Genomic DNA, 56,417 nt, shown 5'->3' with positions numbered 1-56,417 from the left:
GGTTTCCTGGTCCGAGAGCCAGCGCCGCAGCGCCTCGTTGATGGCGTCCTTGAGGGTCTTGGTGCCGGACTCGACGGCCACGACCTCCGCGCCCATGAGGCGCATGCGGTTGACGTTGGGGGCCTGGCGGACCACGTCGGTGGCGCCCATGTAGACGAGGCACTTCATGTCGAGCATGGCGGCGGCCACGGCTGTGGCCACGCCGTGCATGCCCGCGCCGGTCTCGGCCAGCAGGGTGGTCTTGCCCATCATCTTGGCCAGCAGCCCCTGGCCCAGGGTGTTGTTGATCTTGTGTGCGCCCGAGTGGTTGAGGTCCTCGCGCTTGAGCCAGAGGTCGAGCCCCAGGTCTCGCGAGAGGTTGGGGCAGTGGGTGATGGCCGAGGGGCGGCCCACGTTTTCCTTGAGCATGGCCGTGAAGCGGCTCTGGAATGCCTCGCTGGGGAGGATGGCCTGCATGGCCTGCTCAAGCTCCAGAAGGGGCGGCATGAGCAGCTCTGGGATGAACTGGCCGCCGAAATCGCCGAAGTATCCTTTTTTCATGGCTATCTTACCTTGTCGATCCGGTCGAAGACCGCTTGCAGTTTGCTATTGTCCTTGATTCCAGGTTGGCTTTCCACGCCGGAGTTGATGTCCAGGCCCGGGGGATTCAGGGCCAGAGCGGCGTCGATATTGTTCGGGCCAATGCCTCCTGCCAGGAACCAGGGTGTTTGTATTTCAATGTGTTGCAGGATTCCGAAATCAATGGACTGCCCCGTGCCGCCCTGGCCCTTGCCGCCTGCGTCGAGGAGGAAATGGCCGCAGACTTCGGCGTGGTTTTCCATGTCGCGCAGCAGGGCCTCGGGCGAGGCGTAGGTCTCGGGCCAGAAGGTGCGGATGACCCGGTCCGGTCCCACGGCCTCGCAGAAGGCCATGTCCTGCCCGCCGTGCAGCTGGGCGGCGTGCAGGCCGCAGCGGTCCATGATTTCGATCACCTCGTCGGCGGACTGGTGGACGAAGACCCCCACCTTGACGGCGCGGCCGGTCTTGACCGAGGCGACAAAGTCCGGGGCGGCCCGGCGCGGGCTGGCCGCGTGGAAGATGAACCCGAGCAGGTCCGCGCCCAGGGATACGCACAGGCGGACATCCTCCATGCGGGTCATGCCGCAGATTTTGATCAGGGGTCGGGACATCAGAGTCTTCCCGTCAGTTCGGCCAGCAGACGGCCGGGGTCGTCGGCCCGCATCAGGCTGGTGCCGATGAGCACGGCGTCGAAGCCGAGGGCGGCCATCTCCTCCACCTGTGCGCGGGTCGACACGCCGCTGGCGCTGATCCACAGCTCGCCATCGCGTTTTTGCCGGATGAAGGAGCGGCTTTGGTTCAGAGTGGTGGTCAGGGTGTCCAGGTCGCGGTTGTTGACCTGGATGATGTCCGCTCCGGCTTGGCGGGCCGTGTCCAGGTCCGCTTGGTCGAATATTTCCACCACCGGGGCCAGGCCGGGCATGCGTGCCAGATCCACCAGTTGCTTGAGTTCCGCGGCAGAGGCGAACATGCGTGCGATGAGCAGCACGGCCGAGGCCGGGCTGGACGCGGTCATGGCCACCTGGAGCGGGTCGAAGATGAAGTCCTTGCGCAAGAGCGGCAGGCCCGGCCCCTTCATCATGAACAGGTAGTCGGGATGGCCGCCGAAGTAGACGTGTTCGGTGAGGACTGAGATGGCGGCTGCGCCGTTCGCTGCATATATATCCGCAAAATCCAATGGGTTGGCGTGTTCTCGGATGACGCCTTGGCTGGGGCTCGAAGGCTTGAACTCGGCGATGACCGCGCCCGGTCCCTTGGCCCGGATGGCCTCGGTGAAGGATGGGCGCCCGTTCTGGTACACGGCGGGCACGCGGCCCTCCATGAAGTCCTTGCGCAGGCTTTCGATCTCTTTTTGCTTGGCTTGCCTGAATTTATCCAGCATTGGGGATTCCCTTGGTAAGTCCGTTGTTAACAATGTCTCTGGCCATGTCCGCGCATTCGCGCATGGTGCCTTGGTCGAGAAGGTGGAGGCACCCTGCCAGATTGAGGGCAACCATGTCCATCATGGCCCTGGGGCCGGTGCCCGCGAGGACTTCGCGTAGTTTGGCCACGGCATCGTCCTTGCCGCCGACGCGCACGTCCTCGGGCGCATGGGGAGCGAAACCGAGTTTCTCGGGATTGACAGTGATCTTTTCCATGACATCGTCGTTGATCAGGTAGCCCCGGTTGACGCCCCAGGTGGTCAGCTCGTCGAAACCGCCCGCTCCGGCGAAGATGAGGGCGCGGCGTACGCCTGTCAGCAGCAGGGTCTCGCCCATGAGGTGGAGCTTGTCGGGTGCGCCCACGCCGAGTAGCTGGTGCGATGGGCGGGCCGGGTTGAGCAGCGGGCCCATGAGGTTGAACAGGGTGCGGATGCCGAGCTGGCGGCGAACCGGCATGACGTGCTTGAAGGCCGGATGGTAGGCCGGAGCGAAGAGGAAGGCGAAGTGGTGCTCCTCAAGGCTCCTGGCCGCCTCCTCGGGCGTCTGCTCCAGCGGCACCCCGAGGGCTTCCAGCGCGTCGGCCGAACCGCACGATGAGGACAGGGCGCGGTTGCCGTGCTTGGCCACGGTATGGCCCATGTCGGCCAGGAAAAGGGACACGGCGGTGGAGCAGTTGACGCTGCACTGGCCGTCGCCGCCCGTGCCGCAGGTGTCTATGACCGGCTCCTCGCGGCTGCCGTCGAAGCCGGGGATTCTGACCGCTACCGCCAGCCCGGCGCGGACGCCGGCAGCCAGGTCCGTGGAGTCCTCCCCCTTGGTCCGCAGGCCCATGAGAAAGGCGCCGATCTGTCCTTCGGTCAGGTTGCCGCTCATCATCTCGGAGAACATGAGCCCGGCCTGCTCGTCGGTCAGGGACTCCCGGCGGGCCAGCAGCTCGAGTATTTCGGATACAGTGACGGTCATGGCGTTATCCCTCCACGCTCAGGAAGTTTTTGAGTATTTTCGGACCATGCGGGGTCAGGATGGATTCGGGGTGGAATTGCACACCGAACCACGGTCTGTCGCGGTACGCCAGGCCCATGACCTCGCCCCGGTCGGTGCGGGCCGTGACCTCCAGGACATCCGCCGCCTTTTCGGCCGGGACAAGCAGCGAGTGGTAGCGGCAGACCTCAAAGGGGTTGGGAAGCCCTGCGAATATTCCAGCGCCCTGGTGGTGAACCAGTGAGGTCTTGCCGTGCATGATACGCTCGGCACGGACCACCGGGGCGCCCGCAAAATGCCCCAGAGTCTGATGGCCAAGGCATACGCCCAGCACAGGCACCCGGGCCGGGAGCCGCTTCAGAAACTCCAGGCAGTGCCCGGCGTTCTCCGGGTTGCTCGGGCCGGGCGAGAGGCAGACGCGGGTGAGTCGGCCGCTTTCGGCAAGGGCGAGTACCTTGTTCTTGTCGTTGCGGATGACCACCGGCTCGGCCCCCAGCACCTGAAAAGCCTGCACCAGGTTGAAGGTGAAGGAGTCGAAATTATCGATCAGCAAAAACATCGGTGCCTCCCTTGCCGGTAATCACGTCCAGCAGCACTCGCGCCTTGTTGTGGCATTCGTTCCATTCGGCCTCGGCGTCGGAGTCGTAGACGATTCCGGCCCCGGCCTGCCAGTGGCACACGCCGTTTCGTATCCACATGGAGCGGATGGTGATGCCTGTGTCCAGGTTGACCACGCCCTCGTCCAGCCCCATCCAGCCGATGCAGCCGCCATACGGGCCGCGCTCCTGGGGCTCGGTTTCCGCGATGATCTCCATGGCCCGGATTTTCGGCGCACCCGAAAGCGTCCCGGCAGGGAAGGTGGCCTGGAGCACGTCCACGCCGTCCAGCCCGTCCTTCAACTCCCCTTCCACATACGAGGTCAGGTGCATGACGTGGGAAAAACGCTCGACATTCATGAATTTCTCCACCGTGACCGTGCCCGGCTTGGAGATGCGGCCAAGATCGTTGCGGCCCAGGTCCACCAGCATGACATGCTCGGCCCGTTCCTTGGGATCGGCCAGCAGTTCGGCCTCAAGGCGCATGTCCTCCTTCTCGGTTTCGCCCCGCCAGCGGGTGCCCGCGATGGGCCGGACTTCCAGTCGCCCGGCAGCGCAGCGGACCATCATCTCCGGCGACGAACCGAGCAGGGTGGTGCCGCACGTTCTGCCCATGGACGCGCAGTCCGGGAATTTCATGTAAAACATGAAGGGTGACGGGTTGGCCTGACGCAGCCGCCGATAAATGCGGAACGGGTCGTCAGGCACAGGTACGGTGAACCGGGTGGAAAGCACCACCTGGATGCACTCGCCCTGGGCGATCAGCTCCTTGCACTTTTCCACCCCGGCCATGTACGCCATCCGCCCTGGACGGACCTCGGGCGTCCCCACCTCAGGGGCCTTCAGGTCCGTGGCCCATTGGACGGGGGCAGGCGTCGGCGTGGCCCCCTCGTCCAGACTCAGATAGCAGCATGAATGGCGCAGATGGTCGAATAGCACCATCTGCCCCGGCAGCACCAGGCACGCCTCGGCGTCCTTCGGTCTGCACACGTCTTTCAGTTTGCGCTCGAACATCCCCGCCACGCCGTAGCCGAAATAGCCGTATAGCCCCCGCGTCAAGCCGGGAAGGGTGTCGCGGGCCTTGCCCCCCGAAGTCTCCTGGGCCACACGCAGGCTGGCGATTACCTGCTTTAGCCCGGTCATATAGTCGGTCCCGGCGAATTTCTTGAGCGGCTCCAGCCGCTCGTCTGTGGTTTCCACCACCAGTTTGCCGTCTACCGGATGGAGGATCATCCGGTAATCCCAGGCGATCAGACTGTACCGGCCCAACCGGCCATCCACCTCGGCGCTCTCAAGCAATATCCCAGGCTGGTTGCCCACCAGCCCCATGTATAGGCTGATGGTCGTCTGCACGTCTGCCGGGAGCCACTTCCCGTGCTGCGTCAATTGTATCTTCTGCATCGTCACTCCCTCGTGATGTCGTCGTTATGGTCAATGTTGCACCGTTGAAGTGCCTCCGGCGGCCGGGCTCTGCCCGGACCCGCCAGGGGCCTGGCCCCTAGACCCCAGGGTTGCGGTTTGAACCCGAAAAAACGGGCGGTACCGCGTTCCCCGCTCCAGAGTTTCCCGCCGTTTTTTCGGCTTCAAACCGCGGGGGGCTGCTGGTCTGTCCGCTGGGCAACATCCACTCGCTCACACTGTCTCTTCGCTTTTTCCTTTCCAGCCCTTTCACACCATTTTCGACTTCCCTTCGTCAGCCGGGCAATGGGCGGGAGCGTCGCAGCGCCAGTTGCGTCGGCCCGAAGGGACGAAATCATTCCACACCAATACCGCCGCAGGCGGCTTCCTCCCCTGCCTTTCTCTTCTCTTCACAATCCTTTCATGTGTCCCTCATCATTCCCTCCCGAAAACAATGAGGCCGCACCCTTGTCGGGGTGCGGCCTTCGTTGCGTGTACGCAAGTGCGCGTCCGGCTTTGCAAGCCGCACCCCTAATATGATTCGTTACGCCACCACCACTGCGCCCTTTCGGCGAGCAGGTCCAGATCGCCCCCGGCGGCGAGGCTCAGGTAGGACATGAACTTGCGGTTGCTCTCCTGGAGGAAAGGATTGGCCTCGGAGATGGCCTCGAAGAGTTCGGTGTCTGTGGTGAGCATTTTGCGGGCTGCGTCGAGTCTGCGCTGAAAGGACGGGGTAACGTAGTTTTCGATGGAATCGACATCCCTGGCAGCGGCCAGGAAAGCCACGGTGGAAGTGAAGTTGAGGCCCTGGATGATGGCCATGGCCTTGTCGTGTTCTTCGGCTGTGGAGGGAAAACTGGTGTAGCCGCATGCGCTGAACAGGTCGGCCACAGCGCGGGCGGCATCGGTGTCGGCGTCGGTATCGCGGCCGGGAACCACGGCCACCCGCGGCTCGAACCCCTCGGGAATGACCGGGCCGAAGAGGGGGTGGGTGCCCACCACAGGGCCGTCGTAGCGGTCGAGCATCGCCTTGACGGGCAGCATTTTGACCGAGCCCACGTCGCAGAGGATGGCGGGTGGCGCAAGGTGCGGCGCGACGCGGTCCAGCACCGCGTCCATGGCTGTGACCGGCACGCAGAGCAGGAGGAGGTCGCAGCCGGTCAGGGCGGCGCGGATGGACTGGTCGGTCAGCGGCCGGTCCAGGGGAGACACCGCGCATCCCAGCGCGGCGAAGTCCCGGCTGAAGAGCGTCCCCATCTGGCCCTTGGCGCCCACGATGGCGATGGTCTGGATGCCCGAAGGATTCATGCACTGGTCTCGCGGTTACAGGGCTGTCCGGTTGGCTTCGACAATGGTGGCCCATTGGTCGAAGAAGCCCGGGAATGATTTGCCGACGCAGGCCGGGTTGTCAAGGACGGCGTCCGCCCCGGCCAGGGTGAACAGGGACATGGACATGGCCATGCGGTGGTCGCCGTAGGTGGTGAACTCCACGGTCTTGTCGCGGGGCAGCAGCCCCGGCCTGATCAAGAGGGTGTCGTCGGTGATGCTGGTACGGCAGCCGGTGCGGGCCAGTTCCTTGGCGCAGGCCGCGAGGCGGTCGGTCTCCTTGATGCGCAGATGGCCCACATTGGTGATGGTGGTGGGCGTTGCGGCAAAGGCGGCCACAGCGGCCACGGTGGGCACCAGGTCCGGGCAGCGGCCCATGTCGATCTCGATACCGCGCAGGGGGCCAGGCGCAACCTCGATGCCGTCGAAGGAGACCTTTATGGTCGCGCCCATCTGGCTTAAGATGTCCATGATGGCCCTGTCGCCCTGGAGCGAATCGGCTACCAGTCCCTTGAGCAGCACGGGCAGTCTGCCCACCGCCCCGGCCGCCATGAAGTAGCTGGCATTGGACCAGTCGCCCTCCACGCGGTAGTGGGCGGGCCGGTACCCGGTGGGTTTGACCATAAAGCGGACCGCTCCGGGGTTTACGACCTTGACAGAACGCCAGGGAACGGGATGCCATCCGTCCTCTTTTCGGATTTCCACCTCGAATCCGGCCTTGAAATCCTCCATGATGCGCAGGGTCAGGGCCACGTAGGGCCAGGACACGGCCTTTTGGCCGGAGATGTTGATGACTGTTTCGCGTTCGGCCAGGGGGGCCCCCAGGAGCAGGCCCGAAAGGTACTGACTGCTTTCCTCCAGGGTGATCCCGACCTGTTTCCCGGAATATCCCTTGGTGGTCATGACAAAGGGGAGATGTCCCGGCTCGGCCTCAAAGGAGAATGCGGCACCGAGGGCTGCCAGGGCATCGGTCAGTTCGGCCATGGGCCGTTCGTGCATGCGGGGTGCGCCGTGAATCCTGAAGGCGCCGCGTCCGGCGGCAGCCACGGCGGTCATCAACCGGCAGGTGGTGCCGGATTCGTGCATGAAGAGTTGGACCGGGGGCTCGTCCTTGTGCTTGCCGTCGGCATTGCCACCTGCCGGGCCGTTCTTCATACCCGTCACCACGAGCATGTCGCCGCGCTCCTCGATGGTCGCCCCGCAGGCGGTCAGGCAGTCCCGGGTGCGGGTGATGTCGTCGCTGTCCAGAGCGCCGCTGATCTCGGAAGTGCCGTCTGCCAGGGCGGCGGCGATGAGCGTGCGGTGCGACAGGGACTTGGACGGTGGTGCGGTGACGGTGACAGCGGCTTGGCTCATGGCCTTTCCTCCTGGGTGGGGTAGGTGCCGAGCACCCGCAGGGTGTGGCATTGTTGCCTGATATCTTCCAGCACTTCCTCGTACTTGGCCTTGCTCAGATCGCATTCGAGGTCGGTGAAGAAGACGTATTTCCATTTTTCGCCCCGGAAAGGACGCGATTCCAGCTTGGTCATGTTGATGGACTGATGGGCGATGGTGGTCAGCACCCTGGCCAATGCACCGGGCTTGTCGGGCAGGGTGAAGAGCAGGGTGGTCTTGTCGCGCTTGTTCTCCCTGGATGGCGAGGCCCCGATGATCAGGAACCGGGTCCAATTGTCCGGGATGTCCTCGATGGACTGGGCCAGGACGTTCATGCCGTGCATGTCGGCCAGTTTGGCGTGGCCTACCACGGCGGTGGCCTTTTTGTCCGCCACGGTCTTGGCGGCCTCGGCCGTGGATTCCATGGGGATGGTGGGGACATCGCGCAGGTTGTTGCGCAGCCAGTCGCGGCATTGGCCAAGGGGCTGGGGATGGGAGTAGACCACCTCAACATCCTCAATGTGCGCGGCGTTGGAGATGAGGCAGTGACTGATGCGACTGAAGACCTCGGCCTGGATGTGGACCGTGTATTTCATGAACAGGTCCACAACCTGGCCCACGGTGCCTTCGATGGAGTTTTCAAGCGGGATGACGCCTAGCTCTGCACCTTCTTCGGCCACGGCCCGGAAGATTTCCTCAAAGTTGTTCTTGGGTGTCAGGTCGGCGGCGCTGCCCATGTGTTCGATGGCCGCGAAATAGGAGAAGGTGCCCTCGGGGCCGAGATAGACCACGCGCTCGGGTCGCTGCAGATGGCGCGAGGAGCTCATGATCTCCCGATAGATGGTGCGCAGGTGCTTGTCGGGCAGAGGTCCCGGGCTCGACTGGGCGATCTTGTTGAGCACCTCCTGTTCGCGAAAGGGCATGTATATGGGCTCATGACGCGCAGCCTTGTAGCGGCCCACGCCGAGACTTACCTCTGCCCTGCGGTTGAGCAGGTCCACGATCTGCCGGTCGATCCGGTCGATCCTGTCGCGCAACTCGCCCAGGTCGGGCGTGTCGTCTGTGTCGATGGTGTCTTTCATGGTCTTTTCTCCATGGTTCCGGCCGTCACGACGCGCCGTGTTCGGGATGCGGCCCCGCATGGTGCAGGATGTTCAAGCCGCGCCGGATGCAAGGCGCGAGGGGTGCTCCGGGATTGAAGCATATGCCTCCTGCGCGAGAGTCCGGGACGGCTAAAGCAACGAGGCAGACGGTGCGGTTTCAACATCCTGCTAGGATTCCTTGATGTCTTCCTGAATTCGCATGCCGAAATGGCGTCCGGCCTCATCGGTCTTGACCAGGATTTTGTCGCCGACCTTGAGGGAGACCACGGAAACGGGATCGCCCTTGTCGCTGACCACGCGGATGGTTTCCGCGTTTTGCAGAAATACCTGGCCCTGACGGTTGCCGTCCTTGCTCCTGACCTCTGCTGTGACGAGCAACATGGGGCGGATTTCGACCTTGACCCGGCCCACGGTGGCCAGGGAGGTGGAGCCGTCCGCGCCGACGATGAGAACGTCGGTCCCGGCGGCCAGCTCCTCAAGATAGGTGGTCTTGTCGCCGGGCATTCGGGTGTAGGCGTGGACAGCGCCCGCATTGACCCGGAAGGGCCTTGCGGCCACATAGGGGTTGGACTCCGTCTCGGCGTGAACCAGAAAGGTGAAGGCGCTGGAGTTGCCCACAAGCATTCCCTGGCCGCGCCTGAGCACGGAGATGGTATCCACGCAGACGCGGTGACCGAGGCCGGTGGGTTCGATGGCTGTGACGGTGGCGGTTTCAAGTTCCATGGTGCCCTGGGAGAGTTTGAGGGTGGAGACGATGCGTTTCAAGTCAGCCGCGCCCTCGGGCAGGACCACGATGGTGTCGCAGCCGCGCTCCAGGATGCCGGCGGCAAGGACCGCCCGATCATGATTCTCGCATTCCAGGGCCAGGGTGTCCACCTGGGCCAGGATGTTTTCCACCGGAATGATTTCCCAGCCTTTGGCCAGGAGAATGTTCTCCCCCTGCCTGATGCGCCCCACAGCCTCTTCCTCGTCGGATTTCCTGTTCAGGGCGATGGCGGGCATGTCCTCAGGCGTGATGACCGAGACCCGGCCAAGGGCCTGGACCGCGGCCACCTGTTCCGCCTCGACCATGATTCCGTCAACACCCGACTCCAGGGCCAGGGTGAGCGCTGTCTTGTCAAAGGGAATGGCTTTGAAGATGATGGATTTCATACTGTTGTCCGGTAATTACATGTTGATGTGCGCCAGGGCGGCCTCGACGCTCTCGTCGTGGTGCACGACCATGTTCAGCGCTTCGACCAGGCGGGTGGGGTTGTCGTGCTGGAAGACGTTGCGGCCCACCGAAAGTCCTGCCCCACCGGCCTTGAGGGAATCATGCACCATCTGTATGAACGCTTTGGTGCTGTCAAGCTTGGGTCCGCCCGCGATGACGATGGGCACGCAGCAGGCGTCGCAGACCTTGGCAAAGGACTCCATGTCGCCGGTGTAGCACACCTTGACCACGTCCGCGCCCAGCTCGGTGCCCACGCGGGCGCAGTGGGCAACCACCGCCGGGGCGTACTCGTCGCTGACCTTGGGGCCGCGAGCGTAGACCATGGCCAGAAGCGGCATACCCCAGTTGGCTGCCTCCGAGGCGACCTTGCCGAAATCGGCAAGCATGGCCGATTCGGTTTCGTCTCCGAGGTTGCAATGGATGGAGACTGCGTCGGCACCGAGGCGCATGGCGTCTTCCACTGTGGCGACGAGACTTTTAGCGTTGGGGAAGGGGGAGAGGGTGGTGGAGGCGGAGAGGTGGACGATGAGGCCGATGTCGCGTCCGGTGGCGCGGTGGCCGCATCGGACAAGGCCCTTGTGCTCGATGACGGCATTGGCTCCGCCGTCAACGACCTTGCCCACTGCCTCGCGCATGTCCACGAGTCCGTCGATGGGGCCGACGGTCACGCCGTGGTCCATGGGCACGACAATTGTTCGCCCGGTGTTGCGGTTGAAGATGCGCTCAAGTCTGATTGCTTTGCCGATATGCATGGTATTCTCCAGCGGTTGTCCCTTGCCGGGCAGCGGCTTGCCTGTCTGCCGTCGGCACCCGGAAAAAAACCAAGGGCCGCCGGCTTTCGCCCGCGGCCCTTGAAGAGGTTTGTCTTTTTTCGGTTGTAACCCACCACCTGGCTTACAGTACACCTCTCCCGAGACCGCGCGCACGGCTGTACCAATATCCAAAATAAAAGACGGTAAAGGAGTTGGTGGCCGGGGTGGTGGTGTTCATGGGCAAAGAGCTACACCCTGAAGGAAATTCTGTCAACAAAAAGATTCATCGAGATTTCAGAGGGATGGGATATATTACAATTAATAAATGTGACCGGCGGTCACCAGGGTGGGTTTTGCTCGAATGACATATTTTGTTCAAAAAAATGGTTTCAAAAATGTACTAAATAACAAAATTGAGAATTTTACACGACATTATGAAGTGTCTATTGTTTCGTTTTTACACGAATAGCAACAAATGGCCGTTTTGGCACGAGTCTTGATAGGGACGGCTCAGGTTACAAACGCATTCCCTTCAAGGAGGAGCATCGCATGTTTTCGAGAAAGTTCCCAACCCCCGTATCGGCCAAGGCCGCCATGGTCATGGTGGCCTTGGTGGCCGCTCTGGATCCGACGCTTGCCTTTGCCGACGAAGCAGAGTTTCTCACTCAGGACAATGCCAATATCCTGTGGACCGTCATTGCCGCCATCCTGGTCATGTTCATGCAGGCCGGGTTCGGCTGCGTGGAGGCCGGGTTCACCCGGGCCAAGTCCGCGGGCAACATCCTGATGAAGAACTTCCTGGATTTTTCCGTTGGTTCCATCTGCTTTTTCCTGTTCGGCTTCGCCATCATGTTCGGCCTTGATGCGGGCGGATTTTTCGGCACTTCGGGTTTTGCCCTGGGCGGCGTTGCCGACGCTGACCTGCCCTGGACCTATACCTTCTGGTTCTTCCAGTCCGTGTTTGCGGCCACTGCGGCCACCATTGTCTCCGGGGGCATGGCAGAGCGCACGAAATTTTCGAGCTACGTGCTGGTTTCGATCTTTGTCACCGGCTTGATCTATCCCATTTCCGGTCACTGGGCATGGGGTTCTTTGTGGTTGGGCGACGACGGCGCGGGCTGGCTTGAGACCCTTGGTTTCTGCGATTTCGCCGGTTCTTCCGTGGTCCACTCCGTGGGCGGCTGGATCGCACTGGCCGGGGCCATGGTCCTCGGTCCCCGGCTGGGCAAGTACACCGAAGACGGAAAGGCGCGGGCCATACCCGGCCACAACATCCCCCTGGCCGCCCTTGGCGTGTTCATCCTCTGGTTCGGCTGGTTCGGATTCAATCCCGGCTCCACCACCACTGCCGACGACACCATAGGCATGATCGCCATGAACACCTCGCTGGCTGCCTGCGCCGGCGTTCTCGGGGCAATGGGCATGTCCTGGCTTCGTTTCGGCAAGCCCGACATCTCCATGACCCTCAACGGCGCCCTGGCAGGGCTGGTGGGTATCACCGCCGGTTGCGCCACGGTCAGTGCCGGGGGCTCCATCCTCATCGGTTTGGCGGCCGGTCTGCTGGTGGTTCTGTCCATCGAATTCATCGACAAGGTGCTGCGCATCGACGATCCGGTCGGTGCGGCTTCGGTCCATGGCGTGTGCGGCGCGTGGGGCACCATCGCCTGCGGCCTTTTCAATGTCGACGGTGGCCTGTTCTACGGCGGCGGTTTCGGTCAGCTTGGCGTGCAGCTCATCGGCGCGGGGGCCTTCTTCGTTTGGGCCTTCGGTGCCGGGTATGTGCTCATGACCGCCATCAAGGGCGTGTCAGGACTGCGCGTGGACAAGGACGAGGAACTCAAGGGCCTGGACATCTCAGAGCATGGCAGCGAGTCCTACAACGGCTTTCAGCTCTTCAGCAACGAGTAGCCCGCGACCGCAAGACATCACAAGGAGAATACCGCAATGAAGCTCATCATAGCATACATCAGGCCAGAAAAGCTCAACGACGTGAAGCAGGCGCTCTATGCCAAGGAGATATACTCCATGTCCGTGACCAACATCCTCGGTTCCGGGCGGCAGAAGGGGTTCACCGAGACCTATCGCGGCGTACAGATGGAAGTGAACCTGCTCAAGAAGGTCCGCCTTGAGATCGGCGTCAACGACGATTTCGAGGATAAGGCCATCGGGGCCATCCGTTCGGCCGGGGCCACAGGCAAGGAGGGCGACGGCGTGGTCTTCGTCGTCGAGCTGGCCAAGGCCCTGCGTATCAGAACCGGCGAGGACGGCATACTCTAGCAACGGAATGCGACGACATACGGAGCCGGGGCGGTCGTGCCGCCCCGGCCCCTGTCGCACGACGAGTCCCCTGTTCCATCCATGCAGCGAAACAACGGCAATCCCTCAATGGTCAACTGTGTGACTCCACTGCAGGAGATACTAGAACATCCTGCCATTATTACGCATTTCCAGCCTCAGATCTCGCTTCGGCGCAAGGCCGTCATCGGCCTGGAGGCTTTGAGCAGGGGGTTCAATGCGGTCACGGGAGAAATCATCCCGCCCGCCCTCCTCTTTGCCCAGGCACAGGAGCAGCCTCTGCGCCTTGCTCTGGACCGGGCGTGCCGCACCCGTGCGGCCGAGTCCTTCGCGGCCCTGCACCGTCGCGACAAGTCCATCATGCTTTCGATGAATATCGACGCCGCCTGCATCAACGAGGAAACGCGGGGCTCAAGCCATCTGCTCAAGCTCATCAAGCGGTGCGACATTTGCCCCAGCAACGTGATCATTGAGATCATCGAATCAAGATGCGAAGACATGGACGCTCTTCTGGAATTCGTCCGTTTCTACCGCAAGAAGAATTTTCTCATTGCCCTTGACGATGTGGGGACCGGATTCTCGAACCTTGACCGCATCCCCTTGCTCAAGCCGGACGTGCTCAAGCTCGATCGGGCCTTGATCCGCGGGGTGGACAGCCAGTTTCACAAGCTGGAGGTGGTGCGCAGTTTCGTTCAGATGGCCAACCGTCTGGGCTGCCTCGTGCTGGCCGAGGGGGTGGAGTCGGGGGACGAGGTTCTTTGTCTGCTGGCCAACGGGGTGGATGTGTTCCAAGGGTTCTACTTTGCCCGCCCGGCTCCGGGGCTGGACGCGGTGCCCGGCATGGCTGCCAAGGTGGACGCTCTGGCCGAGAGGCACCGCCAGGACCGTACTCGCCGTATCGCCGAGGACAAGCGCCTTTTTTCCAGCTATGATCTGACCATTCTGACCATGTGCCAGGGACTGGCGCAAACCCCCTCGCGAGGGCTCAATCAGGCCATGACCCAGTATCTTGAAACCCATGATGGGGTGGAGTGTCTCTATGTACTCGACATGAAGGGGCGGCAGGTCTCCGACACTCTCTGCGACCCGGACAAGTTGAAAAAGAGCAAACGGTTCCTTTACGAACCGGCGCGTTTTGGCACGGACCACTCCCTCAAGGAATATTTCCTGCCCATCCAGGCCGGGCTTGAGAAGTTCACCTCCGACCCCTACATCTCCCTGGCCTCGGGCAACCTGTGCACCACCATCGCCCGTGTCTTTCACCACAAGAGCAGCGGCCGCCACCTGATCCTGTGCGCGGACATGAGCCGGGAGGGCGCGGTCTGCGGGCTCTAGCCCGTCAGCGTCCCGAACTCATATGCAACCGATCCGGGCAGGAGGTGGTCGAGCATGCGCTTGTTGCGTTCCCGGTTGAGGGTGTCGGAGGCATAGTGGTCATTGACGGCCAGGCCAGCCAGGGGCAGTCCCTCGGACGCCAGGAAACGCACCGAGAGTTGGGCGTCGTTGATACATCCCAGGCGGTTGGGGACCACGAGAATGGTACGCAGGTCACAGGCGCGGGCTATTTCAAACATTTGTCTTTTCATGTCCAGCGGCACGAGGAGCCCCCCGGCTCCCTCGACGAGCAGGGCATCGCATCCGGCAACGTCGTTGATCGCGTTCGCGACGGCGTCAAAGGGGAAGGTTTCCCAGAGAAAGCAGGGAGCCACTGGCTCGGTGCCGGTCATGATGACCCGGGCGTCCCCAGGGGCAAGCCCCGCGTGTGCGCGGACAAAGGCCGCGTCGTCGTCCGCGGGGAAGCCGGTCTGGACGGGCTTGACGTAGGTGACGCGTTTTCCCTCGGCAAGGAGCCTTTTGGAGAGCCATGCGGAGAAGATCGTCTTGCCGACCCCGGTATTGGTGCCGGAGATGAAGTAGCGTTCCATTATTATTCCCCCAGTATTTCGACCATGGCGGCATGGGCAACGTCCACCAGTCGGGTGATCTCGTCCTGGGTGATGACGTAGGGCGGCAGGAAGTAGAGGCAGTCGCCGAGGTTGCGCAGCAGCACACCCCGCTTGAGCGCCTCCCGGAATATCCTGAAGCCGGTCCGCAGTCTCCAGTCGAAAGGAGTTTTCGTCGCCCGGTCGGACACAAGCTCGACACAGGTGATGAAGCCCAGGGAGCGGACTTCGCCCACATGGCGGTGGTCCGCGAACCGCAGGGCGGCATGGTTGGCGAGATGTCTGTATTTGGGCTTGTTGGTTTCGAGGACGTTTCCTTCCTCAAACATGGACAGCGTTTCGTTGGCCACTGCGCAGGCCAGGGGGTTGCCCATGTAGGTGTGGCTGTGCATGAACGCCTTCATTTGGGTGAAGTCGCCGAGAAACGCCTCGTAGATCGCGTCCGTGGTCATGACCACCGAGAGCGGCAGCGTGCCCGAGGTGATGGACTTGGACAGGGTCAGGAAATCCGGTGTGACTCCGGCCTGTTCCATTGCGAACATGGTGCCAAGCCGTCCGAAACCGACCGCGATCTCGTCAAACACAAGGTGGATGTCATGGTGCCGGGTACACTCGCGCAGCTTGCGCAGATAGCGCGGCGAATAAAACCGCCAGCCAGCGGCTCCCTGGGCCATGGGCTCGATAAAGACCGCCGTGACCTCCCGGCCGTGTTTTTCCAGGGCTCCCTCCATGTGCTCGAAGCACTCGGCATCGCAGTCGTTGCGCGTCTTGCCGTGAGGGCAGCGGTAGCAGTCCGGGCCGGTGACGCTGAGGTTGTCCGGCATGAGCGGGCGGAAGATGTCGGAAAAGGCGTCGTGCCCGCACAGGGAGAGCGCACCGAGGGTTTCGCCGTGATAGCCGCCGGACAGGCCGACGAACCGCCGCTTTTCCGTATGGCCCGTGTTGCGGCGGGAGGCGTAGCTCATCTTCATGGCGATTTCCACGGCGCTGGCGCCGTCGCCCGCAAAGAAAACCCTGGTCAGTTCGTCCGGGGTCAGGGTGGTCAGGCGGCGGGCCAGATCCTCTGCCGGGGGATGGGTGACGCCCGCGAGCATAACATGTTCCAGCCGGGCGGCCTGTTCGGCCAGGGTGCGCGTGATGCGCGGATTGGCATGGCCGAAGATGTTGGTCCACCAGGAACTGATGGCGTCCATGTACGGTTTGCCTTCGGCGTCGTATAGGTATATTCCTTTGCCCGAGCAGATCCTGAGGGCCGGGTGTTCCTCAAGATCCTTCATCTGAGTGACCGGAAGCCAGAGAGCCTGCGTTGTCTTATCCATCGCCATGTTAGCACATTCCCATAAAAAGTTTATTGCGCGGGAAGCGGCGAAGCTTAGAGAAGGAAACCGCGTCCGTCAAATTCCTCCAGTGGACCATGGCGCGGAAAGGTATCTGCTCCACGCCGGGAGAAGGCTTCTCAACCTTGCGTCCAACAACTACCTCGGGCTGGCCGGGCATCCCGCGCTCCGGCAGGGAGCCATCGAGGCTGTGGAGAGGTACGGCACCTCCAGCGGCGCATCAAGACTTGTCAGCGGCAATTTTGCCCTGCTTGATGAGCTGGAGCGGGAAATGAGCTCCTTCAAGGGGCAGGAGGATGCGCTGGTGGTGGGATCGGGCTTTGCCGCCAACCTGATGATCCTCTCCTCCCTGGCCGACCGGCATACCGTTGTCTTTTCGGACCGCCTCAACCACGCCAGCATCGTGGACGGTATCCGGCTGTCGGGTGCAAAGCATGTCCGTTACCGGCACAACGACACGGACCATCTCGCGAAACTGCTCGAGGCCCATGCGGGCGCCCCAAGAAAAGTGCTGGTTACGGACACGGTCTTTTCCATGGATGGCGACATCGCCGATCTTGCAACCCTTGTCGACCTCTGCCAGCGGCATGGGGTCCTGTCCGTGGTGGATGAGGCCCATGCCGCCGGAATCTTCGGCAACGGCAGGGGGTTGGCCGCCCAGCTCGGGTTGGCGGACCGGGTGGACATCCATATGGGAACCTTCAGCAAGGGGTTTGGCTCCTACGGTGCCTACATCGCCGGCAAGGCGGAGATCATAGGATACCTGCGAAATACCGGCAGGCCGTTCATTTTTTCCACGGCCCTGCCGCCAGCGGTGGTGGGCGCGAGCCTCGCTGCCGTGCGTCTCGTGCGTGAAGCCGACACGCTGGGGAGGCGACTGCTCGACATGGCACGCGATGTTCGGGAGTACCTCGGTTCGTTGGGCCTTGACGTTGGTTCGTCGCGAACCGCGATCATTCCTGTGATGCTTGGCGGCAACGAGGCGGCCCTGGCCGCACGCGATGCGCTCGTGGAGCGCGGTGTTCTGGTTGGTGCCATCCGGCCGCCCACAGTGCCTCAGAATACGGCCCGTCTGCGCATCAGCCTGCGGGCGGACCTGACCGATGCCGACCTGACGCTTTTCAAGACGGCTGTGGCGCAGATGACGGAGCGTGTGTGACAGACGATTTCCTTTTTGTTTCCGGCTGGGCTGGCTACCCGGAACTCTATCCCTCCCTGGCGGGCAAGGGGGAGTTTCTCCTGCCCTTTGTCGGCTGTTCCGAGGGCGAGATTTTCCATCGGCTGGATGTTTCCCCTGCGTCCACGCTCATCGGCTGGTCCACGGGCGCACACATGATTCTCAAGCGATGGAGTCGCGTGACGAGTCGGTTTGAACGGATCATCCTTCTTGCGCCGTTTCTCGCCTTCACCGACCATGTCCCCGAGACGGCGGTGCGGGCGATGATCCGCAGTATGCGCCGGAATCCTGAGCAGACGGTCCGCCGATTCCATGCCGATTGCGGTTATGCCGGGCGGGGCGTCTATCGCGAAGGCGATGCCGAGGGGTTGATCGCCGGCCTGGAGTATCTGCGGACTTCCCGCGCCATGCCTGCACATCCGGGCGGAAGTACAACGATCCTTGTCCGCGGCGAGCGTGACCGCATCGTTCCGTTTCAGGCGACAGAGAGCCTCCGCGGTGTCATGCCGGACGCCTCCTGCCTGACTCTTGCCTGCGGGCATTACATTTCGGGACAAGACCTTGCTGATGTCGTTGTCTAAAGAGAGTATCCGCCGGGCCTTCGAGCGGGCCAGGAACACCTATGCCAATGCCGCCCAGCTGCAGGACCGAGTGGCGCGTCGGTGTGCCGGGCACGTTCCGCCGGGAGATTATCCGGCCATTCTCGAAATCGGTGCGGGCTGCGGCGTGCTGACCCGGCATATCGCTCCCCGGTGCGCCCATTCCCGCTATGTGGCCGTGGACATCTCCCCCGGCATGCTCGACCAGGTCAGCAAGCACGGACTGACGAATCCCGAGTTGGTGGTCGCTGACGGCGAGCGTCTCCTGATGCCCCCTGAAAGTTTCGACCTGCTGGTCAGTTCGTCCACCATGCAGTGGTACCGCTCGCCCGAAGTGTCAATCCGCGAAAATCTCGGATTGCTTCGGGGTGGGGGGCGGTTCGCTTTTTCCATCTTTGTTGACGGGACTTATGCCGAATTCGCCGAGGCTTCGGCCGCTTCCGGCTTCGGCTCCATGCTTCCCATGCGTTCCGTCGGGTATTTCATGAAAATATTGTACGACGCCGCGCCAACGGCTCTGGAGTTCGAGGCCGTGACCCATACGGCCCACTATCCCACAGTGGCGGACATGCTGCGCACCCATCGCGCCACGGGGGCCACGGCCACACCCGGCGCCAAGCGGCCGTCCAGGCTGGCCTACCAAAGGTTCATCGACCATTACGAAAGCAACCATCGGGCTCCCGAGGGCGTCAGGAGCACAGCCGTCGTCCTTCATGTATGGGGTCGGCGATGAGCGGGCCGGACGGAATGCTGCCACCCGTTTGAGGGTAGCCGGAGTCGCCTGATCCCCATTCTCCCCGATCGGTCCAGGGCGCCGTTTGCGGCGGATCGTCCCGCAATGGCCCTTGACGTTGTGCCAGTGGGGGAATACGGTGTGATCATGAGAAATCTCATGCCCTGCCAGCATCTCGTTATTCCGGGAATGGTTCTTGTTTTGGGAATCCTTCTTTCCTGCAATGCGTTGAGGGCGGATGAAGTGCGCCTGGTTTACGAAGACTTTCCCCCGTTCGAATATCAACAGGAGGGCGAGGCCCGCGGCGACAGTGTCGTGCTGATCCGGCGGGTGTGTGCCGAGCTGGGGCTGGTTCCGGTGTTCATGAACCGGCCTTGGGCCAGGGCGGTGGACGATGTTCGCTCGGGTCACGCGGATGGGATATTCTCGCTTTTCCGATCCGCAGAGCGCGAGAAATGGCTGCATTTTGCAGAGCAGCCGCTGGCTTACGAGGATACGGTGGTCTTCGTGGCCAGGGGCGACTTGCAACCCGGGTCTCTGGAGGATCTCGCAGGACTGCGCGTGGGGGTGGTCCGGGGCTACCACTACGGGCCGGACGTTTCCACGCGGTTGCCGGAATCCCCTATGCTCTTCAAGGATGTTGAGGCGTTGCTCGCCATGTTGTGCGAGGGACGCATCGACGCGGCGCTGGCCACCCGGCGCTCGGGAGAGCATGTCCTGGAGCGGCTTGGAGGCTGTGCCGATCGGGCGCGGGTGGTTTTGGAGCTTGCCCGAATGCCGTTGCACATCGCGTTTTCCCGGCGGGACGAGGTTCGGGCAAGGCGGTTGGCCGATATGTTCTCGCGTGTGCTGGCCCGCCTCGGAGCGGACGATGGGACCAATGCCGAACCAGTCAATCCAAACCCAGCAGAGCCATAAAGGACAGGCGGGCATAAGGGGCGGGAACAGCATGTTCCCGCCCCTATGCTCTTACAGCTTGCGTGCCACCAAAAGGAGCGCCTGGCCGTCGCAGCCGGTATAGGTGTGGGTGAAGTTGCCAAAGCCGGTGGCCGTGAGCGCTTCTTTCAGAACCTGCCCGGAGAGGAAGTGCGTTTTGTATCCCATCAGCCGGGTGATCAGTTCCACGCTGGTCTGGTACAGGCGGCTTGCCCCTCCATCCGGGGAGAAGTGGTGCGAAACAAAGCAACCACGAGCCTTGAGCGAGTGATGGATGTTTCTGAAGAACTTTTCCATGTCGTCCACGCATCCATAGAGGACATGGGAGGTGAAGACCAGGTCAAAGGCCGCCTCGGGCAACTCGTCGCTGCGAAGATCAAAGGGCTTGCAGGCGATGCGGTCGCCAAAGCCCAGAGCGGAGCAGCGCCGCATGGCCGGTTCGATGACTTGGGGAAGGTCCAGGATGGTGCTAATCAATTTGGGATTGTGCGCCAGCAATTCCATGGAATAGTGCCCATGGTTGCCTCCGATGTCGGCCATGGTGCGGAAGGAGGCGAATTCGGGCAACTCCTTCAAATAGGCGACCGCCATCTGGATCTGGCCGTTGAGGGCGTGCTGGAGGGTTCCCTCCATGGTGTCCGCCTCGGCCCACTTGGAGTCGGTTGCATCCCTTTCCATGCTGCCGCCCTTGAGCAGGGTGATCAGGTTCTTGCGGATCATCTCGTTGTGGCCCTGTTGCAAGGTCAGCGCCTTGCCCTGGAAGAGCGGCGAGGAGCTGACCAGATATTCCTCGGTCATTTGCGTGTTGGCGTAGGTTTTGCCATCCAGGGTGAGCAGTTGGCGTTCCACCAGAATGTCCAGCATGGCTTCCAGCGGTTCGGACTTCAGTTGCATGGTTTGGGCCAGTGATGCCGCTGGCATGGGCTGCCTGCTCAGGTGGTCGAAGAGGCGCATTTCTACGGCGTCGATGATCGCCTGGGCGCTGATGGCTTCCATGAGCACATTTTCGACCGGGGCCAGTGAGGTCTTCGGGGTGGGAAAGGGCATGGGGGCTCCTGTTGTGTTAAGCATGTTAACACATGGCGTAAAAAATTACTTGAGGTAGCTGTCCATCCAACGGTTCATCTGTCTACAGACCTCCCTGAAGACGGCGTATTCCCCATTGGACATGGTACTCAGGTAGGTAAGGAATTCGCGGTCGTGTTTCATGTGGAATTCCATGTGGCCTTTTTGGGCTCTTATGCCAATACCCGTGGGATACAGTATCTGTTTCGACTGATTGTCAGGAGCTGTCTCCCTGTAAACGAGCCCCTTTTTTTCAAGCCGTGCCACCAACTGGGACATGGCCCCCTTGGACACGAAGGATCGCTCGGCCAGCTCCGTCAGGCTCATGGGGCCGTGGTCGCAGAGCTTGGCCACGGCATGGATCTCGGAGGGGTTGATGAGTACCCCCACTCCAAAATCCATCGGTTTTTTGTTTATCGCTATGAATTTATTCAGTGTTTCACTCAGGTTGGCAAACTCGTTCTTCATTTCGTCCAGGTTTCGCATGGCCATTGAGTATAGTTGCTAAACTCTTTTGTCAACAAAAAAGGCGGAAGCATGGAGCTTCCGCCTCTTGTCTGAATGTAACGCGTTGCCGCGCTATATTTTGCAGGCGGTGCGCAGGTCGTCCACCGCGTCGGTCATTTCCCAGGTGAATTCCGGCCGTTCGCGACCGAAGTGGCCGTAGTTGGTGGTCAACTGGAAGATGGGGCGGCGCAGGTTGAGCCGCTCCTGGATGAAGTAGGGGCGCATGTCGAAAACCTCGGTGACGGCTTTGGTCAGCTGCTCGTCCGAGACCTGGCCGGTGCCACGCGAGCAGACCACCACCGAGACGGGCTCGGCCACGCCGATGGCGTAGGCGATCTGTACCTCGCACATTTCGGCCAGCCCCGAGGCCACCACGTTTTTGGCCACATAGCGGGCCATGTACGCGCCGGAGCGGTCCACCTTGGACGGGTCTTTGCCGGAGAAGGCGCCGCCGCCGTGAGCCCCTGCTCCGCCGTAGGTGTCGTTGATGATCTTGCGGCCGGTGAGCCCGCAGTCGCCGACCGGGCCGCCGATGACGAAGCGGCCGGTGGGGTTGATGTATGCCTTGAGCCGTTCGTCGATCAGATCCTCGGGCAGGGATTTCATGACGACTTCGGTCATGATGGCTTCCTTGAGATCGGCGTAAGCGATGCTGTCCGAGTGCTGGGAGGAGACGACCACGTTGTCGATGCGGACGGGCCTGCCGTTGTCGAATTCCACGCAGACCTGGGTTTTGCCGTCGGGGCGCAGGAAATCAAGGATGCCCTCCTTGCGCACATAGGTCAGTCGGCGCGAGAGCTTGTGGGCGTAGTAGATGGGGGTGGGCATCAGGGTCGGGGTCTCGTTGGTGGCGAAGCCGAACATCATGCCCTGGTCGCCGGCGCCCTGTTCCTCGGGCTTGGTCCGGTCAACGCCCTGCGCGATGTCCGGGGACTGCTTGTCGATGGAGGAGATGACCGCGCAGGTTTGCCAGTCAAAGCCCATGGTGTCGGAACTGCAATAGCCGATGTCCTTGATGGTGGCCCGGACGATCTCGGGGAAATCGGCGAAAGCTGTGGTGGAAATCTCGCCGGCGATGAAGGCGAGGCCGGTGGTGACCAATGTTTCGCAGGCCACTCGGGCGTTGGGGTCCTGGCCGATGATGGCGTCCAGAATGGCGTCGGATATCTGGTCCGCAACCTTGTCGGGGTGGCCCTCGGTCACGGATTCCGAGGTGAACAGGTACTTTCCTTCGATCTGCATTGAATCCTCCTTAAAGAGTATTGCTGTACGGGCCTAGAAATCCGGGTCGAGCTCGCACTCGAGGATCTGTTCGACGCCGTTGTCGTTGTTGGCGATGGCGACCCTCGGCTTGCGCGTCCGGGCCTCGCTCTCGTCGAGCCACGCATAGGAGGCGATGATTACCCGCTGGCCCACGGCACCCTTGTGGGCGGCCGCGCCATTGAGGCATATTTCGCCTTTTGATCCGGGGATGGCGTATGTGGTCAGCCGCTCTCCGTTGTCGAGATTGTAGACATCCACCTGTTCGTAGGGCAGGAGTCCCACGGCTTTCATCAACGCGGTGTCGATGGAGATGCTGCCCCGGTATTCCAGGTTCGCGCAGGTGATGGTGGCACCGTGAATCTTGGCGCTCAAAAAACAGCGTTGGGCCATCCGGCTCACACCTCTATCAAAATGTTGTCGATCAGTCGCGCCCTGCCGATTCGCACGGCCACAGCCGCCAGCACAGGGCCGGTCACGGCGCTGACCGGGGTGATGTTCTCGGGATCGACCAGCTCAATGTAGTCCACCTTGCCCATGGGCAGGGCGGTGGCGAATTCGTCATGCAGGAACCGTTTGGCGACCTTGGGATCGCGTTCGCCCTTGTGCAGCATTTCGGCCAGCTTCACAAGCCCCCGCCGGATGGCCGGGGCAGCGGCCCGTTCCTCGGGCTCCAGGTAGGCGTTGCGCGAGCTCAGGGCCAGTCCGTCGGCCTCGCGCACGATTTCATGCCCGATGATCTCCACCGGGATGTTCAGGTCGCGGGTCATGCGGCGAATGATGGCCATTTGTTGCCAGTCCTTGCGGCCGAAAACGGCCAGATGGGGCATGGCGAGCATGAACAATTTGGCCACCACCGTGCATACGCCGCGAAAATGGCCGGGGCGGCTCGCTCCGCACAGATGGCGGCCCAGCTCGGGCACATCGATCCAGGTGGCGTGGTCCGTGGCGTACATGGCTTCGGACGCGGGCAGGAAGAGCAGGTCGGCACCGCAGGCCGCGCTCTTGGCGCTGTCCCCTTCGTGGTCCCGGGGGTATTTGTCCAGGTCCTCGCCAGGGCCGAACTGGCTCGGGTTGACGAAGATGGAGACCACGAGCTTGTCGCAGCGCGGCCGGGCGTGGCGCATGAGGGCCATGTGTCCCTCGTGCAGATAGCCCATGGTCGGCACCAGGCCGATGGTCAGCCCCTGGCTCCGCCAGGCCAGACATTGTCGTTGGAGTTCTTGTGGATCGGTGATGGTGTGCATGATGATTTTTTGCTGTCAGGCAGCTGTCGGCCTAGCTATGACTATTCTGTCGGAATGTCAATATTCAAATGTATTGATATAGTCCCGGCCACAGGCCTCCTCAGGGGGAGATAGGGCCCGGGGCAAACTTTCATTTGAGTTAAAAACCCGTGCAATGTAAGCTCTCGGATTATGAGGACGATAAAAGACATCTTCGCGGACGGGAGCCTGTCGTTCACTCCCAGTGAGTTGATCGACTTCGAGCATGCCATCAAGGATTGCATCGCCGAGTTTCTTCCCTTTGGTTCCTACAGCCTGTTCTTTCCCAGGGAGCCGGTCGATCCCCTGCCCGAGCCCGAGTTCCGTCGCGAGGACGGGGAGTTGATCCTGCCGCTGATCTTTCAGGGGCGGCTGATTTGCCATTTCATCGCCAAGGGCGTGCGGCTCAAGGCGCCTTCCTCGTCCTTGCGCTACCTGGTGGCCCTGGCTTCATCCGTGCTGGAGAAGATCGCCCTGTTCCGCAAGAGCGTCACCGATCAGTTGACAGGACTCTACACCCGCGACCACTTCGTGGCCGAACTTGAGAAGGCCGTTGACCGGGTTCAGGGGTGTCTGGCTACCGGAACCTGTCGTGCCGGGGCCGCCTCGCGCAACGGCGAGGCGGTGGCTGTGCAGCGGGGCCGTGCCGGTGCTGTGCCCGCCTGCGAGGCGGAGCAGGCTTTCTCGGGCACCCTTGGCGTGCTCTATGTGGATCTCGACAATTTTCTGTGGGTCAACGAGCGTTACGGATTTCTGACAGGTGACGACATCGTGGCCGAGGTTGGCCGACTGCTCGATCTGGTCTGCCCCAAGTACACCACCGTGGCCCGGCTGGCCAACGACAAGTTCGCCGTCCTCGTACCCGACGCCAAACCGCGGGCCTGCTTCCAGCTCTCCGAGGTCATCCGGTCGGGCATCGCCAAGCTCTCCTTTGTGGACGACATCACCAACGACATCATCACCATCACGGCCAGCGTGGGGTTCGTCAATTATCCCCAGGGGCTGGAGGGCGGGCAGTTTCGCCGCCCCGTGGCCGAGCAGGCGCGAATGCTGGTGCGCAAGGCGCGCAAGGCCGTGAGTGTGGCCAAGGACTTGGGGCGAAACCGGGTTTTCGGCTATGCAGACATCCTGGACAAGGGCGGCCGGGTTCTTGACACTCTGCCCATGAACCGCGTGGGTGTCAGCCTGGGAGAGTCGTCCGGAGCCAGGGTGGGGCAGCGTTTTCTGGTTCGGGCACCCAAGGCGTCGCAGGGCGGGGCGGATTCCGTTCAAGGCGGAGGGTATCATCCGGCACTGGTCAAAGCCGAGGTGGTCCTGGCCGAGGTCCATGCCGACAGTTCCGTGGCCGAGATTCTTCATCTGGGCGATGCCGGGGTGGCCATCAGGCCCGGCGACCAACTCAAGCTGGTTTCAGGCGACGAACCCGGTTTCGCCGACAGCCAGGGCGGTGCGCCAGGCGCTCCGCACAAGGACGCGTCCACCCGGCTGATGGGCTACGGGCATTTTGTCTCCGCTCTGGCCTCGGCGCGGCTGGGGCCAGAGACCTTCGGCCTCTCGTTGGTGCGCGTGCTTGATCAACCCGTGGATACCGGCGAGGGTTACCAGGAGGCCATGGACCGGATGATGACCCAGGTGGCCGCCCTGGCGCGTGGCGGTTTTGGCGACGACGCACTCGGCGGACGTTACGGACTGGGGGGGATGGTCTTTTTCCAGGAGGGCACTGACGGGCCGACACTGCGGGCCCGGTCGCTGGAGATCGTCAGACTGGCGGCGGATAGCTTGGGCATTTCCGTGGCCATCGGTTCGGCCTGTTATCCCTTCCTCAATTTCGACCGGGCCGACATCCTCGAAAACTGCCGCAAGGCGCTGGAGCACGCCTTGCTGCTGCCCGAGCCCCGTGTGGCCGTTTTCGATTCCATCTCCCTCAATCTTTCGGCCGACAGGCGATTCATGGCTGGCGACATATATGGGGCCGTGGAGGAGTTCAAGCTCGCCTTGCTTGACGACGAAAACAATCTGCTGGCCCGCAACTCCCTTGGCATCTGCTACGCCCAGCTGGGTCGTTTCGAGGAGGCGCGGCGGCAGTTCGAGCAGGTCGCAGCCATCAACGGCAAGGACGTGCTCGCCCTGTACAATCTCGGCTGGGCCAATCATCGGCTGGGCGATCTCAAGAAGGCCGAGCAGGCCTATCGGCAGTGCATCAAGGCCGACCCCGGGCACGTCTACGCGCTGATGCGCCTGGGCTCCCTGTGCGAAGGCGCGGGACACCTCAAGAAGGCCGCAAACCATTACCGCAAGGCGGCGGCGCAACCCGGCGGGGAGCGCATGGTACTGCGGCCCCTGGCCCGTGTGGCCTACCGCCAGGGCGATCTGGACGCCACTCGTGAATACCTGCATCTTGCCCTCAATGCGGACCACAACGATCATCAGGCCATGCACATGCTGGCCCGGCTTTATCTCGACCAGGGCGAAGACCCCCGCATCGCCGAGGTCCTGGCCCGGCAATCCGCAGCCCTCTCGCCCGAGCGGAGCGCCTATTGGGATACCCTGGTGGAAGCCCTCGAAGCCCAGGGCAAGGTGGAGGAGGCGGTCAAGGTGGCTGCCAGGGCCGGATAGTTTCGCCTGAGTCCGTGACGGCGAAGCGTTGAAAGACATCAGGGAAAAGCCCCGCGGCATCTGCTGCGGGGCTTCTCTTCTTGCCGATCGGCCAGGAGCTATCTGGATTCCAGGTATGCCTTGAAGACAGGGGTGGCGGGTTTGCCGTCGGCAGTGGTCACGCCGTCGAGCCAGCCTTCCCATGTGGCCGGGTTTTGTTTGAGCCACTTGAGTCCGGCGGTGCGGAAGTTGAGGGACTTGTCCTCCTTGATGGCGGTCATGATCTGGTTCATCATGGGCACGGGAAAAACCATGTTCTTAAACAGTTTCGCCACGTTGGGGTTGTCCTCGGCAAACCCCCTGCGCAGGTTGGTCCAGACCGTGGCGCTGCCGTCGTCCGGGCCGAAGGTTTCCTCGGTGCTGCCGGTGAGGTAGGTCATGTCGATACGCTCGTTCATGCTGTGGGGGGACCAGCCCAGGAAGACGATCCATTTGCCCTGGGCTGCGTAGGATTGGACCTGGGAGAGCATGGCCACCTCGCTCGACTGCACCAGTTTGAATTTGCCAAGTCCGAACATGTCGGCGTCGATCATGGACTGGATGATCTGGTTGCCGTCGTTGCCCGGCTCGATGCCGTAGATTTTCCAGTCCAGCTTGTCGCCGAATCTGGCTATATCGTTGAAATCCTTGAGTCCAGCCTTGGCGCATGAGGTGGGCACGGCCAGGGTGTACTTGGCCCCGGGCATGTTGGGCGAATATTTTATCACCGTTCCATTGTCGAAGAACTTGTCGGCCACGTTGGCCATGGAGGGCATCCAGTTGCCCAGGAAGGCGTCCACATCGCCTGTGGACATGGCCGCGTAGGCGATTGGCACGGACAGGACTACGTTCTCGGCGTCGTAGCCGATGCTCTTGAGCAGACTCACGGCCAGTTCGGTCTTGATGGTCACGCCGGTCCAGGAAACGCTGGCGATCTTGATTTTTTGCGCGGCATGCGCGGTGGGGGGCAGGGTGAACAGGGCGACGGCAAGTACGAGGACGGACAGGCTCCGCCTGAGGGAAAATGACATCAAACCTCCTTGGTTGGGGGGATCGGACGGCGGGACTGTTCCCGTCGTCCCTGTGCGCCACGGCGCACGCCTGTGGCCGGGCTATTTCGAGCCGAACCAGTTGATCGCCTTGGCGGCGTGGTTGTGATAGATGTGTTTGAGCTCGGTGTATTCCTCAAGACCCTGGCGGCCCAGCTCGCGACCCAGGCCCGACTGGCGGTAGCCGCCCCAGGGGGCCTGGACAAAGTAGACGTTGAAGTCGTTGACCCAGACCGTGCCGAAGCGCAGTGCAGCAGAAACCCTGGCCATGCGATCCGGGTCTCGTGTCCAGAATCCTGCGGACAGGCCGTAGGTGGTATCGTTGGCCCGGGCCACAGCCTCTTTTTCGGTGACGAAGCGTTCCACGGTGATGACCGGCCCGAAGACCTCCTCGCGCACGATGCGCATGTGGCTGTCGCAGTCGGTGAACAGCGTGGGCATGACGAAGTGGCCGTTTGCCAAGGCCGGGTCTTCGGGGCGGCCGCCGCCCAGAGCGAGGGTGGCCCCTTCCCGCCTGGCGATCGCGATGTACCGTTCCACCTTGGCACGGTGATCAGCCGAGATGAGCGGACCCATCTCGGTGGCCGCGTCCAGGCCATTGCCCACCTTGATGCGCTTCATGCGGGCGGCGAGGGCCTCCACAAAGCGGTCGTGCAAGGCATCCTGGACCATGAGCCGTGTTCCGGCCGAGCAGATCTGTCCGGCGTGGAAGAAGACCGCGTTGAGGGCGTGGTCCACGGCCACGTCGAAGTCGGCGTCGGCAAAGACGATGTTCGGGTTCTTGCCGCCCAGCTCCAGGGCGACCCTTTTTACGTTGCCAGCCGCGGCGCGCATGATGGTCTTGCCCGTGGCAACACCGCCTGTGAAGGAGATGAGGTCCACATCCGCGCTCTCGGCAAGCTCCGCACCCACTTCCGGTCCGGGGCCGAGGACCGTGTTGACCACGCCGGGGGGATAGCCCGCCTCTTCGGCCAGCTCGGTGATTTTGAGGGTGGTCAGCGGGGTGATTTCGCTGGGCTTCATTATCAGGGTGCAGCCAGCGGCCAGGGCCGGGGCCATCTTCCACGACGCCTGGAGCAGGGGGTAGTTCCAGGGCGATATCTGGCCGCATACGCCGACGGGCTCGCGAACCACCCGGCTGGAAGTGCCGGGGTTGGGCGAGGCGATGATCTCTCCGGCGTCCTTGTCGGCCATGCCCGCGTAGTAGCGGAAGATGCCTGCCACATCGTCCATGTCCCAGCGCGATTCCTCCAGGGTCTTTCCCGTGTCCAGCGTTTCCAGCCGGGCCAGGTTCTCGCGCTCGCGTTCCACGAGGTCGGCCAGACGCGCCAGCAGCCGCCCTCGCTCCACTGCCGGGGTTTGCGGCCAGCCGCCCGAGTCAAAGGCGCGGCGCGCGGCCGCGATGGCTTCGCGGGCGTCCTCGCGTCCGCCCTCTGCCACATTTGCCACCTCGGAACCGTCAAAGGGGTTTTCAATGCGCCGGGTCGCGCCGCAGCTCGATCCGGTCCACTTCCCGTCGATATACATGGTTCCATTGATCATGCGTCACCCCTGTCGCTGTCCGTGCCGTGTTGGTAGAAGGGCGCGTTCTCGGGGGCCAGCGGGGTGTTGCCGAGGATGATGTCCGCAGCCTTTTCCGCGATCATCATGACCGGGGCGTAAATGTTGCCGTTGGTTACATAGGGCATGACAGAGGCGTCCACCACGCGCAGCCCCTCGACTCCGCGAACCTTGAGGTTGGCATCGGTCACGGCCATGTCGTGAGTGCCCATGGCGCAGGTGCAGCTGGGGTGATAGGCCGACTCGCCTTCGCGAGCCACAAAGTCGAGGATTTCCGCATCGGTTTGGGCCTGATCGCCCGGAGCCAGTTCGCGGCCGCGGAATTCGTCAAAGGCGGGTTGGGTCATGATCTCGCGGGTCTTGCGGATGGCCTCGACCCATTCCCGTCGCTCCTGCTCGGTTGAGAGGTAGTTGAAGAGGATCTCAGGGTGATCCATGGGATCGCTCGACTTGAGCTTCACATGGCCGCGCACGTCGGTGTTCATGGGGCCGACATGGACTTGGTAGCCGTGGCCCTCGTTGGGAGCCGAGCCGTCGTAGCGGATGGCGATGGGCAGGAAGTGGTACTGGATGTTGGGGTACTTAACCCGGTCGTTGCCGCGGATGAAGCCGCCCGCCTCGAAGTGGTTGGTGGCAGCTTCTCCCGTACCTCCGAGGAGCCATTTGAGTCCGATCCAGGGCTGGTTGTACCATTTGAGGGCAGGGAACATGGAGACCGGCTTCTTGCAGGCGTATTGGACGTAGAGTTCCAGGTGATCCTGAAGGTTTTCTCCCACGCCGGGCAGATCGTGGACCACGCCGATGCCAAGGGCCGAGAGATGGCGGCCATTGCCCACGCCTGAAAGCTGGAGCAGCTGCGGGGAGTTGATGGAGCCGCCGCAGCAGATGATTTCCCCGCCGTACGCCTTGAAGCTGCGTTTGCCCCTGGCGTATTCCACTCCTACGGCGCGTTTGCCCTGAAACAGAATGCGCGTGGTCATGGCCAAGCACTTGACGGTCAGATTGCGGCGGCTCCTGACCGGGTGGACATAGGCCCTTGCCGCGTTCCAGCGGCGTCCGCGGTAGGTGGTGCGGTCGAATTTGCCAAACCCTTCCTGGCGGTAGCCGTTGACATCATCCGTCACCGGATAGCCTGTCTGCTGCACCGCCTGGAAAAAGGCGTCGAAAAGCGGGTTGTCGCATTCGGGTGTTGTCAAATAGAGGGGGCCGACAGCGCCCTGATATTCGTCAGCTCCCGCCATGCGGCATTCGAAGCGTTTGAAATAGGGCAGGCAGTGGGCATAGGACCAGCTCTCAAGGCCGTCCTCGCGTGCCCATTTTTCATAATCCATGGCGTTGCCGCGAATGTGGATCATGCCGTTGATGCAGCTGGAGCCTCCGAGAACCTTACCCCGCGGCTGGTAGATGCGTCTGTTGTTCATGTGCGGCTCTGGCTCGGATTCATACCACCAGTTGTATGTCTTTCCGGCCAGGGGGTAGGTCAGGGCCGCGGGCATGTGGATGCGGAAATCGAGCTTGAAATCGGGCAGCCCGGCCTCCAGGACGAGCACCTTGTTTTTGGGGTTGGCGCTCAGGCGATTGGCCAGGACAGACCCGGCCGAGCCTCCGCCGACAATTATGTAGTCATAATGCTTCATTCTTTCTCCATTTCGTTGGTTGGTCCGCTGATGAACGGGGGCGGGAGTTGGCGGCTGTGGTCGCCCCGGTCATTGATACATTCTCGCAGCAGGTGATAGTGGTGGCCGATGTGCGAGAGGGCGCGCATGATATCGCCATCGGCAATGGCCTGGGCCGTGTCGCTCCAATTGGCGGCCGCACGTTCGCGGTAGTGTGGCTCTTCATACAGGGCGTAGTCGTGGGAGCTGAAACCCATCTGCAGGGCGTGCATGACCCACTCGAAGACGGTGTTGCCCGCCATGTGCACGAGCATCAGGTTGAGTCTTCGATCCAGCTCGCCTGTGGCGTGGAGGTCCGGTTCCGGCTGGCGCAGCAGCCATTCGAGCTTGCGCGCCTCGGTCAACAACCGGGTTTTGGATTCGGCATCGGCCCGGCCTATGGCCATCTGGGTGATGGCCCGGTCCAGGGTCTCGCGAAACTCGATGAGTTGTTCCGGGGCCACCGGCTGTTGCTTGAGGAACAGGGTCAGGGATTCCGAGACGTTGGCAACATTGAGTCTGCGCACATAGGCACCTCCCTTGGCTCCCTTGCGAACCTCGAGCAACCCTTTTTGCTTTAATGTTTTGATGGCCTCGCGGATGACCCCGCGCCCTGCCCCGAAGAGTATCTGCATTTCGCGCTCGCTGGGGAGCCGCTCTCCCGGAGCGAGCCTGCCATCCATGATGGCGGCCTCAATCTGCAGCGAAACCTCTTCACTGGCACGCCCGATAGTCACGGGCATGAAATAGCCCTTCACCGAATTTGGTTTGTTCATTGGTAGAACCTTTGCCCGCAAATTGATCCATTTTTACGGCGGAGACGACTTTTTTGGCCACAATGGTCGTACCATTGATAGTCTGCGCGGTTCGATTTTGTCAACCCGTCTGCCAAGGGGAACTGGACATCTTGCGTCAGGAGCGTCAGCCACAGGGGACGGACAGGGCCGGGCGAGTGGTTCGTCCCGGCCCGGAGGATGGAGTGTGGAGGGGGCTTTCCCGCGTGTCAGAGCCTGTGCCCCGCTCCTGCATGTCTTATCTGCATATGGGGTGTCGGGTTCCGCATCCTTGCTTGGTCATCACGATCTGCCAGACCTGGATGTCCCTGGCCCGGAAGGCTCCGGCGCACGAAAGCAGATAATACTCCCACATTCGTTTGAAACGCGCATCGTATTTTCGGCTTAAGGTAGGCCACGCGGCCTGGAAGTTGCGATTCCAGGCCATGAGTGTCTTGTCGTAGTGGGGGCCGATATTGTGAACGTCCTCAATGACGAAGAGATTTTCCGTGGCCTGGCCGATCTGCTTCTGGCTCGGGAGCATCCCGTTTGGAAAGATGTATTTGTTGATCCAGGGGTCGCAGTTGCTCTTGGAGGCATTGCCGCCGATGGTGTGGAGCAGGAATATGCCGTCATCCTTCAGGCAGCGATGCACGGTTTTCATGAACGTCCTGTAGTTCCTCCTTCCTACATGCTCGAACATGCCGACCGAGACGACCTTGTCGAATACGCCGTTCACCTCGCGGTAGTCCCGATCATGGAAGACGACGGGCAGTCCTGCGCAGATTTTTCTGGCATGTTGCAGTTGCTGGCGCGAGATGTTTACCGCCGTCACCCGGCAATGGCAGGTTGCGGCGAAGTAGCTGGCCAAACCGCCCCAGCCGCAACCGATGTCGAGGAGATGATCGTTTTCTGCGAGCTGCAGCTTGCGGGCAATGAGGTCCAGCTTGTTTTTCTGTGCCTCGTCGAGATCGTCCGTGCTGGAAAAATATGCGCAACTATATTGATGGTTGGCGTCCAGAAAGGAGAGGAAGAGTTCGTTGTCAAGGTCGTAGTGCCTTTCGGCGATGATACGGCTGCGGGCCTTGGATTGCAGATTGCACAGCACGGCAGGAACAAGGTGCCAGAGGATGCGCGGTCCGCCTCTGATTCGGTCTTCCATCCCCCCCAGAAGCAGGCGGCATATCGCCTCGTCGATCCTGTCGCAGTCCCACCAGCCGTCCATGTAGGATTCGCCGAGCCCGAGATTCTTGTCGAGCAGGACCCGGCTGAACCATCGCTTGTCGTGGACCTGAATGTCCCAGGGTTTCGGGCCGTTGATGACCACTCCGGCCTGTTCCAGGCCGTGTTGCAGGGTTGTTGCCAACATACGCACCTCGCTTCCCAAATCGGTCGTCCGAGGAGAACGCCCCTGACACGCTTGACTGAATCGACCGGAAAATCAGGCTCCTCGGTGTTCATGACCGTAAACTGTGCTCATGGGCAAAAACGCAGGGTTCTCGCACAAGTTCGTCATAGCCGATTTTCGGGTCTGTTTCCAGAGTGTCGCGGCGTATTCAGACGACATCTTCGTCTCAGGAACCAGCCCTGCCTTCGCCTGCGGCCCGGAGGGAGCGCCTCTGTTGACAGGAACCGCAGGGTGTGTAGAGTGCCATCTGCGATTGATTCTCTATAGGAGATTGGAAAGGGAATCCGGTGAGACGCCGGAGCGGACCCGCCGCTGTATCCTTCCTGCCAGCCTGATCGTCGGCCGGCACAAGCCCCTGCACCACGCCACTGTCCGCCTCTGCGGACGGGAAGGCCGGGAGCTTGCGGAAGGGAGCCAGAAGACCTGTCAGTCGCCCACCCCGAGGCAACGGGTTTTTGCCGTATAGGGGAGCAAGCGCCGTGGTTTCTGTCATTATCCGCCTCACAGCCGCTTCTCCGCCTTGTTTTCAACTAGCAGTATGGAGAAGCGCATGGCTGACGACTCCCTTGATGCCGCCCCCATTCGGGATAATGCCCCGACGAATCCTGGACGTGCCTCCCTCGGGCACGATGGGCACGAACATGGCGAGCGATGCGGCTGCCATCATGAACATGGTCATGATCACCACGACCACGATCACGACCACGACCACAACCATCTTCGCCCGCCCAAGTACAAGCCGGGGATTCTGCTGGCGGCTTTTGGCGTGGCTATCGATGAGGCCCGGCGGGGCTACGACCTCTTTGAGGCCGAGGTCCGTCAGCGGCACCCGGACATGGAACTGGCCTGGGCCTATACGGCGCACAAGGTGCGCCGCAAGCTCGTCAGTCGGGGCAGGGAGTGCGATTCCCTGGCCGTGGCCCTCTCGCGTCTGCATGACCGTGGCGTAACCCATCTGGCCGTGCAGTCCGTGCATACCACGCCGGGAGTGGAGTATCACTGGACCCGCGAGCAGGCCCTGGCCTATCGCCATCCGCGCAAGGGGTTTCCCGAGGTTGTGGTGGGCGGCCCGCTCCTTTCCTCGGACCACGACCTGGAGCGATCCTGTCAGGCGTTGCAGGGCTACATTCCGGCCGAGCGCAGTCCCGACGAGGCCGTGGTCCTTGTGGGGCACGGCACATATCATCATGGTCAGCAGCGGTATCTGGATTTTGAGGAGCGAGTGCGGCGCGATGATCCCCTCATCCGCGTGGGCACCCTCATGGGACGCCCCTCCTGCGGGGATGTCATTGCGGACCTGGAGGCAGAAGGCGTCAAGGATGTCTGGCTGCTGCCCTTCATGTGCGTACCAGGGCATCATGTTCACCTTGATGTCTTCGGCAGCGGGGCCTCTTCGTGGAAAAGCCGGATGGAACATGCCGGGTTCACCGTGCGGGGGCATGTGACCGGGACGCTGGAGCACGCTCCTTTCCGCGCCATCTGGCTGGATCATCTGGACGAAGTTTGCGCCCGCATACGCGCACTGGAAACGGCATAGCCGGGAGGATGTCATGCACATATCCGAAGGGGTTCTGTCGCCAACCGTTCTGATGGCGGGAGCCGCGCTGACGGCAGCGGGCTGCTGGATCGGCTACCGCAAGCTGCAATATGACAAGATCGTGACCGCCTCGGTGCTGTCGGCCACCTTTTTCGTGGGGTCCCTGATCCATGTGCCGCTGGGGCCTTCCAGTGTGCATCTGCTGCTCAACGGCATCGCCGGAGTGGTGCTGGGCTGGGTGGCCTTTCCGTGCATCCTGGTGGCGCTTCTGCTCCAGGCGGTTCTGTTTCAGTTCGGAGGGCTTTCGGTCCTTGGGGTCAACACTGTCAATGTGGCCGCTCCGGCCGTGCTGTGCTTCTATCTTTTGCGGCCGCTCCTGGCCGGCGGGCCGGGCAGGGCTGCTGTGGCCGGGTTTCTCGGCGGAGCGGGCGCGGTCTTCGGCACCGCCCTGATGACCGCGCTTTCGCTTGCCCTCAGCGATGAAGGGTTCCTGACCACTGCCAGGCTCGTGGTCGTGGGCCATCTGCCGGTCATGATCATTGAAGGGGTCGTGACCATGTTTGCCGTGGGTTTTCTCGCCCGGGTCCGGCCGGAATTGCTCGCAGGATTCGGCCGTCTGCAACACGGCAATGCCGGAGGACAGTCATGTTGAAAATGAAGGCGCTGGCCATTTTGATGATTCTTATTCTGTACCCAGGGCCGTGTCTGGCACACAAGGTGATTCTCAATGCCTGGATCGAGGACGGCGAACTCAGCGCCGAGGTGGGATTCAGCGACGGTTCCCCGGCATCCGGGGCAATAGTGAGCGTCATTGATCCGATAACCGGCGCAGCGTTGTTTTCGGTCAAGGCAGACGATCAGGGCATTGTCGAGGCCGCCTTGCCGCCCGAAGTGTTTGCTGGAGACGGCGGCCTGCTCGTGGTGGGCAATGCCGGGGCTGGCCACCGTGTGGAGCGGCTGCTGCCGGCGCGGGAGGTCGGCGGTCCCCGGCCGGATCAGGCGAAGGGCGAAATGGTGGGGGCTTCCGTCCCGGAGCCTTCGTCGTCGGGAGTCTCGGTGGATACCTCGGCCCTGGAGGGCCTGGTTCGGCAGGCGGTGCGCTCAGAGCTTGCTCCGCTGCTCCGCGAGGTCCGCTCCCGCAATGACCACGGGCCGCGGATGCAGGACATTGTCGGCGGTATCGGCTACATTCTGGGGCTCGCCGGTCTGGTGATGCTCGTCAAAGGCAGGCAGGGCCGCAAAAAACAATGACGGTTCAGGGGCATCCTCATGAATCTGCCTGACGGCCAGACCGACTCCCGGCGAGGGGTGCTTGCCAGGATGGACACCCGCGTCAAGCTGCTCCTGGCGCTTGGGTTATTGCCTCTCCTCATATCCCTGCAGGGCGTTGCAAGTCTTGCACTGGCTTTGGCTTTGTCCGCCGCGCTTCTGGTCTGGGCCAGGAGGCCGACCCGGCAGATATTTTACAGGTTGGCGTATGCAAATATCTTCTTTGTGTTCCTTTTTGCGGCCCTCTCCCTGACCTATCCGGCCAAGGAGTTGGGAGAGTGGCATTTCCTCAGCCTGGACGGTGTGCGCCTCGCCTGTGGCATTGCTCTCAAGGGCAACGCCATGCTGCTGGTGCTGCTGAGTCTCGTTGCCAGCAGTTCCGTTCCTGAACTTGCCGGTGCCCTGCAGCGGTTGCGGGTTCCCCAAAAGCTCGTCCTGCTCCTGACCTACACCTACCGGCAGGTGTTCATCATCGCCGAGGAAATGGATCGCATGCGTCAATCCGCTGCGGCCCGTTGCTTTCGGCCCGGGCTGCGCCTGCATGTCTACCGGACATTCGGTTATTTGCTGGCCCAATCCCTGGTTCGGAGTCTGGACCGCGGGCAGCGCATCCACGAGGCCATGCTCATGCGCGGCTTTGTCGGCCGTTTTCCGCATCTGCAAACAAGCGGCCGGGTCGGGGTCCTTGAGATATGTCTTGGGGGGCTTCTGCTTGGCCTGGGACTCGGACTGGTGGTCCTGGACAGGATGGTAGTGTCTTGACCGTACCCATCGTCGCCCTGGAGGAGGCGTCTTTCGCCTACCCCAATCAAAGCGGTCAGGCGCTTTGTCAGGTGGAATTCGCCTTGGGTCCGGGGGATAAAATCGGCGTCATCGGCGACAACGGCAGCGGCAAGACATCACTGCTGCTGGCCCTTGTGGGTCTGAGGCCCCTGGCCGCAGGGAGGCTGATCCACGGCGGCCGCGAGGTGCGCAAGCCCGGACAATACCACGCCCTGCGGCGCGATGTGGGGCTGGTGTTCCAGAACTGCGATGATCAGCTTTTCTCTCCCACGGTCATTGAGGACGTGGCCTTCGGACCTCTGAATGTCGGCCTTTCCCTGGACAAAGCCCTGGCGATCGCCCGTGAGACTCTGGATGTCTTGCACATAGGGCATCTGGAAGGGTGTCTGACCCACACCCTTTCGGGGGGGCAGAAGCGCATCGTCTCCCTTGCCACTGCCCTGGCCATGAAACCCAAGGCCCTGCTGCTGGATGAGCCCACCAACGATCTGGACCGCAAGACACGGGCCATGGTCCAGGAATTCCTTCTACACAGCGACCTTGCCCTCGTACTGGTTTCGCACGACCATTCGCTGGTGCGGGCCGTGACCACCAGTGTCGTGTGCATGGAGGGAGGGCGGGTGTTGTCCAGTCAGCCGACCATGGCGGCGTTATAGCCGCAACGGGTTTTCGGGGACCGTCTATTTGAATGCGGCGCGAGCATGGCGAATCCCATTCAGCCATTCCCATATGCCGCCGCAAACGGCGGTGCCAACCCGAAAAAGATATGGGAGGAGGGCCAGCAGGACGGCGTCGTGCATGGCGAAACCCAAAAAACTGTACACAAAAACCCCAGCAGCTTCCCCCGCGCCAAGTCCGCCGACATTCAGGGGGACAATTTGGAGAATCAGTCCGCACACGCACCCGACGACAATGTAGAGAAGAGGCGCATTGATTCCCAAAGACAGTGCCAGGCACCAGACCGAGGCGTAGAGGCATGTATGGGCGGAAACAGTCCACCCCAAGGCTGTAAGCAAAGACGACGAATTGTGGACAAGGCTTCGTAGAAGGCCATCAATGTCCTTCCAAAGAGTGAATCTGCTCAACAGCAATAAGCCGATGCAACAAAGAACAGCCAGTGCGCCAAGAAGCGCCCACTGTGTTTCCGCGGCAATCTCTATCTGCGGCAACAAACCGGGCCATGCTATCAAGACAGTGAAGACGACAAGCGGGACAGACAGGCCAAGAAGGCGGTCGATGAGCAGGGCACCGATGATGCTCGGCCGCTTCAAGCCTGAATCCAGCGCCGATATTTTGGCAAAGCGTGCCACGTCGAATCCGGCGGAAAGTGGTACAAAGACGAAGTAGAATGCCGACTGCAGGCATATCCTCCAAGCCTCGAAGACTTTGAGCCGTCCGCATAGAGACCGGACCACGAGCGAGAGACGGAAGGCATTGGAGAAGAGTGCCCCAATATAGAGAGCCACGGCCAAAACCGCCATGGGCCAGTCAAAGCGCAGCCCGGAAAAGCGTTGATCCACTGTAAGGGTCCAGGCCAACCATATCAGTACCACTGGTGGAAGGCCAACCTTGGCGACCACAGCCAGCGGGCGCCAGTACCGATGATGCCGGAACCTTGTCATTTGTATCCCAGGCCGTCTCGCAGAGTCGCTTTTATGTAGCTGTCGATCCGCTCCTGCTGTTCTTCGGAGAAAAATTCCCGATATTCTCCCACCCGGCCTTTGCGCATTTTGTATGAAGCTTCGTTTTTCACGTCGAGTGCGGTCAGCCAAGGGTTGGAACCATCGCTCCTGCGTTCTCTGGCCTTGAGTTTCTCGAAATTTGCGTTTTCCACAGCATCAGCCAATTCGGTCTTTGCAGCGGAAATTCCTACGCAACCGCATATCCTTTCAAAGGTGGCAATGGTGTTTGCCCGTAATTCCTCGTAGCGAACGACTTGGTCAGGGCCGCCGTGTTCAAGGGTGTAGTCCCACCAGTGGTTCATGAATGCCACCAGCTTGGGGAGACCCACCAGGGGGCTATCAATCATGTCGTTCACTTCGAGAGTGGGTATGCCCGTGCGGTGCACCATGTGGTAGTAACTGCTCACGAGGACATCGCGAGGATCGCGAACCAGGAGGACGAATTCCTTTTTCGCGTAGCTGCGGTGGATGGTGCGGAGGATTTCCCGAGCGTCCCGGCTTCCGCTCTCCCATGAGGACCCGGCGTGAGTGAACCGGATCATGGGCATGCCACACTTGCTCGCCAAATGCTGATATGTGTCACCTGCATGGGCGGTGCGCCCGGAGCGCGAACAGGCTAACCCGATGAACAACTGTTCGAGCCAGGTCCGGCCGGATTTGGGATACGACACTACAGTGCAGGCATCCTTGCACAACATGTCGGAAAGATAGTATCTGAAAAGGAACCATGCCGAAGAGGGATTTCGCCGTACAAGATCGAGCTTGGACCTTACGGCGTTGCGCAGGAGGATTCTTTTCGAGACGGGCATGCAGTTATTTGTCCATTATTTGTTTGAGCAAATCAGCCAAAAGCCCCATGGCAAAGATCAGAATGGACGCGATGACACCGCCCACGCCGATGTAAAACGTCGACACCAGGCTGAGCGCCAAGGTCATGAGAAAGCAGACGGCTGAAACGCTTAGAGTCGCCAGCGAGAGAAGAAGAAAAATTTTCAGCGGATCGTAATATGTCACCGCCTGAATCACGTATTGGATTGTTCGCAACGAATCGGAAAACAGGCGAACTTTGGTTTTCCCTATGCGTTTGTGATATTCTACAGGAAGGTAGGCTACTGTCTTGGCGTTCATAAAATAGGCGAGAGTGATGGATGTGGTGAAGCTGAACCCGTCACACAGTCGGTCAAAAAAAGTGACTGCCATTTTTTTTGAGAAGATTCGAAGGCCGGAGTTGATGTCAGGTATTCTCTTGCCGGAGATGAACTCCACCAGGAATCGCAGGGACTTTCTCAGTGGGTTTTTTATCCAGGATTCCTTGTAGTATTGCCCCGTTCGCTGGGCTACGACCATGTCGTACCCCTTCCGGTAGAGTTCCAGCAGCTCTGGGATTCGCTCCGTTGGATAGGTCCCGTCGGCATCCGTGATGACGATAGTGTCATATTTCGCCATTTCGATTCCGCTCTTGAGCGAGCGTCCATAGCCCTGGTTCTGCAGATGGGTGACCACCCTTGCGCCAGCCGATGCGGCATTGGCCGCTGTCGCGTCCGTACAGCCGTCCGCCACCACGAGCACTTCATACGGTCCCACATCCGCTGCGTCCAACACGCTGATAATGTGCCTCACGCAGTAGGAGACAGCCTCCTCCTCGTTATAGGCCGGGATAACGATACTGATCATTTTTTCACCACACAGAGAATGGATTGGCCAAAAAACTTGGCGAACAGGGGCGTCAACGCTCGGGACAAGGGAACGCCATACTTGTCGAATACGCAAATCTGCCAGTTAACGCTGGCCGAGTCCAGGCTGCGGTGTTTCCGAAAGGAGTTTGCCCACCAGCCGATTCCGCCCAGGGGGTTGACGTATTCAAGCCGGACAACGCTACCTAGATCAGACAGCAGGGTCGCGAGAACGGAAAGGGTGTAGCGCCTGTGGTGACCAGCCAGCCGGTCGAGATCCCCATAGAGAGTCGGCATGGCCGGAACAAAGAGCACCAGCCGCCCTTGGGGCCTCAGTGCGCGCATCATGTTTCCCAGGGCAGCGGCATCATCGGGGACATGCTCGAGCACGTTGTAGCACAGTATAGTGTCAAACCGACGCTCGCCCAGAGCTTCAGTGAACCGCTGCCCGGCTATGTCGGCCGCCAGGTACTCTTCCCCTGGATGCGTCTGTCGAGCCTGCTCCACAGCATCGTCGTCCAGGTCCACGCCAAGATACTCCTTGAACGGGCCAAGTTTTCGGTTCAAAGCACCGTGTCCGAATCCCACCTCAAGAACCCTCTCTCCCAGGTGCGGCCGGGCCATGTCGGCCAGCCACTCCATGTAATTTGTCGCCTCTTCAATGCTTGAAGAATAGGTTTTGTCGCGAGGATTCATTGGCGGAGTTTGTTTTTGGCTCATTGGCATATCAGGTCCAGCGATGCGTCGGGACACACCTCGTTACGCCACATTTGACAAGTGGCCAGGGCAAGCAGCTTCAACCCGTTGTCTTGATGACCGTCCTTGTGTTCAGCCATCAGTGCTGCCACTGCGTCTGCCCGGAACCAGTCTCCCGCGAGGAATTCCGGCGTCAAATCGCCTAGAAAGCCCGGCGAGGAGAACCATGGAGACACCGGGGCGTTGAAGCCTCTTTTTTTCGCACGAACGACCTGCTTCGGCAACCGCGAGGCCATGGCCCGTTTGAGCAGGGCTTTTTTGTCCAGACCGGCCAACTTCCAGCGCGAAGGCAGCGAGGCAGCCAGCTCGGCCAGGCGATGGTCCAGAAAAGGAACCCGACATTCGAGAGAAAAGGCCATTGATGCTCTGTCTGCCTTGACGAGGATGTCGTTGGCAAGCCACGTCTTGGCGTCCACAAACAGGCTTTGCCCAAGAAAATCTATCCCTTGAGCCTCCTCGTGGAAGGCGGCGAAGTCGTCAAAGGGATCGTGCGCGGTGACGGCCGTTGCAAATTCCGGGCGCAGCAGATGGCGCTTCCCCTGCTCGGAAAAGAGGGTGCGCCAGTGATAATGCGCCCGTTCGGCACTGAGGCCGTGCCCGCACAAGAACTGCTTTACCTTGTAGTTGAGGCTCACCTTGCCCTGGTCCGCAGGCCAAACAGCTTCCACAAGTTTTCCCAGCGACTTGACAAAGCCAGAGGGAACCCAGGCGGTCATGGATCGCAACCTGTCGGCAAGGTATGTCTCGTAGCCTGCAAAAAGTTCATCGCCGCCATCGCCAGAGAGGCACACCTTAACGTCCCGTCTGGCAAATTCAGCCAGGAGCCCCGTGGGCAGCAGGGAGCTGTCCGCAAAGGGCTCTCCGGTTGCTCGAACAAGCTCAGGCAGCCGGGAGGAAAGAGCCGTGTCCACCACCGCTTCCGAATAGCGAACTCCAAGAACCTCGGCCACGAAGCGGGCCTGATCGAGTTCGCTGTATCCTTTCTCGTTGAATCCGATGGAAAAGATGTGGTTGAGATCCGGGTCCCGCAGTTGGCACATGGCATGGACAATGGCAGAAGAATCGATTCCCCCGGAGAGGTAGCCGCCCAGAGGGACATCACTGACCAACTGCCCGGCTACCGCATCCCGAAGCAGGGCAGCCATGGCCTCGGCGGCTTCATCCATGGACGCAAAAGGGGAGGGGCAGCGAAAAAAAGAAGCGTAGTCCCACCATTTGACAGTCTCTTGCGTGCCGTCTGCCCGAACGAGCATATAATGCGCGGGAGGCAGTTTTTCCACCGCGTCAAGAATGCTCGACGAGGTCAGGGTATACCCCAGGGAAAGGAACTGGCTCAACCCTCGGGCAGATACGGCCCTGGGCACCGAGGGGTCTTCGATGAGGGAGGGGAGTTCCGAGGCAAAGACAATGCCGCCAGTTGCTAGCCGATGATAATATAGAGGCTTTTCCCCAAAGCGATCGCGAGCCAGGAAGAGCGTCCGTTCCTTGCGATCATAGATGGCGAGGGCGAACATGCCGACAAAACGGGAGAGGCAAGATGGCCCCCATGCGAGGTAGGCGGCAAGAACAACCTCTGTGTCGCAATCCGTGGCAAAGGTTGCGCCCAGCCCTTCAAGCTCTTGGCGCAACTCCTTAAAGTTGTAGACCTCGCCGTTGTAGGTGATGGCAGCCCGCCCCGAGGCGTCGAGCATGGGCTGGTTGGCCTCGCTGGACGGATCGATGATGGAAAGCCGTCTGTGGCCGAGGCAGATGGGCCCTTCGTTCCAAACGCCTTGAGCGTCTGGTCCGCGATGGGTCATTCTTTCCGCCATCCGCCTCACGGTTTCCCGGGTGGGCTGATCCGCCGTACTGAATCTTCCGCAGATACCGCACATTTTCGATTTCCCGAATAAAGTCTTGTTTCTGATGCGATCAGCCCCGCTTGGGGGCAGAGGGATGCCGCATGTGCCAACCTGCGCGAACTATGAAGCAAATTACACCCACATATACGGGCAGTATCAAGGCCCGGACGCCAGTGAGGTATCGGGGCAAGGGAGGTTCGACCAGTATTATGTTTGCCAATCCCAGCAGGAAATAGCTCAATCCGGAAAACACGATCAGGCATAACGCCGGTACGAACCCGCTTGAAAGGATTGCTTTTCCCATAGATATCCGATTTCGCGCTTGCCATGCGGAAGCGGCGAGAAACGCCAAGGAAAGGAAAAAGCCAGTGATGAGGGGGAATTTCCATCGGCCTAAAAGGGTAAACTGCTTGGCCGAATCAAGGAACGCTCCCCAAACCCACCGGACATACATGCCCGGATGTTCCAGCAAGACGGCGCGAGCCAATTTATTGAAAAGCTCGTTGCACTCCTTTCCGCCCCTGCAATATCCCATCTCCCCGCCCATGTTGGCGACAGTGTAAGAGTAGTGCTGGTATATGTGCATGTAGACCTCTTCAGCGGTTGCCCACGGGGGTACCAACGCCCCGGCATTCGATAGATTGTCCGCCGCGGCTCTGGCATAGGGCCGGATGTCCTCCGGCATTGCTTCGGCCGTGTCCCTGTCGAGAAAGTTGCCTGCAATGCGGACAATGTTATGGCCGCCGAAGGAGACCAGTCCGAAATGATTAACCACCACATACCGCATGCCGCAAAAGAGCACGAAGGGCAGTACGACGCCAGCCGTTACAGGAAGAAGCACTTTCTTGGCCGCATCTTTTCGCGAGGCGGAAGGGTTGTTGAGAAACACCCAACCAAGGGTAATGAAAGGCATGAGAGGCAGCAGGAAAAGATAGGCCGGTCGTATATGGTAACCGAGAAGCGTTATGAGGCAGCACGCAGTGACGAACAGGCCACGCCGTTTTCCCTCTGCGCTGAAGGCCAGGAATAAAAAGCCCAGAGCGGCGAGGGCTGCGGCCAAGGCCATGCTGTCGGTCGCATGGTGGGCGATATAGATAAGTCCGTCGAGGCGGTATGCGCCGATCATGCAGACCAACGGCAGGGACATGAACACACCTGTCCATTTTCCGGCCAAACTGCCAATGCCGAGCGCAAAGACAAAGACAGCTGCCAGGTAGAGCAGCAGTTGCATTTCGGGAAGGATAGAAACAGGGATCAAGGCCAGCAGGAGAGGATATCCGAGTGTCCTGAGAGAACTGAGCGCCCCCGTCAGGGAATCAAAAGGAATGTTCAGGTAGGAATTGGTGTCGGGCAAATGCTCAAGAACAAAGCTGGCAGAGGTCGAAAAGGTGGCGAATCGGTCGAGCAGCAGCACCCCAAGCCAGAGCAGGGGCATGCGAGCGAGGCGATGGCATGGCGTCCCCGGCGGCATTCGAAAGAAAATGAGCCAGATGATCGCCAGCAGGCTGAGCGAAACATAGTCGGTGTTGAGCCATGCGTAAGGATTGAAGCTGGCAGCGTAGGATCGACCGTTATAAATGGGTGGGGTGTTGTCCGGGGTGGAGAAAAGCACTCCATCCCTGTGGATGTACAGGCCGTTGCCTTTGGCTTGTACGTCCCCGTGCCATGAGCTTGGGTGCCCATACTCTATGCCGTTCTCCAGCATCCTGACGGTGGAAAAGATCCCCTGTGAAAGATCTCCGTAAATATCCTGCGTCCACCCATAGCCGTACTGACCCAGCCTGCTGACCTTGTCGATGGTGACGGGACGGACGGTATCCGTCCCGAGCAGGTTGAGATTGAATATGACCTTTGAGGCGACAAATACGCCGAACAAGGCGAACAAAAGAGCCCCAACCCATAGTTTAGACGCAAGTTTTCGCATTATCAATACCTTGTTGCTTCATGTCGTGCGGTGACGGGTGATGCCTGTCTCAGTCCGAAACACTTCCTACGCCGGCTCTGTGTGTCAGCCCCGGCCTCAACGCCAGGATCGTTTTCCCTTATTTGGTGATAGGCCGGATGCCGGGCAGGAAAAGACCAAAGCAAAAGGTCTCTTCCCGCAGTCTCCCGTCGTCCGGCCCGTCCGTATCTCTACCCGGCAACCCGTTCGATTCGGGCACCGACGCCGGAAAGCTTGGCCTCGATGTTCTCGTAGCCCCGGTCGAGGTGGTAGATGCGTTCGATGGTCGTGGTTCCCTGGGCCGCCAGCCCCGCCAGGACCAGGGAGGCGCTTGCTCGCAGGTCCGATGCCATGACCGGAGCGCCTGTGAGCTTGCCCACGCCGTGGACCATTGCCGTTCGCCCCTTGAGTCGGACATCGGCCCCCAGGCGCACAAGTTCGAGTACGTGCATGAAGCGGTTTTCGAAGATCTTCTCCTCAATGGTCCCTGCCCCCTGGCCAAAGCACATCAGGGCCATGAGCTGGGCCTGCATGTCAGTGGGGAATCCGGGGTGGGGGAGCGTGGTCACATCCACGTTCCTGAGCGGACCTTCGGCGCGGCGCACCAGGACATGCCCTTCCTCCTCCTGGAGCCAGACACCCATCTCGCGCAGCTTGTAGGTCACGGCGTCCAGTTCCGGGAAGGGGCAGTCGACGATCTTCAGCTCGCCGTTGGTGATGGCGGCGGCCACCATGTAGGTACCCGCTTCGATGCGGTCGGGCATGACCCGATAGTCGCACCCCGAGAGCGAGGAAACGCCGTCGATGGTCAGGACGCTTGTTCCCTGCCCGCTGATCCTGGCACCGCAGGCGTTGAGGAAATTGGCCAGATCGACCACCTCGGGTTCGCGGGCGGCGTTTTCCATGGTGGTGCGCCCCTTGGCGAGGCTGGCGGCCATGAGCAGATTTTCGGTGCCGCCCACGGTGGGAAAGTCGAGGGTGATGTGCGCCCCTATGAGGCCGTCCTTGCAGGAACCCTTGATATAGCCTTCCGTGATCTCGAAGACAGCGCCCATGCGCTCCAGGCCGCGCAGGTGGAGGTCCACCGGGCGCGCCCCGATGGCGCAGCCGCCGGGCAGGGCCACACGGGCCTCGCCCAGCCGGGCCAGCAGCGGACCCAGGCAGAGCACCGAGGCCCGCATGGTCTTGACCAGATCGTAGGGCGCTTCGGGCTTGAGTTCCACGCAGCGGCTGGTGGCCTCGTTGCCCGCAAAGGTGGTCTCGCAGCCCAGGATGTTCAGGAGCTTGAGAGAGGTGCGGATATCCGCGAGCCGTGGCACATTACTTAAGTTCACTTGGCCCTCGGCCAGCAGGCAGGCCATGAGAATGGGCAGGGCCGCGTTCTTGGAGCCGCTGACCCGGATGGCGCCCTGGAGCGGAACACCGCCTTGAATGACAAGTTTATCCATGGAATTCCTTTTTCATAGTTGTTTTGCTTGACCGAACGCGAAACCTTGGCTAAGAAATGCCCCTCACGCGGTGGGTGTAGCTCAGTTGGTAGAGCACTTGGTTGTGGCCCAAGTGGCCGTGGGTTCAAGTCCCATCACTCACCCCAGGAGCCATTAATTGGACGGAACTACGGTTCCGTCCTTTTTTGTTGCCTCGCGCCCTTGGGCCGCGGCGTCTTCGAGCATGTCGATGAGCGGACGCGCACCGTCGGGCACGGTGCCGGTTTCGAAGAGCACATGTTCGGGGCGGCCGTCAGCAGTGCGATGATAGGCTGCATTGAGGCCGGTCCGGTTGGACAGGCCCCCGGTGCTCACGCCGACGCCCGCGTAGAGTCCCTCGGTCCTGCCCACAAAGATCACGTCGCCGGTCTCCACGAATTCCGGGGTGCGGTTGCCTTCGAAGTCCGCGTCGAGAAAGGTGATGGCCGCCCGGCCCTGGAGCAGGGCGCCGGTTTCGAGTACGTAGCGCACATCTTCGTCGCGCATGTAGAGGATGATGCCCGAGACTCGGGTGACGCCTGCCTGCATGCCCAGACCGCCGGTTCCCTTGGTCAGGAAGACGGGGCCGGTCCAGCCGCTGTCGGTTTGGGCCAGCATCAGGCCGTTGCCGCCGCCAAGGGAGAAAAGGAAGCTGACGCTGCCCATGCCGGGCACGATCATGGCCCCCCGGGCTTGACTGAGGAGCTGACGCAACTCCTGGCCCTGCTCGCCGTCCAGCCCTGCTTGCAGGATGTGCGCTGCCGAGTCCACCAGCCCCTGGGCCGTGGCCTCGGCGCTCGCGCCTGAGCCGCTTTCCGTCCCCCGGCTGGCGCAGGCGACCAGCACAAGGGGCATAAGCAGAATGCAGACGCCGCGAATCAGGTGTTTTTTGGCCATGAGCATGGCGTAAGTTGCCTCCCGGACCGTGTCAAGAGCGTTTGCGAAAATGGCGGACATCGCCCACGCGCACCGTGAGCTTCTCCTTGTCGAAGTATTCAAGCACCGGAATCAGGTACTTGCGCGAAAGGCCGGTCAACTCCTTGAAATCAGGGGCGGACATCTCGGTGTGCGTCTCGAAGAAGCCGACGATGGCCGTCCTGATGCTGTCCAGTGCCGAGCCGCAATAGTACATGTCATCCTTGACCCGCACAAGCTCGCCCCGGTCCTGAAGCAGCTTGAGCACGGGCGCGGCCTGTCTGGCGGTCAGCCCCAGCGGTTCAAGCACGTCCTTGAGATTGGGCGGGGTGGCGCCCCCCTCGCGGAAGGCCGCCTCAAGGGCCGTGCACACCGCCTCCTGATCCGAAGCAAGGGACACGGCGTGGTCCTTGAGCCGCAGCAGCTCCTGCTCGGCCACCACATCTCCCTTCCTGAGCAAGCGCTCAAGGATGAAGTGAAAGAGCTTCGGCGGCATTCTCTTGCCCCAGGACGACCCCAGCTCGCCGCGCTGAACGCCGGGCTTCATGGAATCCTTGCGGTGAAAAGCGGCCAGCCAGTCGAGCAACCCGTCCGTCAACTCCTGGACCAGTCTCCCGCCCGCGTATCGTCTCGCTTCGCGATCGAAGAGAATGGCTTTCTGCTGGCCTCCGAGAACGCCGAGAGTTTTTTCCAGGGCCTTGGTTTCGAGGTTGGTCATAATCAAGAGTTCGCTCCAGGAGAGCCCCTGCGGTCCGGCCAGCTCCAGCTGGGCCTCGGCCACCACCTCGGCCGATTCATGGGCCAGGGCGGCCAGTGCCTCCACCTGAGGGGAAAAGCGTTTGACCTTGTGCCCTCGCGGGCCGATGACCCGGCCCCCGGCAAAGGCGCGAAGCGGCGAGAACGAGCGCAAGACCACGCGGTCGCCGTAAACCCCGGCCAAAGGCTCAATAAACCGCACCTGGCACACGGCGGTCTCTCCGGGCTTGAGTTCGTCACGGTCAAGCAGATATATCCGCGCCAGCACCTCGCGGGCGCCGTGGTGAAAGTGGACTTCCTTGCGGTGTTTGAGCGGGCGTCGCGAGGATTCGAGCATGGTCAGTTCCATGTCCCAGACCTGGGCCGGAAAGAGCGTATCGGGCCGGGCCAGCACATCGCCGCGCCGGATGTCGTCCACTTCAAGCCCCTGCAGGTTCGCGGCCGTCCTTCGTCCGGCCCGGGCTGTCTGCACTGTGGCCCCGTGGGATTGCAGGCTGCGCACTTTGGACCGGACATCGCCCGGATAGAGCCGGACTTCCTCCCCCACCGAAAGGGACCCGGAAATCATGGTGCCGGTGACTACGGTTCCGTGCCCCTTCATGGTGAAGACGCGGTCCACGGGCAGCCGGAAGAGGTCCGAGCGTCGTCCGGGGGTGAACCCTGCCATCAGAGTGCGCAGGGCGTCCTTCAGTTCGTCGAGTCCCTGGCCGGTGTGGCTCGATACGGGCACCACGGGCGCATTGCCAAGGAAGGTGGGTTCAAGCCAGACCGCCACCTCGTCCTTGACCATCTCAAGCCATTCCTCGTCCACCATGTCGGTCTTGGTCAGGGCTACCAGGCCGGAGTTTACGCCAAGGAGCTGGCATATTTCGAGGTGCTCCCTGGTTTGGGGCATGATGCCCTCGTCGGCGGCGATGACCAGCATGACAAAGTCCACACCCGTGGCTCCGGCCACCATGTTCTTGACGAATCTCTCGTGACCCGGAACGTCCACAATGCCGAGTCTGGATTCGTCATCCTGTCCGGTCTCGGTTTCCGCGCCTTCCCTGGTTTTGAGATCAAGAAAGGCGAAGCCGAGCTCGATGGTAATGCCCCGCTTTTTCTCTTCCGAGAGGCGGTCGCAGTCGATGCCCGTGAGGGCCTTGATGAGCGTGGTCTTGCCGTGGTCGATGTGTCCGGCGGTTCCCATGATGACAGGCATGCGGTCCTTCCCTCTTTCGTGCTCCCGATGTTTCTGGTATCCGCATAGCACGATAGACAAAAACGGCGAAGTCCTCAACAACGCAAGCACTTCACCGGATATGACACCAGGAGTACTCCATGCCCATGATCTTTGCAGGCCCCTCTCTGCTGGTGGCCGACATCAACGCCTCGCGCACCTTTTATCAGGAGATCCTCGGTCAGGAGGTGCTGGCCGACCATGGTGCCCACGTCGCCTTTGCCGGTGGGTTCTCCATCTGGCAAGCGGACCTGGCAACCCAAGTGATTTATGAGGGTGCCCGGCAACCCCCGGCGGCATTGGGGCAGGGCAATTTCGAGCTGTATTTTGAAAGCGAGACCCTGGAAGACGACTATGCCCGCGTGGGCGGTCTCTGGAAGGACATCGTCCACCCGGTTCAGACCGCGCCATGGGGCCAACGGGCTTTCCGGCTGCACGATCCTGACGGCCATGTGGTCGAGGTGGCCGAACCGCTGCCCGTGCTGGTACGCCGGCTGCTGGCCCAGGGGCTGACCATCGACGAGATCAGCGCACGCACCTCCATCCCGGTCGAGGGAGTGGAGGCCATGAGGGGCCGGTAGCATCCTGCGTGTCCGGCAAAACGGTCGCGAACGCACCCCCATGAATCAGGTCCGGTCATGTTCTTTCGTTCATGGGAACTGATTCACGGGGCAATGAAGCGAGGGAGGCTTTCTCGACGCGCCCCTACTGCTTCAAAAATTCCCTGAAGGCCAGGGTGCAGGCGTAAATGTCCACCTTGGCCGAAAGCTCGAAGGGGGAGTGCATGGAGAGCACGGGTACGCCCACGTCGATGACATCCATGCCGTAGACGGCCAGGAACTTGGCCACAGTGCCGCCGCCGCCCACGTCCACCTTGCCCAGCTCCGACATGTGCCAGGGGATGTCCGCGTCGTCGAGGATGCGCCGCAGCCAGCCGATGAAGTCCGGGTGGGCGTCGTTGGCGCCCACCTTGCCGCGATGGCCGGTGAACTTGTTGAAGCACGGGCCGTAGCCCAGGCGGGCCGCGTTCAGCGGCTCATAGACATCCTTGTGGTCAGGGTCCATGGCGGCGGACACATCCGCGGACAGGGCCGAACCGCCCGAAAGGACGCTCGACAGCCGAGCCCCCGGCTCCCACGCCTCCACCAGCTCCTCCATGCAGTTTTCAAAAAAGCGTGAGTTGGCTCCGGTGGCTCCCTCGGAGCCGATCTCCTCCTTGTCCCAAAAGAGTATGATTTGTGCGTATTCCGGGTCAGGCTCGGCCAACAAGGCTTCAAGGGCGCAGAAGACGCTGGAACGGTCGTCCTGGCCGTAGCCGCCGATGATGCTGCGATCAAGGCCCACGAACCGGGCCGGTCCGGCTGGCACAGCCTGCATCTCGGCGCTGAAAAAGTCGGCTTCGTCGATGCCGTAGCGCTTGTTGAGCAGTTCCAGAACCTTGCGTTTCACTGGCTCCTTGACCGCTTCGCCGTCTTTTCCCTGTTTGGCTGCGGGCGATTGGCCCATGATAAGGTTCAGTTTTTCGGCGTCAAAGGCGTCGGCCACCTTTTTTTCCACTTCCTTGTAGGCCAGGTGCGGCAGCAGGTCGGTGATGGTGAAAACCGGGTCGGCCGAATCCTCGCCGATGCACACGGCGACCGCTTCGCCGCTTTTTTTGACCACAGTACCGTGCAGGGCCAGGGGGATGGTCAACCACTGGTACTTGCGGATGCCACCGTAGTAGTGGGTCTTGGCAAGGCAGATGTCCGTATCCTCATAAAGAGGCCGTTGCTTGAGGTCCAGCCGCGGGCAGTCGCCGTGGGCCCCCACCAGTCGGAATCCCTGGCTCAAGGGGCGTCTGCCCTTGCGCGCCAGAAAGCAGGTCTTGTTGCGGTTGAAGCGATAGGCAAGCGGGGCAGCCAGGTCGTCCACGAACCCGGCGGCTTCGACCTGGGCCCTGACATGGTCCATGACCAACCGTTCGGTCTTGCACCGGCTCAGGAAATCCACATACCTCTCGGCCATGGCGTCCATGGCCTTGATGTCCTTGCCGGAGGCATAGACCTCCCAAGCCGATTTCGGTTCATATTCGAGTTTCGCGATTTTCTTGCTCATGCCTTGTCCTTTATGGTGTCCACGGCTTGGCGCAGCGCCTCGGCCGTCAGTTTGAGTTCGCTTGAGGTCAGGGTGCGCGGGTCGAGCTGGAGGGCGTCGTCTTCAATGCGAGCCACCAGCGGCGGGTCGGTCCCGAGCAATGCCACGCGCAGGGACTCTGCAGACATGCCGGGCAGGTTCACCGAAACCAGGGTGCCGGGCAGGTCGTATTCCGGGAATGCGCCGCCGCCAACTCGCGAGAAGCCCTTGCGCAAGGTCACCTGGGCTGAATCTCCAAGCTCGGTCCGTACTGCCTCGGCCAGTCTGCGCGCTTTGCTGCGCAGGGAGTCCTGCGAGGCCGTGATCATGCGCAGGGTCGGCACCTCGCGCCGGGCGGTTTCCATGTCGAGGTAGAGGCGCAGGGTGGCCTCCAACGCGGCCAGGGTCATCTTGTCGATTCGCACGGCCCGGTTCAGGGGGTTTTGCTTGATGCGGTCCACGTATTCCTTGCGTCCGACAATGATGCCCGCCTGGGGGCCTCCCAGCGCCTTGTCCCCGGAGAAGGAGACCACATCCGCACCCTGGGCCACCACCTGCTGCACCGTGGGCTCGCCCGGCAATCCCTCGCCAGCCAGATCGCAGAGGGTGCCGCTGCCCAGATCCTCAAGGACCGGCAGACCGTATCTGTCGCCAAGGAGGCGCATCTCGGGCAGGCTCACCTCACGGGTGAAGCCGACCATGCGAAAATTCGAGGTGTGGACGCGCATCAGCGCTGCGGTCTCATCGCCGATGGCCTGCTCATAATCATGGACATGGGTACGATTGGTGGCCCCCACCTCGCGCAGGACCGCGCCAGACTTGGCCATCACGTCAGGGATGCGAAACGAACCGCCGATCTCCACCAACTGGCCTCGCGAAACGATGACCTCGCGCCCCCGGGCCAGGGTTTCAAGCATGATGAGTACGGCGGCCGCATTGTTGTTGACCACCAGCGCGGCCTCGGCTCCGGTTATGTCGCAGAGGATTTTTTCCACATGGCTGTAGCGACTGCCCCGTTTGCCCGAGCCCAGGTCGAACTCGCAGTTGGAGTAGTGGGCGCAGGCATGGGCAACGGCCTCGACGGCTGACCGGGCCAGGATGGAGCGGCCGAGATTGGTGTGGATGACCACGCCCGTGGCATTGAGGACCCGGCGGAAATGGGGCCTTGAGGCGCTGCGCACAAAGGCGGCCAAGCGCGGCAGAAGGGCGTCAAGAGTCAGGGCGGCCGCATCGGCGATGATGCCCGTGCGGATCTCCTCGCGGCAAAGATCCAGGAATGCGTTGACCTGTTCCTTGACCAACTGGCGCGGAAATTGGGAGATGTCCGGGTCGACTTCAAGCGCCTCGAGGGCCTGGGCTACGGACGGGAGGTGGCGAAACAACGTGCTCATGATAATCTCGATGCTATTTAGTCAAAAATTCCGGGTAGATATTATAAAACTCGCCGAGCAAGTACAAGGAGCCGCAGACAAGCACCGGCCCCTTTGCCTCGGTTCCCAGTGCCAGCGCAGTTTTCAGGGCTTGATCCAGGTTCGGCATGGCCCGTGCGTCGCCGCCCATTTCCGAGGCGATACGCGTCGCATCTCCGGCTCGTTCGTTTTCCAGGCCCGGCACCAGCACCGGCCCATCCGTCAGCGCCCGCACCAGCGGCAGCATGGCCGAGGCGTCTTTGTCAGCCAGGCAGGTGAAAACTACGGATGCCGGCTTGATGTTTTCTGTTTTCAGGGCTTCGCCCAGGGCGGTCAGGGCGTGCGTGTTGTGTGCGCCGTCGAGAATGATGCTGCGGCCGCCGACAATCACTCGCTGCATCCTGCCGGGAACAAATGCCGACTCCAACCCAAAGCGCTCGGCATCGGCCTCGCTGCGGATGGCGGCCATGGCGGCAAATACGCGCCATCCGGCCAAGGCAAGGCGGGCGTTTTCCCGCTGGTGCGGCCCGGAGAGCCCGAGGCGACCATCGACCACCGGGTCGGCAACGTCCGAGGCGAGTATCAGGCGTGCGCCCACGGACTCAGCCCGCTCGGCAAGTTCGGCCATTGCTTCGGTGCGCTGCGGGCCGGTTACGGCCACAGATCCGGGATGGATGGCTCCGGCCTTGTCCCTGGCAATGTCCCGCAGTGTCGGGCCGAGGATTTTTTCGTGATCCATGGCAATGGGAGTGAACAGGGTCAGGCGCGGCGAAAAGACCGTGGTGGCATCAAATCGGCCGCCGAGTCCTGCCTCCATCACCGCAATCTCGACATTCTTTCTTTCAAAGGCGAGCATGGCCAGACAGGTCTGAAACTCGAAATAGGTTAGGGCCGCGCCGCCAGGGGTGGCAAGAATTTCGTTGGCAAGCTCAACCCACTGCTCGCGTCCGAGGAGGGAACGGTTGATCTGCACCCGCTCCCGCGGCGAAACAAAATGGGGCGAGGTGAACAGTCCCGCCTTGATGCCATGCGTCCTGGCTATGGAACAGAAAAAGGTCGAGGTCGAGCCCTTGCCGTTGGTGCCGATGACATGGACCACGGATACTCCAGGCCTGCCGCGTACGGCCCAGAAGGTCTCCATGCGGCCAAGGCCAAGCTCCATGTGGAACAGCCCGAGGCTGTCCATGTAGGAAAGGAGTGCATCGTAATCCTTGAGCGGTTCCACGCCGTCCCTTGTATCAGGAACCATCCTGCCAGGGAAGCCCTGCGCACCGCCCGTAACTGCGGCACGAAACCCTTGACCTCACGCCACGCGTTCCAGTATCACACCACCAGTGCGCCAGTAGCTCAGTTGGATAGAGCATCGGCCTTCTAAGCCGACGGCCGGGGGTTCGAATCCTCCCTGGCGCGCCAATTCACATTGCCCGCCATGTCCCAACCGTTTGTTGGCGCCACAAGACTCAAAGTGAACCCTTTGCGGCACCGAGCATTGCAGCCCTACCGCATCACCCAGTACCATACGGGAATGGTCAGGAACGAAAGAGGAATGCCGACACCCATCAGGGCAGCGGCCAGTGAGGGATTGAGGCCATAGGTCATGGCAATGATTCCGCCAGTGATCATCGGCCCCATGGCCGCCTCGAAAATGGTGACGCGGGCAATGATGTCATTTTGTCCGAAACCAACCATATAGAGAGTGAGGATAAGGGCCGGAGCCAGTAAGAGCTTGTAGCCCAGGCCAAGGGTCAACAGGTGGGCGTTGCTTTTGATCTGGCCCGGCCGCAGCGTCATACCCACCGAGAGCAGGGCCAGCGGGGCCAAGGTTGAGCCCAGGCGCTCCAGCATCACTATCAGCCATCCGGGGAGCGCGACCGGCTGGAGAGCGATGCCGAGAACAAGCGCGGCAACCGGCGGAAACAGCAAGACCTTCCGCGCCAGGCTCCGCCAATGACAGCCGTGTCCTGCCGCCCGCGCAGCCAGAATCATACCTGGCACAGCCAGGACCATGAATGTTCCCGCCAGGTCGATGACCATGCCCACGCCTACAAGCTCGGGACCGAAGAAAGCCTCTATCATGGGCACTCCCACAAACGAGGTATTGCCCAGGCCTGCGACAAGGGTCAGGCAGACCACGGTCTTCTTGTCCAGTCCCAGGAGCCGACCCGCCAGGGAGAACAGAATATAGCCCGCCCCAAAGACGATCCAAGGCATGGCGGCTGGCAGCATCAATCCGGCATCGATTGACAGTTTATGCCCATGGGTCAGGGCCAGGGCAGGCAGTGCCATGTATATGATGACGGCATTCAAAACGTCCGGCCCCTTTTCGTCCGCAACCCTTCCGGCCCGCAGGATCGCGCCCAGAACAAAACAGACCACCAACAACAACACGCTCCCCATTCCAATTCCCTCACAGACCGCTGATTCCGGCCCGAATACCCGACACTTTAGCGGCCCCAGCGATACGGTGGGCATCAAGACGTTGCCCGGTTAAAATATCTGGACCCAGTGCCGCCACTATCGGGCAAAGTTCAGTTTTTTGTACCCCCACCAGCCGCAGATAGGCAAGGTCAATCCCTTGAGCTCAAAAGGTAACACCTTGAAATGGAAGGGCATGCATCAATATTTTTTTAATGGCTGGAGTTTTGGCATGACCGTTGCAAAGACAAATGCAACTTCTTCCTTTTTTGCACACGAGAAAGCCAAAGGCTTCCACGGACGGTCCGAGGAAGCCTTTCTCGTATCCGACTTTCGGCAGAGGACCGCCCATCGCCATGGCAACCCGCTCTCATGTTTTCCTGATTCATTTTCTTTACTCGCCTTGAAAAAGCGCTTGCAAACCAGGATCAACCAATATATAAGCCATCTTCCTCTGAACGTGCCGAAGTGGTGGAATTGGTAGACACGCTAGGTTCAGGGTCTAGTGGGGGTTCCCCCGTGGAAGTTCGAGTCTTCTCTTCGGCACCAGAATGATCAAGGGTTGCGGCTAACAGGCTGCAACCCTTTTTCTTTTTTATCCGGCAAGTTACGCGATTGTCTTCTTTCGGCGTGATTTGACCCCTCTGGGTCAAAGTGGTGGGTCAAAGCACCCGGAATCGTCTGTCGCCGGAGACGTCACATGCCGCGAATCGCTCGCTCCCCGAATCACCTTTACTTGAAAGGCACGACCTACTACTTTCGTCACGTTGTCCCGAGCGCCCTGCGCCACTCGCTGGGCCGCTCCGAGATCAGGATGTCCCTGCGCACGGGATACCTGGCCGAAGCAAGGCCAAAGGCCCGAATCCTGGCCTCCGGCGTAAAACAAGTCCTGACCAGGATACAAGACGGTGAGCTCGCCATGGATGATTTTGACCGCATCAAGCTCTTTCTGCGGGATTTCCTTGAACGCTTCCTCAAGGAGAATGAGCAGATATCCATCAACAACCTGACCCCGCCCAATCCGATTCTGCAATACGTGCCGGGAAAGACGGAAGAACTCATCGACCACCTGAAAGGGCTTCTGGTCTCCCGCGACTACGACACCATGCGGGAATACATGGTTCTCGCCGCCGAGGGAGACGTTTTCGGGCCGCCCCAGTCCTTTGACCTGACGGATGAGTTCGCCCACGAATTCACGAAAGCCCTCATCGCCTACTACCGGATTATCAGCCATCGCGCCGAAGGCGACTATGCCTTTGAAAACACCATTCTGCCGCCTGAACCAGCGGCTCCACAGCCTGCACAGGAAACCAAGTCCCAAATCGTGCTTTCCGAGGCCCTGAAACGCTACAAGGCGGACAGGATCGCCGCCAAACGATGGAGCGAGGGCAGTGCCAATGACATCCTGTCCACGCTCAACAGCCTGACCGACATCCTCGGCGACATTCCGGTGGACGAACTGGACCGGCAAGCTGTGCGCCATGTACGGGATACCCTGCTCCAGCTCCCCCGATTTCGGAACAGCAAACGATTCAAGGGCAAGACCATCCAAGAAATGGTCGCCCTTGAACCTGACAATACCGTTGCCGTCAGCACTGTGAATAACAATCTGACCAACATTTCATCATTTTTGACATGGTGCGAGGATGAGCAGCTTATTCCCGCCAACCCAGCTCACCGTCTGAAGATAAAAGAAGAAAAGCCAGAAACGGAACACCGCTCCC

At 61.3% G+C, this 56,417-nt stretch carries 52 protein-coding genes, 3 tRNA genes and 1 riboswitch (1 of these 56 running past the window's edge); of the genes, 19 read left to right on the top strand and 36 right to left on the bottom strand.

Annotated elements, in window-relative coordinates:
- The 11 genes from trpB to GKC30_RS13385 all read right to left on the bottom strand — a co-directional run.
- Nucleotides 1–540, bottom strand: the start of a protein-coding gene (gene trpB, locus GKC30_RS13435) for a tryptophan synthase subunit beta (RefSeq protein ID WP_155935484.1). 624 nt of this gene lie to the left of the window's left edge; 540 of the gene's 1,164 nt are visible here — the first part of the coding sequence; the start codon lies at nt 538–540; the stop codon falls past the left edge of the window.
- A 2-nt stretch (nt 541–542) separates the two neighbouring features.
- Nucleotides 543–1,169, bottom strand: coding sequence for a phosphoribosylanthranilate isomerase (locus GKC30_RS13430; RefSeq protein WP_155935483.1), 627 nt, complete (start codon nt 1,167–1,169; stop codon nt 543–545).
- Nucleotides 1,169–1,939 carry an indole-3-glycerol phosphate synthase TrpC gene (locus tag GKC30_RS13425; RefSeq protein ID WP_155935482.1) on the bottom strand — a complete coding sequence of 257 codons (771 nt, stop codon included), beginning with the start codon at nt 1,937–1,939 and terminating at the stop codon, nt 1,169–1,171. Before GKC30_RS13425 ends, GKC30_RS13430 begins: the two co-directional genes overlap by 1 nt.
- Nucleotides 1,929–2,942, bottom strand: coding sequence for an anthranilate phosphoribosyltransferase (trpD, locus tag GKC30_RS13420; protein ID WP_155935481.1), 1,014 nt, complete (start codon nt 2,940–2,942; stop codon nt 1,929–1,931). Before trpD ends, GKC30_RS13425 begins: the two co-directional genes overlap by 11 nt.
- 4 nt (nt 2,943–2,946) lie before the next feature.
- On the bottom strand, nt 2,947–3,519 hold the full coding sequence (locus GKC30_RS13415; RefSeq protein WP_155935480.1) for an anthranilate synthase component II: 573 nt from the start codon (nt 3,517–3,519) through the stop codon (nt 2,947–2,949).
- A complete protein-coding gene (locus GKC30_RS13410) occupies nt 3,500–4,957 on the bottom strand; it encodes an anthranilate synthase component I family protein (RefSeq protein WP_155935479.1) in 1,458 nt (485 codons plus the stop codon). The genes GKC30_RS13415 and GKC30_RS13410 overlap by 20 nt, the downstream gene beginning before the upstream one ends.
- Before the next feature lie 528 nt (nt 4,958–5,485).
- On the bottom strand, nt 5,486–6,262 hold the full coding sequence (locus tag GKC30_RS13405; protein WP_155935478.1) for a prephenate dehydrogenase: 777 nt from the start codon (nt 6,260–6,262) through the stop codon (nt 5,486–5,488).
- 15 nt (nt 6,263–6,277) lie between these two features.
- On the bottom strand, nt 6,278–7,636 hold the full coding sequence (gene aroA, locus GKC30_RS13400) for a 3-phosphoshikimate 1-carboxyvinyltransferase (RefSeq protein WP_155935477.1): 1,359 nt from the start codon (nt 7,634–7,636) through the stop codon (nt 6,278–6,280).
- Nucleotides 7,633–8,736: a prephenate dehydratase gene (pheA, locus tag GKC30_RS13395; protein ID WP_155935476.1), complete on the bottom strand. Its 1,104-nt coding sequence runs from the start codon at nt 8,734–8,736 to the stop codon at nt 7,633–7,635. The genes aroA and pheA overlap by 4 nt, the downstream gene beginning before the upstream one ends.
- 189 nt (nt 8,737–8,925) lie before the next feature.
- Complete coding sequence (locus GKC30_RS13390; RefSeq protein ID WP_155935475.1) at nt 8,926–9,909, bottom strand: 3-dehydroquinate synthase II family protein; 984 nt, start codon at nt 9,907–9,909, stop codon at nt 8,926–8,928.
- 15 nt (nt 9,910–9,924) lie between these two features.
- Nucleotides 9,925–10,722, bottom strand: a complete 798-nt coding sequence (locus tag GKC30_RS13385; RefSeq protein ID WP_155935474.1) for a 2-amino-3,7-dideoxy-D-threo-hept-6-ulosonate synthase — start codon at nt 10,720–10,722, stop codon at nt 9,925–9,927.
- Nucleotides 10,723–11,271: 549 nt separating this feature from the next.
- Here GKC30_RS13385 and GKC30_RS13380 point away from each other — a divergent pair.
- The 3 genes from GKC30_RS13380 (at nt 11,272) to GKC30_RS13370 (ending at nt 14,352) form a co-directional block, all read left to right on the top strand.
- Nucleotides 11,272–12,630, top strand: coding sequence for an ammonium transporter (locus tag GKC30_RS13380; RefSeq protein WP_155935473.1), 1,359 nt, complete (start codon nt 11,272–11,274; stop codon nt 12,628–12,630).
- Between the two features lie 36 nt (nt 12,631–12,666).
- On the top strand, nt 12,667–12,999 hold the full coding sequence (locus GKC30_RS13375; protein WP_155935472.1) for a P-II family nitrogen regulator: 333 nt from the start codon (nt 12,667–12,669) through the stop codon (nt 12,997–12,999).
- An 81-nt stretch (nt 13,000–13,080) separates the two neighbouring features.
- Nucleotides 13,081–14,352: an EAL domain-containing protein gene (locus GKC30_RS13370; RefSeq protein WP_231117188.1), complete on the top strand. Its 1,272-nt coding sequence runs from the start codon at nt 13,081–13,083 to the stop codon at nt 14,350–14,352.
- On the opposite strand, the gene bioD is transcribed toward GKC30_RS13370, so the two are convergent.
- Both bioD and bioA read right to left on the bottom strand, forming a co-directional pair.
- Entirely contained in the window at nt 14,349–14,942 is a 594-nt protein-coding gene (bioD, locus tag GKC30_RS13365; RefSeq protein WP_155935471.1) for a dethiobiotin synthase, read from the bottom strand. The two genes, GKC30_RS13370 and bioD, sit on opposite strands and share 4 nt — an antisense overlap.
- Nucleotides 14,943–14,944: 2 nt before the next feature.
- Complete coding sequence (gene bioA / locus GKC30_RS13360) at nt 14,945–16,279, bottom strand: adenosylmethionine--8-amino-7-oxononanoate transaminase (protein WP_231117186.1); 1,335 nt, start codon at nt 16,277–16,279, stop codon at nt 14,945–14,947.
- Nucleotides 16,280–16,283: 4 nt separating this feature from the next.
- Here bioA and bioF point away from each other — a divergent pair, with 4 nt between their 5' ends.
- From bioF to GKC30_RS13340, 4 genes are all read left to right on the top strand, one after another.
- Nucleotides 16,284–17,456 carry an 8-amino-7-oxononanoate synthase gene (bioF, locus tag GKC30_RS13355; RefSeq protein ID WP_155935469.1) on the top strand — a complete coding sequence of 391 codons (1,173 nt, stop codon included), beginning with the start codon at nt 16,284–16,286 and terminating at the stop codon, nt 17,454–17,456.
- Nucleotides 17,453–18,055, top strand: a complete 603-nt coding sequence (locus tag GKC30_RS13350) for an alpha/beta fold hydrolase (protein ID WP_155935468.1) — start codon at nt 17,453–17,455, stop codon at nt 18,053–18,055. Before bioF ends, GKC30_RS13350 begins: the two co-directional genes overlap by 4 nt.
- Nucleotides 18,048–18,806, top strand: coding sequence for a methyltransferase domain-containing protein (locus tag GKC30_RS13345; RefSeq protein WP_196772902.1), 759 nt, complete (start codon nt 18,048–18,050; stop codon nt 18,804–18,806). The genes GKC30_RS13350 and GKC30_RS13345 overlap by 8 nt, the downstream gene beginning before the upstream one ends.
- A gap of 147 nt (nt 18,807–18,953) precedes the next feature.
- On the top strand, nt 18,954–19,724 hold the full coding sequence (locus tag GKC30_RS13340; RefSeq protein ID WP_231117192.1) for a substrate-binding periplasmic protein: 771 nt from the start codon (nt 18,954–18,956) through the stop codon (nt 19,722–19,724).
- Between the two features lie 51 nt (nt 19,725–19,775).
- On the opposite strand, the gene GKC30_RS13335 is transcribed toward GKC30_RS13340, so the two are convergent.
- The 5 genes from GKC30_RS13335 to panC form a co-directional block, all read right to left on the bottom strand.
- Nucleotides 19,776–20,789: a methyltransferase gene (locus tag GKC30_RS13335; protein ID WP_155935465.1), complete on the bottom strand. Its 1,014-nt coding sequence runs from the start codon at nt 20,787–20,789 to the stop codon at nt 19,776–19,778.
- A 45-nt stretch (nt 20,790–20,834) separates the two neighbouring features.
- Entirely contained in the window at nt 20,835–21,293 is a 459-nt protein-coding gene (locus GKC30_RS13330; protein WP_155935464.1) for a MarR family winged helix-turn-helix transcriptional regulator, read from the bottom strand.
- Nucleotides 21,294–21,386: 93 nt separating this feature from the next.
- Nucleotides 21,387–22,556, bottom strand: coding sequence for a methionine adenosyltransferase (gene metK, locus GKC30_RS13325; RefSeq protein ID WP_155935463.1), 1,170 nt, complete (start codon nt 22,554–22,556; stop codon nt 21,387–21,389).
- A 33-nt stretch (nt 22,557–22,589) separates the two neighbouring features.
- Entirely contained in the window at nt 22,590–22,967 is a 378-nt protein-coding gene (gene panD / locus GKC30_RS13320) for an aspartate 1-decarboxylase (protein ID WP_155935462.1), read from the bottom strand.
- Between the two features lie 5 nt (nt 22,968–22,972).
- Entirely contained in the window at nt 22,973–23,821 is an 849-nt protein-coding gene (gene panC / locus GKC30_RS13315; RefSeq protein WP_155935461.1) for a pantoate--beta-alanine ligase, read from the bottom strand.
- Nucleotides 23,822–23,992: 171 nt separating this feature from the next.
- Here panC and GKC30_RS13310 point away from each other — a divergent pair, with 171 nt between their 5' ends.
- Nucleotides 23,993–26,455, top strand: coding sequence for a tetratricopeptide repeat-containing diguanylate cyclase (locus GKC30_RS13310; RefSeq protein ID WP_155935460.1), 2,463 nt, complete (start codon nt 23,993–23,995; stop codon nt 26,453–26,455).
- 98 nt (nt 26,456–26,553) lie between these two features.
- On the opposite strand, the gene GKC30_RS13305 is transcribed toward GKC30_RS13310, so the two are convergent.
- From GKC30_RS13305 to cfa, 5 genes are all read right to left on the bottom strand, one after another.
- Nucleotides 26,554–27,504 (bottom strand): glycine betaine ABC transporter substrate-binding protein, encoded by a 951-nt coding sequence (locus GKC30_RS13305; protein WP_155935459.1) that lies wholly within the window; start codon nt 27,502–27,504, stop codon nt 26,554–26,556.
- 81 nt (nt 27,505–27,585) lie between these two features.
- Nucleotides 27,586–29,064, bottom strand: a complete 1,479-nt coding sequence (betB, locus tag GKC30_RS13300) for a betaine-aldehyde dehydrogenase (RefSeq protein ID WP_155935458.1) — start codon at nt 29,062–29,064, stop codon at nt 27,586–27,588.
- Nucleotides 29,061–30,719 carry a choline dehydrogenase gene (gene betA / locus GKC30_RS13295; protein WP_155935457.1) on the bottom strand — a complete coding sequence of 553 codons (1,659 nt, stop codon included), beginning with the start codon at nt 30,717–30,719 and terminating at the stop codon, nt 29,061–29,063. The genes betB and betA overlap by 4 nt, the downstream gene beginning before the upstream one ends.
- Nucleotides 30,716–31,513, bottom strand: coding sequence for a FadR/GntR family transcriptional regulator (locus GKC30_RS13290; protein ID WP_155935456.1), 798 nt, complete (start codon nt 31,511–31,513; stop codon nt 30,716–30,718). Before GKC30_RS13290 ends, betA begins: the two co-directional genes overlap by 4 nt.
- A 256-nt stretch (nt 31,514–31,769) precedes the next feature.
- A complete protein-coding gene (gene cfa, locus GKC30_RS13285; RefSeq protein WP_155935455.1) occupies nt 31,770–32,879 on the bottom strand; it encodes a cyclopropane fatty acyl phospholipid synthase in 1,110 nt (369 codons plus the stop codon).
- A gap of 276 nt (nt 32,880–33,155) precedes the next feature.
- Nucleotides 33,156–33,363, top strand: a riboswitch (cobalamin riboswitch).
- A gap of 105 nt (nt 33,364–33,468) precedes the next feature.
- Between cfa and GKC30_RS13280 the strand changes: the two genes are divergently transcribed.
- Genes GKC30_RS13280 through GKC30_RS13260 form a run of 5 tightly spaced genes read left to right on the top strand, consistent with a single transcriptional unit; the run spans nt 33,469 to nt 37,163 of the window.
- Nucleotides 33,469–34,455, top strand: a complete 987-nt coding sequence (locus tag GKC30_RS13280) for a sirohydrochlorin cobaltochelatase (protein ID WP_196772900.1) — start codon at nt 33,469–33,471, stop codon at nt 34,453–34,455.
- Between the two features lie 13 nt (nt 34,456–34,468).
- Nucleotides 34,469–35,107 carry a cobalt transporter CbiM gene (cbiM, locus tag GKC30_RS13275; RefSeq protein WP_155935453.1) on the top strand — a complete coding sequence of 213 codons (639 nt, stop codon included), beginning with the start codon at nt 34,469–34,471 and terminating at the stop codon, nt 35,105–35,107.
- Nucleotides 35,101–35,706, top strand: a complete 606-nt coding sequence (locus GKC30_RS13270; RefSeq protein ID WP_155935452.1) for a NikL family nickel/cobalt ECF transporter subunit — start codon at nt 35,101–35,103, stop codon at nt 35,704–35,706. Before cbiM ends, GKC30_RS13270 begins: the two co-directional genes overlap by 7 nt.
- An 18-nt stretch (nt 35,707–35,724) precedes the next feature.
- Entirely contained in the window at nt 35,725–36,486 is a 762-nt protein-coding gene (gene cbiQ / locus GKC30_RS13265; RefSeq protein WP_155935451.1) for a cobalt ECF transporter T component CbiQ, read from the top strand.
- Nucleotides 36,483–37,163 (top strand): energy-coupling factor ABC transporter ATP-binding protein, encoded by a 681-nt coding sequence (locus GKC30_RS13260; protein ID WP_196772899.1) that lies wholly within the window; start codon nt 36,483–36,485, stop codon nt 37,161–37,163. The genes cbiQ and GKC30_RS13260 overlap by 4 nt, the downstream gene beginning before the upstream one ends.
- Before the next feature lie 24 nt (nt 37,164–37,187).
- Here the strand turns inward: GKC30_RS13260 and GKC30_RS13255 are convergent, their stop codons facing one another.
- The 7 genes from GKC30_RS13255 to murA all read right to left on the bottom strand — a co-directional run bounded on the left by GKC30_RS13255 (nt 37,188) and on the right by murA (nt 45,849).
- Nucleotides 37,188–38,129, bottom strand: coding sequence for a lysylphosphatidylglycerol synthase transmembrane domain-containing protein (locus GKC30_RS13255; protein WP_155935449.1), 942 nt, complete (start codon nt 38,127–38,129; stop codon nt 37,188–37,190).
- A complete protein-coding gene (locus GKC30_RS13250; protein WP_231117183.1) occupies nt 38,126–38,887 on the bottom strand; it encodes a sulfotransferase domain-containing protein in 762 nt (253 codons plus the stop codon). The genes GKC30_RS13255 and GKC30_RS13250 overlap by 4 nt, the downstream gene beginning before the upstream one ends.
- A gap of 115 nt (nt 38,888–39,002) precedes the next feature.
- Nucleotides 39,003–39,863, bottom strand: coding sequence for a glycosyltransferase family 2 protein (locus tag GKC30_RS13245; protein WP_155935447.1), 861 nt, complete (start codon nt 39,861–39,863; stop codon nt 39,003–39,005).
- On the bottom strand, nt 39,860–40,558 hold the full coding sequence (locus tag GKC30_RS13240) for a class I SAM-dependent methyltransferase (RefSeq protein WP_196772896.1): 699 nt from the start codon (nt 40,556–40,558) through the stop codon (nt 39,860–39,862). Before GKC30_RS13240 ends, GKC30_RS13245 begins: the two co-directional genes overlap by 4 nt.
- Before the next feature lie 20 nt (nt 40,559–40,578).
- On the bottom strand, nt 40,579–42,492 hold the full coding sequence (gene asnB / locus GKC30_RS13235) for an asparagine synthase (glutamine-hydrolyzing) (RefSeq protein ID WP_155935445.1): 1,914 nt from the start codon (nt 42,490–42,492) through the stop codon (nt 40,579–40,581).
- Nucleotides 42,493–42,529: 37 nt separating this feature from the next.
- Complete coding sequence (locus GKC30_RS13230) at nt 42,530–44,383, bottom strand: hypothetical protein (RefSeq protein ID WP_155935444.1); 1,854 nt, start codon at nt 44,381–44,383, stop codon at nt 42,530–42,532.
- A 209-nt stretch (nt 44,384–44,592) separates the two neighbouring features.
- Entirely contained in the window at nt 44,593–45,849 is a 1,257-nt protein-coding gene (gene murA, locus GKC30_RS13225; RefSeq protein WP_155935443.1) for a UDP-N-acetylglucosamine 1-carboxyvinyltransferase, read from the bottom strand.
- A 70-nt stretch (nt 45,850–45,919) separates the two neighbouring features.
- Here murA and GKC30_RS13220 point away from each other — a divergent pair.
- Nucleotides 45,920–45,995, top strand: a tRNA-His gene (locus tag GKC30_RS13220).
- A gap of 7 nt (nt 45,996–46,002) precedes the next feature.
- On the opposite strand, the gene GKC30_RS13215 is transcribed toward GKC30_RS13220, so the two are convergent.
- Nucleotides 46,003–46,824, bottom strand: coding sequence for a lipid-binding SYLF domain-containing protein (locus GKC30_RS13215; RefSeq protein ID WP_231117179.1), 822 nt, complete (start codon nt 46,822–46,824; stop codon nt 46,003–46,005).
- Nucleotides 46,796–48,739: a selenocysteine-specific translation elongation factor gene (gene selB, locus GKC30_RS13210; RefSeq protein ID WP_155935442.1), complete on the bottom strand. Its 1,944-nt coding sequence runs from the start codon at nt 48,737–48,739 to the stop codon at nt 46,796–46,798. Before selB ends, GKC30_RS13215 begins: the two co-directional genes overlap by 29 nt.
- A gap of 119 nt (nt 48,740–48,858) precedes the next feature.
- On the opposite strand from selB, the gene GKC30_RS13205 reads away from it, so the two are divergent.
- On the top strand, nt 48,859–49,338 hold the full coding sequence (locus GKC30_RS13205) for a VOC family protein (RefSeq protein ID WP_155935441.1): 480 nt from the start codon (nt 48,859–48,861) through the stop codon (nt 49,336–49,338).
- Nucleotides 49,339–49,462: 124 nt separating this feature from the next.
- Here the strand turns inward: GKC30_RS13205 and GKC30_RS13200 are convergent, their stop codons facing one another.
- From GKC30_RS13200 to GKC30_RS13190, 3 genes are read right to left on the bottom strand one after another with little or no spacing between them, the layout of a single operon-like run.
- Entirely contained in the window at nt 49,463–50,851 is a 1,389-nt protein-coding gene (locus GKC30_RS13200; protein WP_155935440.1) for an aminopeptidase, read from the bottom strand.
- Complete coding sequence (gene selA / locus GKC30_RS13195) at nt 50,848–52,260, bottom strand: L-seryl-tRNA(Sec) selenium transferase (RefSeq protein ID WP_155935439.1); 1,413 nt, start codon at nt 52,258–52,260, stop codon at nt 50,848–50,850. Before selA ends, GKC30_RS13200 begins: the two co-directional genes overlap by 4 nt.
- A 13-nt stretch (nt 52,261–52,273) precedes the next feature.
- Complete coding sequence (locus GKC30_RS13190) at nt 52,274–53,503, bottom strand: bifunctional folylpolyglutamate synthase/dihydrofolate synthase (RefSeq protein WP_367614143.1); 1,230 nt, start codon at nt 53,501–53,503, stop codon at nt 52,274–52,276.
- 111 nt (nt 53,504–53,614) lie between these two features.
- On the opposite strand from GKC30_RS13190, the gene GKC30_RS13185 reads away from it, so the two are divergent.
- Nucleotides 53,615–53,691 (top strand) — tRNA-Arg (locus GKC30_RS13185).
- Nucleotides 53,692–53,775: 84 nt separating this feature from the next.
- Here the strand turns inward: GKC30_RS13185 and GKC30_RS13180 are convergent.
- On the bottom strand, nt 53,776–54,675 hold the full coding sequence (locus GKC30_RS13180; protein WP_155935438.1) for an AEC family transporter: 900 nt from the start codon (nt 54,673–54,675) through the stop codon (nt 53,776–53,778).
- Nucleotides 54,676–54,889: 214 nt separating this feature from the next.
- Here GKC30_RS13180 and GKC30_RS13175 point away from each other — a divergent pair, with 214 nt between their 5' ends.
- The 3 genes from GKC30_RS13175 to GKC30_RS13165 form a co-directional block, all read left to right on the top strand.
- Nucleotides 54,890–55,177, top strand: coding sequence for a hypothetical protein (locus GKC30_RS13175; protein WP_155935437.1), 288 nt, complete (start codon nt 54,890–54,892; stop codon nt 55,175–55,177).
- Nucleotides 55,156–55,242, top strand: a tRNA-Leu gene (locus GKC30_RS13170). Before GKC30_RS13175 ends, GKC30_RS13170 begins: the two co-directional genes overlap by 22 nt.
- A gap of 151 nt (nt 55,243–55,393) precedes the next feature.
- Nucleotides 55,394–56,417: DUF6538 domain-containing protein (locus GKC30_RS13165; protein ID WP_367614142.1), on the top strand; the 1,024-nt coding region annotated here is incomplete at its 3' end.

This window comes from Pseudodesulfovibrio alkaliphilus, assembly GCF_009729555.1.
In the GTDB taxonomy this organism is placed as follows: Bacteria; Desulfobacterota; Desulfovibrionia; order Desulfovibrionales; family Desulfovibrionaceae; genus Pseudodesulfovibrio; species Pseudodesulfovibrio alkaliphilus.
The sequence above is the reverse complement of the archived record's forward strand: the minus strand, read 5'-3'. Positions and strand labels throughout refer to the sequence as shown.

Bases quoted from the DNA above. Each gene is read 5' to 3' on its own strand.
- GKC30_RS13385 (WP_155935474.1), bottom strand. From the start codon at position 10,722: ATGCATATCGGCAAAGCAATCAGACTTGAGCGCATCTTCAACCGCAAC.
- panC (WP_155935461.1), bottom strand. From the start codon at position 23,821: ATGCACACCATCACCGATCCACAAGAACTCCAACGACAATGTCTGGCC.
- GKC30_RS13200 (WP_155935440.1), bottom strand. From the start codon at position 50,851: ATGAGCAAGAAAATCGCGAAACTCGAATATGAACCGAAATCGGCTTGG.
- asnB (WP_155935445.1), bottom strand. From the start codon at position 42,492: ATGTGCGGTATCTGCGGAAGATTCAGTACGGCGGATCAGCCCACCCGG.
- GKC30_RS13375 (WP_155935472.1), top strand. From the start codon at position 12,667: ATGAAGCTCATCATAGCATACATCAGGCCAGAAAAGCTCAACGACGTG.
- GKC30_RS13290 (WP_155935456.1), bottom strand. From the start codon at position 31,513: ATGAACAAACCAAATTCGGTGAAGGGCTATTTCATGCCCGTGACTATC.
- panD (WP_155935462.1), bottom strand. From the start codon at position 22,967: ATGGCCCAACGCTGTTTTTTGAGCGCCAAGATTCACGGTGCCACCATC.
- metK (WP_155935463.1), bottom strand. From the start codon at position 22,556: ATGCAGATCGAAGGAAAGTACCTGTTCACCTCGGAATCCGTGACCGAG.
- bioF (WP_155935469.1), top strand. From the start codon at position 16,284: ATGTTAGCACATTCCCATAAAAAGTTTATTGCGCGGGAAGCGGCGAAG.
- GKC30_RS13205 (WP_155935441.1), top strand. From the start codon at position 48,859: ATGCCCATGATCTTTGCAGGCCCCTCTCTGCTGGTGGCCGACATCAAC.
- GKC30_RS13230 (WP_155935444.1), bottom strand. From the start codon at position 44,383: ATGCGAAAACTTGCGTCTAAACTATGGGTTGGGGCTCTTTTGTTCGCC.
- GKC30_RS13180 (WP_155935438.1), bottom strand. From the start codon at position 54,675: ATGGGGAGCGTGTTGTTGTTGGTGGTCTGTTTTGTTCTGGGCGCGATC.
- cbiQ (WP_155935451.1), top strand. From the start codon at position 35,725: ATGAATCTGCCTGACGGCCAGACCGACTCCCGGCGAGGGGTGCTTGCC.
- GKC30_RS13330 (WP_155935464.1), bottom strand. From the start codon at position 21,293: ATGCGAAACCTGGACGAAATGAAGAACGAGTTTGCCAACCTGAGTGAA.
- cbiM (WP_155935453.1), top strand. From the start codon at position 34,469: ATGCACATATCCGAAGGGGTTCTGTCGCCAACCGTTCTGATGGCGGGA.
- GKC30_RS13340 (WP_231117192.1), top strand. From the start codon at position 18,954: ATGAGAAATCTCATGCCCTGCCAGCATCTCGTTATTCCGGGAATGGTT.
- GKC30_RS13390 (WP_155935475.1), bottom strand. From the start codon at position 9,909: ATGAAATCCATCATCTTCAAAGCCATTCCCTTTGACAAGACAGCGCTC.
- betA (WP_155935457.1), bottom strand. From the start codon at position 30,719: ATGAAGCATTATGACTACATAATTGTCGGCGGAGGCTCGGCCGGGTCT.
- GKC30_RS13430 (WP_155935483.1), bottom strand. From the start codon at position 1,169: ATGTCCCGACCCCTGATCAAAATCTGCGGCATGACCCGCATGGAGGAT.
- GKC30_RS13280 (WP_196772900.1), top strand. From the start codon at position 33,469: ATGGCTGACGACTCCCTTGATGCCGCCCCCATTCGGGATAATGCCCCG.
- selA (WP_155935439.1), bottom strand. From the start codon at position 52,260: ATGAGCACGTTGTTTCGCCACCTCCCGTCCGTAGCCCAGGCCCTCGAG.
- GKC30_RS13250 (WP_231117183.1), bottom strand. From the start codon at position 38,887: ATGTTGTGCAAGGATGCCTGCACTGTAGTGTCGTATCCCAAATCCGGC.
- selB (WP_155935442.1), bottom strand. From the start codon at position 48,739: ATGCCTGTCATCATGGGAACCGCCGGACACATCGACCACGGCAAGACC.
- GKC30_RS13215 (WP_231117179.1), bottom strand. From the start codon at position 46,824: ATGTCCGCCATTTTCGCAAACGCTCTTGACACGGTCCGGGAGGCAACT.
- GKC30_RS13255 (WP_155935449.1), bottom strand. From the start codon at position 38,129: ATGACAAGGTTCCGGCATCATCGGTACTGGCGCCCGCTGGCTGTGGTC.
- GKC30_RS13270 (WP_155935452.1), top strand. From the start codon at position 35,101: ATGTTGAAAATGAAGGCGCTGGCCATTTTGATGATTCTTATTCTGTAC.
- GKC30_RS13305 (WP_155935459.1), bottom strand. From the start codon at position 27,504: ATGTCATTTTCCCTCAGGCGGAGCCTGTCCGTCCTCGTACTTGCCGTC.
- GKC30_RS13335 (WP_155935465.1), bottom strand. From the start codon at position 20,789: ATGCCCTTTCCCACCCCGAAGACCTCACTGGCCCCGGTCGAAAATGTG.
- GKC30_RS13380 (WP_155935473.1), top strand. From the start codon at position 11,272: ATGTTTTCGAGAAAGTTCCCAACCCCCGTATCGGCCAAGGCCGCCATG.
- bioD (WP_155935471.1), bottom strand. From the start codon at position 14,942: ATGGAACGCTACTTCATCTCCGGCACCAATACCGGGGTCGGCAAGACG.
- cfa (WP_155935455.1), bottom strand. From the start codon at position 32,879: ATGTTGGCAACAACCCTGCAACACGGCCTGGAACAGGCCGGAGTGGTC.
- GKC30_RS13245 (WP_155935447.1), bottom strand. From the start codon at position 39,863: ATGATCAGTATCGTTATCCCGGCCTATAACGAGGAGGAGGCTGTCTCC.
- GKC30_RS13240 (WP_196772896.1), bottom strand. From the start codon at position 40,558: ATGAATCCTCGCGACAAAACCTATTCTTCAAGCATTGAAGAGGCGACA.
- betB (WP_155935458.1), bottom strand. From the start codon at position 29,064: ATGATCAATGGAACCATGTATATCGACGGGAAGTGGACCGGATCGAGC.
- trpD (WP_155935481.1), bottom strand. From the start codon at position 2,942: ATGACCGTCACTGTATCCGAAATACTCGAGCTGCTGGCCCGCCGGGAG.
- GKC30_RS13370 (WP_231117188.1), top strand. From the start codon at position 13,081: ATGCAGCGAAACAACGGCAATCCCTCAATGGTCAACTGTGTGACTCCA.
- GKC30_RS13415 (WP_155935480.1), bottom strand. From the start codon at position 3,519: ATGTTTTTGCTGATCGATAATTTCGACTCCTTCACCTTCAACCTGGTG.
- GKC30_RS13410 (WP_155935479.1), bottom strand. From the start codon at position 4,957: ATGCAGAAGATACAATTGACGCAGCACGGGAAGTGGCTCCCGGCAGAC.
- GKC30_RS13405 (WP_155935478.1), bottom strand. From the start codon at position 6,262: ATGAATCCTTCGGGCATCCAGACCATCGCCATCGTGGGCGCCAAGGGC.
- murA (WP_155935443.1), bottom strand. From the start codon at position 45,849: ATGGATAAACTTGTCATTCAAGGCGGTGTTCCGCTCCAGGGCGCCATC.
- bioA (WP_231117186.1), bottom strand. From the start codon at position 16,279: ATGGATAAGACAACGCAGGCTCTCTGGCTTCCGGTCACTCAGATGAAG.
- GKC30_RS13310 (WP_155935460.1), top strand. From the start codon at position 23,993: ATGAGGACGATAAAAGACATCTTCGCGGACGGGAGCCTGTCGTTCACT.
- pheA (WP_155935476.1), bottom strand. From the start codon at position 8,736: ATGAAAGACACCATCGACACAGACGACACGCCCGACCTGGGCGAGTTG.
- GKC30_RS13425 (WP_155935482.1), bottom strand. From the start codon at position 1,939: ATGCTGGATAAATTCAGGCAAGCCAAGCAAAAAGAGATCGAAAGCCTG.
- GKC30_RS13175 (WP_155935437.1), top strand. From the start codon at position 54,890: ATGCATCAATATTTTTTTAATGGCTGGAGTTTTGGCATGACCGTTGCA.
- aroA (WP_155935477.1), bottom strand. From the start codon at position 7,636: ATGAGCCAAGCCGCTGTCACCGTCACCGCACCACCGTCCAAGTCCCTG.